Genomic DNA, 57,260 nt, shown 5'->3' on the forward strand with positions numbered 1-57,260 from the left:
TGCTCGCCCTCGGTATCGGCCTCGGTGGCTACATCGGCGGCGTGAGCAGCGGCGGAAGCGAGATTCCGTACGCGGCGTACATCGCGCCGGCGCTGCTGGCCGTCTCGGCGATGAACGGCGCGATCTACGACTCCACGTGGAACGTGTTCTTCAAGATGCACTTCGGCAAGCTCTACCAGGGCATGCTCGCGACGAGCCTCGGACCGCTGGATGTCGCGCTCGGCGAGATCTCGCTGGCCCTGCTGCGCGGCGCCGCCTACGGCACCACCTTCCTGCTCGTCATGCAGGTGCTCGGGCTCAACCTCGCGTGGAGCGCGGTGCTCGCGCTGCCGGCCATCCTGGTGATCGCCTTCGGCTTCGCGAGCCTCGGCATGGGCATCACGAGCTACCTGAAGTCGTTCCAGCAGATGGAATGGATCCAGTTCGTCATGCTGCCGATGTTCCTGTTCTCGGCGACGTTCTACCCCCTGAGCGTCTACCCCGAGCCGATCCAGTGGGTCGTGCAAGCCCTTCCGCTGTGGCACGGCGTTGAGCTCGTGCGCGGGTTGACCACGGGCGCGCTCGGCGCGGGGATGCTGCTGCACGTGCTCTACTTCGCGGTGATGATCGCGATCGGGCTGGTGTTCACCACCAGGCGGCTGCGCGCGCTCTTCCTCGACTAGTGCCGCTCGAACTGGGGTGGAGCCTGATTCGTGCGCTGGTCGCGGTTCTTGCCTCGTTTGTGCTGGTGGTGACCTTGTTGACGCCGTTCGGCGCGGCGGTCGCCGATGAGGGGCAGGCGCCTCCCGCTGTGGTACCTCCGTTGGTGTCGGAGCCGCTCGAAACTCCGATCTCGACGAAACTTCCCGGTAAGGAGCACTCATGACTGGACTGACCACCTACCACACGGTCGTCATCGCACTTATAGTCCTCGTGCTGGTGGCGGCGGTCCTGAGCGTCGTCTGGCTCTTCGTTCGCCGAACATCTCGGCGGAAATCGGCGCCGAACGACTAGCTCGATTGGTCGGCCCAATCGAGCGGTGGAACCGTGACCCGAACATCGGTTTCACCGTTCACACCTCCCGCGTAACGACTGTTTCGGTGACCTGGCGCCCAGCGTCCAGCGCTGCCCCGACGAGCTCACGTGAAGGCCTTCCGCGTCCGGGTTCAACCACGCGGCAAAGAACGCTTTGGGCAGTAGCAGCGGCATCCTGTCGTGGATGGATTTGGGCCTGATCGGAGTGATGAGCCCAAAGCTCAGTGCGGTCGAGTCACTGGCCGAGTCGGCGAGGACCATACTCAAGCTGGCTGACCAGCGTGACTAGCCCGCGGGGTTCTGCTCCAGGCGCCACTGCGTGAACAGGTCGGTGGCCTGGGCGTTGAACTCGTCGTAGGCGGGTTCGCCGCACGTGGCCAGGAACATCTCGGCCGTTCCGCCGTCGACGTAGGCGAGCTCCACCGTCGTCGACAGGCCGCCGTCGCAGCCGTCTTCGACCGCCGTCACGGTCTGGCCGGGAACCACGTCGTACTCGGTCAGGAGCGCTTGGAAGCGCGCCACCTGAGCCGGGTCGTCCTGCACGTACTCGGCGTCGTCGAAGTCCAGGATCGCCTGGTACTGGTGGAAGGTCAGCGACGAGATCTCGCGATCCGCGAGCCGGGCCGTGCCGAACGTGATGACGAAGAGCACCGCGAGTGCTGCCGCCCCGATCGCCGCGATCGCGAGCGCGATCCATCCAACATTGATGCGCATGGGATCAGGCTAGCGGCACGACCGTGTCCGCTACTTGACCTTCTTGATCGGCAGCACGGCGAGTCCGCCGAGCACGGCGAACACCGCGGCGGCGATGAACAGTCCAGGAAAGCCACCCAACTGCGCCACCACGAACGAGCCCAGCAGTGGGCCGACCGCCTGCGGCACGGCGGTGGCGATGTTCATAATGCCGAGATCCTTGCCGCGGGTGTGCGAGCTGGGGAGCACCTGGGTGGCGAGCGCCTGGTCGACGGACATGAAGCATCCGTAGCTCACACCGAGCATCGCAGCCCCGAGGAACATGAGCTCGTAGCTGGGCACGAACGCGATGAGCAGCGCCGCGATCGCCTGCAGGTAGGCGGCCGCATAGACGAACGGCTTGCGCTGTCCGAGCTTGTCGCTGAGCTTGCCGAGCAGCAGCGCGGCGGCGGTGAAGAACGCCAGGTAGATCAGGGTGAGGGTCAGCAGGTCGTCCTCGGCGGACTCGACGCGGCCCAGGCCGAACATGATGAAATACAGCAGCAGGGTCGTGCTCAGGGCGTTCGCGAGGTTCACCAGGATGCGGCCGAGCAGGGTCCAGCCGAAGTCCGGATACTTGCGAGGGCTGACCCAGAATCCCTTGATCGCGCCCGAGAGGGTGAACGCCGGGCGCAGCACCTTGGGCAGCACCTCGTCGGGCACGAGCAGCAGGAACGGGATGACGAACACGACGAGCAGCACGGCCATGAGCGCGTAGCCGATGAAGATGCTCAGGCCCAGCAGCGTGATGAGCATGATGCCCGCGACGGTGCCGAGCGCCTGCGGGCCGGCGACCCAGCCGGAGACGAAGCCGCGCTGGCCGACCGGCACCTGGTCGGAGATCGTCGCGGTGAGCGCCGCGGAGAGCATGCAGAAGCCGATCAGGGCGAGGCACCAGAAGATGCCGATGCCCACGATCGTGGTCTGCAGCCCCAGCAGGAACAGTGAGACCGCAAAGACGATCGTGCCCGCGAAGATCCACGGGCGGCGACGACCGAAACGCGAGGTCGTGCGATCGGAGAGCATGCCCGTCACCGGATAGGCGATGAGCGCGCACGCCCCGGCGATGCCGGAGATGATGCCGAAGGCCACGACCGACTCGGTCCAGTCCAGGGGTCGCAGGACCGCGTCGATCTGCAACGGCAGCAGCAACTGGATCGGCGCGAGCTGCGCCATCCAGATGCCGAACCAGGCGGTAGCGAAGAACGCGATCCAACGCGCGTGGACGTTGCGCTTCGGCTCGGCGAACGGGGTGAATGCGGCGGGGGTCGAGGGCGTCGTCACGCCCGCCAGACTACTGCCCGGCGGACCGGATTCCGCGCAACACGATCGCGGTCGCCAATGCGGCTTCCGCGGCCTCCGCGCCCTTGTCCTCCTTCGAGCCGGGTAGACCCGCCCGGTCGAGACCCTGCTGCTCGTCGTCCAGGGTGAGCACGCCGAATCCCACGGGCTTGCCGGTGTCGAGCGCGACGCGGGTCAGGCCGTCCGTCGCGGCGGCGCTGACGTACTCGAAGTGCGGGGTGCCGCCGCGCACGATCACGCCGAGGGCGACCACGGCATCCGCTCCGGCGTCGAGTGCGACCTTGCTCGCGACCGGCAGTTCGAAGCTCCCGGGCACCTGCACCTCGGTCACCTCGGCGCCGGATTCCTGGAGCACGCGTCGAGCGCCGGCGAGCAGTCCCTCGGCGATCCTGTGGTGCCACAGACCCGACACGATGGTGACCTTCAGGCCGGTGCCGTCGGTGTCGAGGGTGGGGTGGCCTTCGCCGCTCATGCGTTTCCTTCCGCGGCGCTCTGCAGCGCCTGTTCGAGTAGATCGTGGCTGGGCAGGTTGTGGCCCATCCGGTCGCGCTTGGCCTCGAGGTAGCCCTCGTTGTCGGTGCCGACGCCGACGACGAGCGGCACGAGCTCGGTGACCTCGATGCCGCGCTCCTGAAGCTGGCGGCGCTTCTCGGGATTGTTGCTCAGCAGCCGCACGCGGGTGAGCCCGACATCCTTGAGGATCGCGGTGGCTGCGCCGTAGTCGCGGGCGTCAGCGGGCAGGCCGAGGGCGAGGTTCGCGTCGAGGGTGTCGAGTCCGTCCTCCTGCAGGCGGTAGGCGCGCAGCTTGTTGATCAGGCCGATGCCGCGCCCCTCGTGCCCGCGCAGGTAGACGACCACTCCGCCCTCGCGCTGGATCGTCTCCAGCGCCGAGTCCAGTTGTGGCCCGCACTCGCACTTGAGCGAGCCGAAGGCCTCGCCGGTGAGGCACTCCGAGTGCACCCGCACGAGGGCGCCCTCGGCCAGGGGCCCCTTGATGAAGGCCACGTGATCGGCGCCGGTCGAGCGGTCGCGGTACGCGCGCACCGTGAACGGTCCGTGCTCGGTGGGGATCGTCGTCTCCACCTCGAAGGTCACCCGCGCGGTCTCGGGGATCGCATCGATCACCGCCGGCACGCTCTCGCACTTGTTCTCGACGATGTAGGCGATGAGCGACTCGATCGTGATCACCGGCAGGTCGACGGAGGCCCCGAGTTCGATCAGCCCCGGCAGTCGCATCATCTCGCCGTCGTCGGCGACGATCTCGGCGATCGCGGCGACGGGGTTGAGCCCGGCGAGCTTCATCAGGTCCACGGCCGCCTCGGTGTGACCGTCGCGCTGCTGCACCCCGCCGTCCACGGCACGAAGCGGCAGGATGTGGCCCGGGCGGATCACGCTCGCCGGCGTCGACTCCGGGTCGGCCAGCACCCGCAGCGTGTGGGCGCGGTCGGAGGCGCTGATGCCGGTGGAGAGCCGGTCCGCAGCATCCACCGAGATCGTGTAGGCGGTGCCGCGCGGGTCTTCGTTGGTCGAGACCATCGGCGGCAGGTTCAGCCGCTCGGCGATCTCGTTCGTCATGGGCGCGCAGACGAAGCCGGACGAGACGCGCACCATCCAGGCCAGCCACTCCTGGCTCGCGAGCTCCGCCGAGATGATCACGTCGCCCTCGTTCTCGCGGCCCTCGTCGTCGGCGACGATCACGGGCTTGCCGAGGCGCAACGCGGCGACGGCTTCGGGGATGGTTGAGAGGGTCATGATCGTCCTTCCATGGGCGCGAACTCGGCGAGACGGGCCACGTGGCGGGCCAGGATGTCCGTCTCGATGTTGACCGTCGCGCCGGGGGTGAGCAGGCCGAGCGTCGTCGCGGTGAGGGTCTCGGGGATCAGGGACACCTCGAACCAGTCCCGCCCGACCGCGCTGACGGTGAGCGAGGTGCCGTCGACTGCGATCGAGCCCTTGCGGGCCACGAGGGGGGCGACATCCGGGGCCAGGGTGAAGCGGATGACGCGCCAGGCGCTGCCGTCCTCGACGGAGAGCACCGTCGCGGTGCCGTCGATGTGGCCCTGCACGATGTGCCCGCCGAGCCGGTCGTTCACCTGCGCGGCGCGCTCGATGTTCACGCGGCGACCTGGGGCGAACCCTCCGAGCGTCGACATGGCGATCGATTCCGCCATGACGTCGGCGGCGAACCAGTCCGGCCCCTGCTCGATCACGGTCAGGCACACGCCGCTGACCGAGATGGAGTCGCCGTGCTTCGCGTCGGAGACCGCCAGCGGTGCGCGCACGGTGAGGCGACCGGCGTCGGCGCCGTGCTCCCACGCGATAACCTCGCCGAGTTCTTCGATGATGCCGGTGAACATGACTACTCCTTGGGCCGTGCGGTGATGAGGATGTCCTCGCCGAGCGACTCGACGGAGACGATGTGCAGTGTGCGGGCCTCGGCGATCGAGCCGATGCCGAGATCGCCGATGGCGACCCGTGGGCCGCCGATGAGCTTCGGGGCGAGATAGACGAGGTACTCGTCGGCGAGCCCGGCGGCGATGACGGCGCTCGCGAGCGTGGGCCCGCCCTCGACATAGACGCGACGGATGCCGCTGCCGAACAACCCCGAGAGCACCGCCTCCACGTCCCGCGTGCCGGTCTCCAGCAGCCCCGCGGGGTGCTGCCGGAGCCTGGCGTCGCCCGGAACGGCGCGCTCGCCCACCACCACCGGCAGCGGCTGGTGCGGCATGAGCTCGCCGGCATCCCCGCGCGCGGTCAGCGCCGGGTCGTCGGCGAGCACCGTGCCGGTGCCGACCAGGATCGCGTCGCTCGCGGCGCGCTGCTCGTGCACGCGCTGCCGCGAGGCGGTGCCGGTGATCCACTGGCTGGAGCCGTCGGCCGCAGCCGCGCGGCCGTCCAGGCTCGCGGCCCACTTCACGGTGACGTAGGGGCGTCGGTGGCGCACGGCGGTCAGCCAGCGGTGCAGGAACTCCTCGGCTTCATCGGCGAGTTCGCCGCCGATGACCTCGACGCCGGCCTCGCGCAGGCGCTCGGCGCCGCCCGCCGACTCGATGCCGGGGTCGTCGATCGCGTAGACGACGCGGGCGACGCCCGCGGCGATGAGTGCCTCGCTGCAGGGTCCGGTGCGGCCGGAGTGGTTGCAGGGTTCGAGGGTGACGACCGCGGTGAGGCCCGTCGCGTCCGCGACCTTCGAGAGCGCGTCGACCTCGGCGTGCGCGGTGCCCGAACCGCGGTGCCAGCCCTCGGCGACGACGCTGCCGTGCGCGTCCAGCAGCACGCAACCGACCTGGGGGTTCACCCCGACCGAGGGGCCGTTCGCGGCGAGCGCGAGGGCGCGGCGCATCGCGGCCTCGTAGGGCGCTGGCTGGGGCATCCGGTCCTCGTTCTCGAGGCTCCGGGAATGGTCGACGACCCGATCGTGCGGCGACGCCACCCGATCCGTGCTGCCTCTCTTCCGGACTAGACGATTCTCATCGCCATCACCGTCGGTACCGGAATTCCACCGGATCAACCGTGTCGTTGCCGACGCGGGTCGCGGACTATCACCGCCGGTTCGGATTCACACCGACCCCGGAGCACGTTCTTGCTACGGCAAGTGTAACGCGCACGACCTGGAGGTATTCCCGTGCCGACCGCGGCGTTCGGCGCCGACGCTTCAGGAGTCGGTGGATGCCGTGGTGCCCTCGTAGTCGATGTCGCGCGTCTCGCGGCTGATGAGCAGCGCCACGAGGGTGATCACGGCCATCGCCGACAGGTAGACGCCGACCAGCACCGGGCTGCCGCCGGCCGCACTCCACAGTGCGACCGCGATGAACGGCGCCACCGCCGCGCCGAGGATGCTGGAGACGTTGTAGCTGATCGCCGACCCGGTGTAGCGCACGTTGGTCGGGAACAGTTCGGGCAGCACCGCGGCCATCGGCCCGAAGGTCAGGCCCATGAGCGTGAACCCGATCACGAGCACGGCCATCACTCCGATGAAGCCACCGCCGAACAGCGGCGTGAACAGCAGACCGAAGACGATGATCGCGATCGTGACGACGATGAGGTGGGCGCGGCGTCCGAACCGCTCCGCGAGCGGCCCCGAGATCAGGGTGAAGACGCCGAAGAACACCACGCCGACGATGAGCATGATGAGGAAGTCGTTGCGGGTGTACCCGAGGCCGGGCACCGCGGCGTCCGTCGCTGCGGTGCCGTAGGTGAGCGTGAACGTCGTCATCAGGTAGAACAGCGTGTAGGTGGCGAGCATGATGAAGGTGCCGAGGATCAGCGGGCGCCAGCTGCCCTTGAGCACGCGCCCGAGCGGCACCTTCGCCACCTCGCCGCGCTCGATGACCTTCTGGAATGCCGGGGTCTCGATGAGCCGGAAGCGCACGTAGAGCCCGATGATCACGAGCACCGCGCTGGCCAGGAACGGCACGCGCCAGCCCCAGGCGAGGAACTGCTCCTGATCGATCGTCGTCGACAGCAGCAGGAAGATGCCGTTGGCGAGGACGAACCCGATCGGTGCGCCCAACTGCGGGAAGGTGCCGTAGATGGCGCGCTTGCCGGCGGGCGCGTTCTCCGTCGCGAGCAGCGCGGCGCCGCTCCACTCGCCGCCGAGGCCCAGGCCCTGCCCGAAGCGCATGATCACCAGCAGCGCCGGGGCGATGATCTCCCAGCCCGGCGTCAGCCCGCTCGGCAGCAGACCGATGATGAACGTCGCGATCCCCATCGTGAGCAGGGATGCCACGAGCGTCTGCTTGCGACCGACGCGATCGCCGAAGTGGCCGAACAGGATCGAGCCGATCGGGCGGGCGACGAACGCGACGCCGAACACGGCGAAGGACTGCAGCAACGAGATCGTCGGGTCGGCGTTGGCGAAGAACAGGGTCGGGAACACGAGCACCGCCGCCGTCGCGTATGCGTAGAAGTCGTAGAACTCGATCGAGGTGCCGATGAGGCTCGCGACGATGATGCGCGAGCGCGGGTTGGTCGGGGCGGGGGCGGTGACTGACACGGTGCTGAATCCTTCCGGCCGCGCGGGCGGCACCGCACAACCCTACGCCTGGGGCGGCGCGACGATGGCGGGCAGCTCGTCGAGCGTGCGGATGACGGGCACCCCGGCATCCCGGGCCTGCTGCAGTTGCTGCGCCGTGGCCGCCCCACCCCGGTCGAGCCACACGCCGAGCAGGCCTGCCGAGGCGGCGCCGATCGCGTCCGTGCCCAGCCGGTCGCCCACGTACACGGCGTCGGCGGGCTCGACGCCGAACAGGTCGCAGGCGTGGCGGAAGATGCGCGGGTCGGGCTTCGCATAGCCGAGCGCGCCGCTGGCGATCACGTGCTCCATGAACGGGCTGAGGCCGACCTGGTCGAGCTTGCGCTGCTGAAACGCGGGATCGCCGTTGGTGATGATGCCGATGCGGACGGGCGGGGCGATCGCGGCCAGGCAGTCGAGGGCGTCGTCGTGCAGCACCCAGGCGGCCCGGTAGTGCTCGAAGTACGCGTCGAACCAGGCACCGGCCTCGAGGTCGGCCAGCTCCACGCCGTGCGTCGCAGCGAAGTCGCGCGCCCGCGCGCGGCGCTGGCCCTCGAAGTCGAGCTCGCCTGCCAGGTAGCGGTGGTAGTGCCGTTCCTCGAGCTCGTGCCACAGCGACGCGGCCGCGACCGGGTCGTCCGGCACGATGCCCAGCCTCGCGAGGTGGGTGACGATCCCGCGGTCCACCGCGGTGCGGTGCGCGAAGAGCGTGTCGTCGAGGTCGAAGAGTACGACGGGGATCATCGCGACCGCGGCAGCAGCCCCACGCGGTCGTAGACCGTCGCGAGGGTCGCCTGCGCGATCTCGTTCGCGCGCTCGGCGTTCGCGGTGAGGATGCGGTCGAGCTCGGCCGGGTCGGCGAGCATCTCCTTGGCGCGGTCGCGGATCGGGCCGAAGGTGGCGACCACCGCGTCGGCGACCTCGGACTTCAGGTCGCCGTAGCCGTGCCCGGCGAAGCGCTCGACGAGTTCGTCGATCGGGTCGCCGCCGAACGCGGAGAGGATGGTCAGCAGGTTCGACACCCCGGGCTTGGCACCGCGGTCGAAGCGGATCTCGCGCTCGTCGTCGGTGACGGCCGACTTGAACTTCTTCGCCGTCTTCGAGTCGTCGTCCAGCAGCCAGACGACACCGGAGTCGGTCGCCGCGGACTTGCTCATCTTCGACGACGGGTTCTGCAGGTCGTAGATGCGCGCCGTCTCCTCGAGGATCATCGGCTTCGGCTCGCGGAAGGTCTGACCGAAGCGCGAGTTGAAGCGGTTCGCGAGGTCACGCGTGAGCTCGATGTGCTGCTTCTGGTCGTCGCCGACCGGCACGACCGCGGTGTCGTAGAGCAGGATGTCGGCGGCCATGAGCACGGGGTAGGCGAAGAGGCCGACGGACGCGGCATCCGTGCCCTGCTTGGCGGCCTTGTCTTTGAACTGGGTCATGCGGCTGGCCTCGCCGAAGCCCGTGATCGTGTTGAGCACCCAGGCGAGTTCGGCGTGCGCCGGCACGTGCGACTGCACGAAGAGGGTGGATGCCGTCGGGTCGATGCCCGCGGCGATGTACTGCGCCGCGGTGCGCCGGGTCTGCTCGCGCAGCGCCTTCGGGTCTTGCGGCACCGTGATCGCGTGCAGGTCGACGACGCAGAAAATCGCGTCGTGGGTGAGCTGCAACTGCTTCCACTGGAGCAGTGCCCCCACGTAGTTGCCGATGTGGAGCGAGTCGGCCGATGGCTGCATGCCGGAGAAGAGACGGGGCTTGGTCACCGCTCTAGGGTACGCGGAGCTCAGAGGTCGTAGTCGACGACGACGGGCGCGTGGTCGGACCAGCGCTGATCCCAGGCCGCGGCCTTGTCCACCGTGTAGTTGTGCACGGTCGCCGCGAGGGCGGGGGTCGCGGCGTGGTAGTCGATGCGCCAGCCCGTGTCGGTGTCGAACGCCTGGCCGCGCTGCGACCACCAGGTGTAGGGGCCGTCGACCTCGCCCGCCCAGGTGCGGCCGACATCCACCCAGCCCAGGCCCGGGCCGGTCGAGCCGTCGACGCCCGCCACGGGCTCGCCGCGCGGCCCGAAGAAGCGATCGAAGTACGCGCGCTCGCGGGGCAGGAAGCCCGCGCTCTTGCGGTTGCCCCGCCAGTTGCGGATGTCGAGCTCGCGATGGCCGACGTTGAGGTCACCGACGACGAGGGCGAGCTCGCTGTGGGCGGCGAGCTCGGGCATCCGCTGCTCCATGGCGTCGAGGAACTTGTACTTCTCCACCATCTTCGGCTCGTCGTCGGCGACGCCGGAGTGCACGTAGGTGCTCACCACGGTGATCACCCGGTCGCCCACCTCGTAGTCGGCCTCCAGCCAGCGGCCCGCGCTGTCGAAGTCCTCGGCGCCGAGCGCGACGCGGTGGATGGAGGCCTTGCCGCGTGAGGCGATCGCGACCCCGGCGCGACCCTTCGCGGTGGCGGGGTCGTGCAGCACGTCCCACTCCTCCCCGAGCAGGCCCACGAGGTCGTCGGTGGATGCCCGCACCTCCTGCAGCGCGAGGATGTCGACCCCGCGCCCCTGAAGCCAGTCGCCCATCCCTTTGCGGAAGGCGGCTCGGACCCCGTTCACGTTGACGGTCGCGATGCGCAGCATGGCACCGAGCCTAGAAGGCGCCGCCGTCATTCGGGGATCGACGGCTACAGCGGCAGCGCGGTGCCCGACGGGGTGCCGTGCTCGGTGCGGTGCTCGTTCAGGTCGATGCCGCGATCGCTCGCGCTCACGGCGATCCAGGCGGCGCCGATCAGCACGACCTGACACACGAAGTTGAACCAGATGAGCAGACCGATGATCGCCACGAAGCTCGCCAGCAGCGGATTGTGCGTGGCGCCGCCCAGCAGGCTCGTGCCCAGTGCCTTGAGCACACCGAGCGCGATCGCCGCGAGCACGGTGCCGGGCATCAGCAGCCGCAGCGGAATGTGGATGCCCGAGACCACGCGGTAGAACGAACCGAGCAGCACGGTGTCGACGATCAGCACGAGCAGCAGGCCGACAGCACGCGCCGCGAACTCCGCCGGCACCGAGTTCTCGTTGACGCCCGCCACCTCGAACAGCCAGCTCAGCACCTGGGCTCCGAACACCGAGAGTGCCGTGGACACGAGGATGATCGCGCCGAACCCGAGCGCGAGCAGCAGATCCTTGAGCTTGAGCAGTACGACGTTGGTGGCGGGGTGCGGCATCCCGAAGAGCGTTCGCACGGCATCCCGGCCCGAGGCGAGCCACCCCAGTGCGGTCAGCAGCAGGCCCCCGGCGGCGACGGCACCGGTCCAGCCCAGGATGCTCGCCGAGAGCAACTGGGTGGGATCGATCACGCCGCCGCCGCCGGTGTCGATGAGACCCGGCACGTTGAGGGAGATGAAATCGAAGAACGCCTGTTGGAGAGCGGGACGCGCCCGGATGATGAAGCCGGCGATCGCGAAGCCCACCCAGATCGCGGCGAACACCGCGAAGATCGCCTGATAGCTGAGGCCCGCGGCGAGCAGCGGACCGCGGTAGGAGCCGTAGCGCAGCATCACTCGCACGACCTTCAGGCGCATCACGAACGCGGTCGCGTCGCTGATCCAGCGCTTCAGGCCCATCGGTCCACCATATCCGCGCGGCTAGTCTGGGCCGAGGTGCGTGATCGGAGGCGCGGGGCATGGAGCTGCTGGGTACCGGCGTCGGTCGTGGCGTCGTCGTCGGCAGGGTGCTGCGGATGCCGCCCCCGCTCGCCGCGCCGACCCCGGCCGCCCACGACGGCGACGCCGACGCCGAACTGCGGTCGGTGCTGGCCGCGCTCGCCGCGGTCGCCGACGACCTGACCGAGCGTGCTCGGAATGCCGACCCTGTTGCGGGCGCCGTACTCCAGGCGACCGCCATGATGGTCGCGGACCCGATGATCGCGGACGACGTCGCGACGCGGGTGCGATCCGGCAGCGCGGGCGAGTGGGCGGTGTTCGAGGCGTTCGGCGTGTTCGAGCGCAGCATCGCCGCGCTCGGCGGAGACCTCGCCGAGCGCGCGGCGGACGTTCGCGATGTCGCGCAGCGCGTGATCGCGCGGCTGCGTGGTGTTGCCGCGCCGGGCGTGCCGACGAGCGATGCTCCTTTCGTGCTCGTCGCCCACGATCTCGCGCCGGCCGACACCGCCGTGCTCGACCTCGACCTGGTGCTCGGCTTCGTGACGCGCGACGGCGGTCCGACGAGCCACACGGCGATCCTCGCCCGCTCGCGCGCCATCCCGGCGGTGGTCGGGGTGGCGGACGCCCTCGATCTCGTCGATGGCATGGTCGTCATGGTGGATGCCGCATCCGGCCGCGTCACGGTCGACCCGGGTGCGGCGGCGATCGCCGCGGTGCCCCGGTCGCGGCCGCGGCGCGGCGGCGCGGCATCCGCTCGCACCGGACCCGGGGCCCTCGCCGACGGGACCAGGGTGGCGCTGCTGGCGAACGTCGGCTCGGTCGACGACGCGGTGGCCGCCGTGGCCTGCGGCGCGGAGGGCATCGGCCTGCTGCGGACGGAGTTCCTGTTCATGGGCGAGGCCGTCGCGCCGAGCGTCGAACGTCAGGTCGCTCGCTACGTCGAGGTGTTCGAGCACTTTCCGGCCAGACCGGTGGTGGTTCGCGTGTTCGACGCCGGGGTGGACAAGCCGCTGGCCTTCCTGCCGGGCGGCGGTGAGCAGAATCCCGCGCTCGGCGTGCGGGGATTGCGTGCCCTGCGCGCGAACGGGTCGGTGCTCGACGACCAGCTCGCGGCGCTCGCCCGCGCGCAGGAGCTCGTGGACGCGCAGGTGTGGGTGATGGCGCCGATGGTGGCGGATGCAGGCGAGGCGACCTGGTTCGTCGAACGCGCTCGCGCCGCCGGCCTGCGCACCCTCGGGGTGACGGCGGAGGTGCCCTCCCTCGCGATGATGGCGCGGGAGGTCGCGGCCCTCACCGATTTCGTCTCCGTCGGCACCAACGACCTGACCCAGTACCTGCTCGCGGCGGACCGGTCGCAGGGCGCGCTCGCCGCGTACCAAGACCCGTGGCATCCCGCCGTGCTGCGCACGATCGCGCTGTTCGCGGATGCCGCGGTTGCGGCGGGCAAGCCCGTGGGCGTATGCGGAGAGGCGGCATCCGATCCCGCCCTGGCGGTCGTGCTGGCCGGGCTGGGGATCACGTCGCTGTCGATGGCTCCGGCGGCGATCGGCGATGTGCGCGCGGAGCTGTCGTCGGTCACCCTGACGCAGGCGCGCGCACGGGCGGCCGCCGCGCTCGGTGCCTCGACCGCGGGAGAGGCGCGTGCCCTGGCTGGGTGAGTACCCCCCCCGTTTTGGGGGTAACGGTCCCCCTTATTGGGGACCGTCGAGACTGGCGTTCTCTGCTGAGAAGCTGTCACAATCGGAGCGCTCCAACCCGAATCGGAGCACCTGGAACCCGAAACCAGGATGTACAGATGAACCCGAAACAGACTTACCCCTTCCGCTCTTCTCTCTGACGCGCGACGGCATGCCGTTGCGCGCGCGAGTTCAGCGCTGCAGCAACGACGTGCCACCGTGCGGTCCGACGGATCGCGGTCGCTCGCGGGATTCCCGCGCGCCCGAACAGGTTGGCACCCCCCCATGCGCACACCCTCCATTGCCCGCACCCCGCTCTGGCGCGCCCTCGCGGCATTCATCGCGGCCCTGCTGGCAGCGGCCGCACTCGTTCCGCTGACCGCAGTCTCTGCGAGCGCGGCGGACCTCGGCACGACGTCGACGATCACCGTGAACGTCAAGGCGCTGCGCACCGGCGTCAACGCGGTGAACGGCATCGCAGGGGTCACGTTCGCGCTCTACGCGGGCACCACGGCATCCACGGACTCACCCGGTGCCAAGGTCAACGAGGCGTGGGCCGAGTGCGTCAGCAACGCCTCGGGCGTGTGCACCTTCACCGTGCCCAACACGGGCAACGGGCAGGTCAACCACAATGCGGTCTACTGGGTCAAGCAACTGGATGCACCGGACGGCTACTACCTGAACCCCTCGCTGGTCACGGGCAACGGCACCAACGATCCGTCCAATTCCGAGCGGTTCGCCTCCACGGTGAACGCGTTCCGCACCCCGGCGCTGTCAGGCAGCACGGTGACGCTGCCGGGCACGGGCGCCATGCCCGCGAACACGTCGATGACCTTCCCGCAGGGCACGGCGAACGGGCAGACGAGCGGTCGCTACACCACCTCGGGTTCGTTCGCGGTGTCCCTCGACAACCCGCGCTATCAGCCGACCTGCGAGGCCGACCTCGAGGTCGCGATCGTCATCGACCTCTCCACCTCCATGGTCTCGCCCACCGATGCGGGACTGGTCGGGGCCAAAACCGCGGCCAAGGCCTTCCTCGATGCGCTCGTCGACACCGGAACGAAGGTCTCGATCTTCACCTTCGGCAGCAACGCGAACACGCCGCCTCAGGCGACGCCTGTGGAGGTCACCAGCGCGAACCTCGCCTCGCTGAAGACCACGGTCAACAACCTCTCGGTCTCCGGTATCCAGTACACCAACTGGGAACGCGGTCTGTGGCAGGTCGCCGCGCAGTCCGGCGCCTACGACCTCGCGGTCGTGCTGACCGACGGCAATCCAACGCGGCAAGGCGACGGCGCGGGCCAGAGCGACACCTGGACGAACATGCAACGCATGGAAGGCTCCATCTTCTCCGCGAACGCGATCAAGGCCGAGAACACGCAGATCTTCACGTTCGGGGTGGGGGACGGCGTGACCGGTGCCCCCGACAACCTCCGGGCCGTCTCCGGCGAGATCCCGTGGAACGGCGCGGGCGGCACCGTCGCGACCTCGGACTTCTTCCAGACCACGCAGTGGGGCCTCGTGGCGGACGGGCTCGGCTCACTCGCGAACTCGTTGACCTGCGTCGTGCCGATCACCGTCACCAAGACCGAGATCCTCGCCGACGGCTCGACCGCGGTCGGCAGCGGTTGGAAGTTCACCGCGACCGCATCCGGCGACGGCACGATCGCCCCGGTCGGGCAGCAGACGACGAACGCCAGCGGCGAAGCCGCATGGCAGCTCGCGATCGGCAGCGCCGACGGTGAGGCGTCCGTCTCCCTCTCGGAGAACCTCGCCAGCAAGCCCGGTTCCTGGTCGCTGGCGAGCGTGCAGTGCACCAACACCCGCACCGGCACCGATCTCGTCGTGCCGCAGTCCCTGCCCATCCAGTTGACGGGTCTGACCGTCGGCGACAACATCGAGTGCGCGGTCTCGAACCAGCTGCCGCGTGCGGCGAGCGTCGTGGTCACCAAGCAGTGGGTCATCAACGGCGCAGCGCCGGTGCCGAACGGCCAGCAGCCCGACGGCCTCGCAGCGCAGCTGACGCTCGACGGCCAGAATCGCGGCTGGGGCAGCGCGGTCACCGGCTTCGTCTCCGGTTCGGACATCGTGATCAACGAGACGACGACCGACACGAACGAGTTCTGTTCGATCACCGCGAAGCAGCTCACCTCGCCGACGACCTCGTCGCTCGGATACACGGCCTCCCTCGTTCCCGGGGTGAACGCGTTCACGATCACGAACACCGTGACCTGCGAGTCGACCCTCACCCTGATCAAGCGGGTCACCGGAAACGACACGGCGGGTGGTGCCGCCGATGCCGAGGACTTCACGCTGACGGCCGCGGCCGCGGGTCAGACGACGATCACCGGCGACGGGACCGTCACCGGTTCCGTCGCACCGGGCGTCGCCTACACCCTCAGTGAGACCGGCCCGGCCGGGTACCGCCAGACCGCGCTCGAGTGCGGTCCGAGCGCCACCGGACCGTGGACGCCGCTCGCGGAGTCCACGGTCACCGTCGCCGCGCAGACCCACACCTGGTGCCGCTTCACGAACGAGGCGGTGGCCCCACAGCTGCGACTCGTGAAGACGGTGACGGATGGCGTCGTCGACGCGGACAACTGGACACTCACCGCGAGCATCGACGGGTCCGCCGTCGTCTCCGGCGACGGTGTCGCGGAGCACACCGTGAAGGCCGGCGTCGCCTACCAGCTCGCGGAGACCCCCGTGGACGGTTTCGACGGCTCGGAGTTCACGGCCAGCGCATGGGTGTGTGAGGTCACCAGCGGGCCCGGGCAGGGATCGACCCTGCCCACCGCCGACAGCACGGTGACCCTGGCGCTCGGCCAGAACGTCGAGTGCGAGATCGTGAACACCGTGCATCCGCTCGCGCCGACGTTCACGAAGACGCCCGGCAGCGCGAGCGCCAATGCCGACGGCACCTGGAATGTCAGCTACACCCTGACCGCGTCGAACCCCTCATCCGTCGCAGACGTCGTCTACGACCTGACCGACACCCCGAACCTGCCGTCCGGAGTCACCGGCGTCAGCGCGACGGTGGAGATCGATGGCGTCACGACGCCCGTGACCTGGACGACGGGCACCTTCACGGTGGCCACCGGTGCGACCATCGGTGCCGGAGCGGACCCGCACGTCTACACCGTGACGCTGCGCCTGGCGGTCGCGCCCACGACGGATCCCGCGGATCTCGACTGCGCCGTGAGCGGCGGCGGCATCGACAACGATGCGCTGCTGACGCCGGTGGGCGGCGCACCGATCCCGGACGACGCGTGTGTGACCATCGTGCCGCCGACGGTCGCCCACACCAAGACCGTCACCGCACTGCAGCAGAACGCCGATGGAACGTGGACGATCGTCTACGACGTCGTGGTGACGGCGACCGGCTCGGGCGTCGCGACCTACTCGCTGAGCGACGTTCCCGCGTTCGGCTCCGGGTTCACGGTGCTGAGCGCATCGGCCACCGGCCCGGCGCTCGCCGGCAGCTGGAACGGCACGAGCAGCACGGCGCTGGCGCTGAACCGCCCGCTCGCCGCGGGTTCCAGCGAGACCTATTCGGTCACGATCGCGGCTCAGGTCGGTGCGAAGGTCATCGGTACGCCCGCAGCGGATTGCATCCTGGTCTCCCCGGAGGACGGCACCGGCTTCCTCAACCGCGCGACGCTGACCGCAGGCGGTGAGCAGACCGTGCGTGAGGCGTGCGACGTTCCGGTCTCACCCGAGCTCGACAAGGAGTGGATCTCGACCGTGCAGAACGACGACGCGAGTTGGGCGGTCACCTTCGACGTGACGGTGACCAACCCGAGCGCCGCCACGGGTCTCGTCTACTCGCTCTCGGACCTGCCGGCATTCGCGACCGGGACGACGGTGACCGCGCGCACGGTCGCGCTGAACTCCGCAGCGCCGGTCGGTTGGGATGGCGTGGCGCCGCTCGCGAGCGAGCGCGCGCTCGCCGCGGGCAGCACCGATCGCTACACGCTCGTCTTCACGGTCACCGTGCCCGCCGGGCTCGCCCCCGCCGTGCTCGAGTGCGACGCCGAGCCGGGCCACGGCTTCTACAACCAGGCGGAGGCCACCTCGGGTGATGACACGTTCGGCGCTGAGGACTGCGGTCCGGTCGAGGCTGGCGTGCTGCCGCTCATCGACAAGGTGGTCGCCGACGGCTACCCGCGGCAGCTTGCCGGCGGTGACTGGGAGATCGCCTACGACATCACGGTCTCGACGCCGCAGGGCAGCCCTCGCGCGGTCTACGACCTGGAGGACTCGCTCGACTTCGGCGGCGACATCGACGTGCAGACGGCCTCGGTCTCCGGACCGGGCACCGTGAACCCGCTGTGGGACGGCGAGGGCGTGACCTCGGTCGCCACCGGCGTCGTGCTGCCGGGCGGAGCATCCCACGTCTACACGGTGCTCGTGACCGCTCGCCTTGCGGCGGGCGTCGTGGACAGCGAACAGGCCGACTGCTCCCTCGACGAGGGTGAGCAGGGCACCGGCTTCCTGAACATCGCCACGGTGCTCAGCGGTTCGCTCGAGCGCAGTGACGACGCGTGCGAGAGCCCCGCCGCGCCGGAGCTCACGAAGGAACTGCTCGGCACCCCGGTGAAGGGCGGCGACGGCAAGGTGACGATCAAGTACACCGTGACCGCGAGCAACCCCTCCAAGGTCACGCTCAACTACGACCTGGATGATGCCGTCGCGTTCGCGCAGTACGTGATCATCAACTCCGCAGCGGTGCAGTCGGACGATGCCTCGGTGAACCCTGGCTGGAACGGCTCGACCACCACACGCGTGGTGACGGGGCAGGAGCTGCCGGCGGGCGCATCCGACGTCTTCGTGGTGACGGTCGTCGCCTCGCCGACGCTGCTCGTCGAGGACGAGAAGCTCGCGTGCGTGCCCGCCACTCCGGGCCACGGCTTCTTCAACGGTGCCGTGCTCACCAGCGGTGCGGACCAGTACCGGGATGACGCGTGCGCGCCGATCCTGCGCACCGATCTGCCCACGCTGCCGCTGCCCGACCTGCCGACGCTCGCCTACACGGGCGTCGCGGTCGCGGTCATCGCGGGCCCGGGGCTGGCCCTGATCGCCATGGGTCTGCTCTTCTTCGCGCTGCGTCGTCGCCGGCAGCCGAAGCACTGAGGACTTCCCGGCGCGGGGTGTTCGGTCCCGCGCTGGGAGGCTATGTCCCCCGAAAGGGGGTGATATCCATCGTCGCAATCCGCGTCATAGTGGGCCGACGCGGGTGTCTCTTTCGATGAAGGTACTAGTGCACCTTCATCCCAGAGGGGACAATGAAAGAGGACCCGGGAATGGATCAGGGGGATGAACCGAACTGAGGGTCCGGCATCGACGATGTCGGATCAGGCGTTGGTGGAACGAGCGCGTGCGGGGGATCGGCACGCCTTCGGTGAATTGTGGCGCCGTCATTTCCGTTCGGGAGCACGGGTCGCCCGCCAGTTCACGTCGTCGCTGGATGCGGACGACCTCGTTGCCGAGGCCTACACCCGCATCTATCAGCGCGTGCTGGCGGGCGGCGGCCCGAAGGGCGCGTTCCGTCCATACCTCTACACGACCATCCGCAATCTCGCAGCCACCTGGGGTGCCGCATCTCGCGACATCCAGGTGGATGACATGACCGCTTTCGAGGATCCCGCGACGAGCGAGGATCCGGCGGCCGTCGCACTCGATCGCACCCTGACCGCGCGCGCCTTCCGCAGCCTGCCCGAGCGCTGGCAGTCCGTGCTCTGGTATACCGAGGTCGAGGGTATGGACCCGCACGAGGTCGCGCCGATCCTGGGGATCACCGCCAACGGGGTCGCGGCGCTGTCGTACCGTGCACGTGAAGGCCTGCGCAAGGCCTGGCTGCAGGCCCACATCAACGACGCCACGGCATCGGGCGAGTGCCAGTGGGCGATCTCCCGGATCGGCGACAACGCTCGCAACGGTCTCGGCGCCCGCGACACGGAACGCATGTCGTTCCACCTCGCCACATGCGCGCGATGCGCGATCATCAGCGAAGAGGTCGACGAGGTCGGCTCGCGCCTCGCGCTCGTGATGCTTCCCATCCTCCTCGGCGGTATCGCCGGGGGCACCCTGCTCGCTTCCGTTGGCAGCGCCTCGAGTTCCATGGCGGCGTCGGGGGACGCCATACCTGCCATGCCCGAGGCCATCGGAGCGGGAGGGGCGGTCGCGGCCGGAGCATTCGGGTTGCTCGGCGCCGCGACCGTCCCCGTAGCGCTCATCGGGGGACTGGCCATCGTGGTCGCGGCGACCGGCTCGGTCATCGCGCTGTCGCCGACGAGCACGACCGACGGGCAGGGCGACTCCACCGTCGCCGTCGGCGAGGCGAGCAGCGACGGCGCCGAGCCCGGGGGCGACCTTCCGATCGTGCCGGTCGACGTCGACAAGATCGGACTCGACGACCCGGCGAACGTGCCGGAGGGCCTCGTCGACGGTGTTGTGGGGGATGTCGGCGGTCTGGTCGACGGCGTGCTCGGCACCATCACCGGTGGTGAGGCGCCCGACGGTCACACGGCGCCCGGCGGGGTCGTCGGCGCCGATATCTCGCTGAACCTCACGGGCACCGGCACACCGGGCGCGCACGTCTCGCTGCAGGCGGCCGGTCAGGTCTACGCCACGACCACGGTGGATGCGAACGGCACGTTCGTGCTAAACGTCACCGCGATCCCCGGCGGGCTGTCGTCGCTGGATCTCGTGCAGACGGTGGACCGCAGCTACCTCGCGAACCTGCTCGGGCTGGGCGGTCTGCTCGACGGACTGCTCGGCAACCTGGATTCGCTCATCAACGGTCTCATCCAGCCGATCCGGCTGACCAGTGGCGGATCCAGTATCGGCATCAACCTTCTGGGCTGAGTCGCGTCATACTCGGGGCCGATCACAGTCTCTTGAATGGGATGTCACCATCCTGTCCCTGACGTCACCAAGGGACGCTGGTCCCGCTCGCCGCCCAGGGCGAAGCGGGACCGGCATGGCATCACGCGCAGGGGCCGACGCGGTGGCGCGGCCCCTGCGTGCAATGCCGAGTTACGGGCGACCGCGCAGCACGGCCTGCTTGACCTCGGCGATCGCCTGGGTCACCTGGATGCCGCGAGGGCAGGCATCCGTGCAGTTGAAGGTGGTGCGGCAGCGCCACACCCCCTCCTTGTCGTTGAGGATGTCGAGGCGCACCTGCGCGTTGTCGTCGCGCGAGTCGAAGATGAAGCGGTGCGCGTTGACGATCGCGGCCGGGCCGAAGTACTGACCGTCGGTCCAGAACACGGGGCAGCTCGACGTGCACGCGGCGCACAGGATGCACTTGGTGGTGTCATCGAAGCGCGCGCGCTCGACGGGGCTCTGCGTGCGCTCCTTGCCCTTCTCGGGCGTCGTCGACGCCATGAGGAACGGGTTGACCGCCTTGAAGGAGTCGAAGAACGGCTCCATGTTCACGACCAGGTCTTTCTCCAGCGGCAGGCCCTTGATCGCCTCGACGTAGATCGGCTGCGAGATGTCCAGATCCTTGATCAGCGTCTTGCAGGCGAGTCGGTTCTTGCCGTTGATGCGCATCGCATCCGACCCGCACACGCCGTGCGCGCACGAACGGCGGAAGGTCAGCGAGCCGTCCTGCTCCCACTTGATCTTGTGCAAGGCATCGAGGATGCGGTCGGTGGGGTAGAGCTCGACGTCGAAGTCCTGCCAGCGGGGTTCGTCATCCACGTCCGGGTCGAATCGGCGGATGATGAGCGTCGCGGTGAACGTCGGAATGACCTCAGGCACGCTCGGCTTGTCCATGACGGCGTTCGACACCCTCAGTACTTCCTCTCCATGGGCGGGTAGTTCGTGATGACGACCGGTTTCCAGTCCAGCCGGATGTGGTCGCCGGCCTCGGACTCGGGGTCGCCGACCCGGTAGGCCATCGTATGCACGAGGAAGTTCTCGTCGTCGCGATTCGGGTAGTCCTCGCGCATGTGGCCGCCGCGCGACTCGTGCCGCGACCGAGCGGAGTAAACGAGCACCTCGGCGAGGTCGAGCAGGAACCCGAGCTCGATGGCCTCGAGCAGGTCGGTGTTGAACCGCTTGCCCTTGTCCTGCACCTGGATGTTCTTGTAGCGCTGGCGCAGCTGCTGGATGAGGTCGGTGACCTCCTTGAGGCTCTCCTCCGTGCGGAAGATCTGCGCGTTGCGGTCCATCGAGTCCTGCAGCTCCTTGCGGATCGCCGCGATCCGCTCGGTGCCGTCGCCGGAGCGCACCGTCTCGATGAGGGCGAGCACGCCCGCTGCGGGGTTCTCCGGCAGGGGCAGGAAGTCGTCCGTGGCCTGCACGTACTTCACGGCGTTCTTGCCAGCGCGCTTGCCGAACACGTTGATGTCCAGCAGCGAGTTGGTGCCGAGACGGTTGGAGCCGTGCACCGAGACGCACGCGCACTCGCCGGCGGCGAACAGCCCCGGCACGACGGTCGTGTTGTCGCGGAGTACCTGGGCGTCGTTGTTCGTCGGGATGCCGCCCATCGCGTAGTGCGCGGTCGGCAGCACCGGCACGGGCTCCGTGTACGGCTCGACACCGAGGTAGGTGCGTGCGAACTCGGTGATGTCCGGGAGCTTCTCGTCGATCACCGCGGGCTCGAGGTGCGAGATGTCGAGGTAGAGGTAGTCCTTGTTGGGGCCGGCGCCGCGACCTTCGCGAATCTCCAGGGCCATCGACCGGGCGACGATGTCGCGCGGCGCGAGGTCCTTGAGCGTCGGCGTGTAGCGCTCCATGAAGCGCTCGCCGCTGGCGTTGCGCAGGATCGCTCCCTCACCACGAGCCGCCTCGGAGAGCAGGATGCCCAGCCCGGCCAGTCCGGTCGGGTGGAACTGGAAGAACTCCATGTCCTCCAGCGGCAGTCCCTTGCGCCAGATGATGCCGACGCCGTCGCCCGTGAGGGTGTGCGCGTTGGAGGTGGTCTTGAAGATCTTGCCGAAACCGCCGGTCGCATAGACGATCGCCTTGGCCTGGAACACGTGGATGTCACCGGTGGCCAGCTCATAGGCGACGACACCGCTCGGCTGCTCGACCCCATCCACCTCGGTCATCACCATGTCGAGCACATAGAACTCGTTGAAGAAGTTGATGCCGAGCTTGACGCAGTTCTGGTACAGCGTCTGCAGGATCATGTGACCGGTGCGGTCGGCCGCGTAGCAGGCCCGGCGCACGGGCGCCTTGCCGTGCTCACGCGTGTGACCGCCGAAACGGCGCTGGTCGATCTTGCCGTCCGGGGTGCGGTTGAAGGGCAGGCCCATGTTCTCGAGGTCGATGACCGCGTCGATGGCCTCCTTCGCCAGGATCTCGGCGGCATCCTGGTCGACCAGGTAGTCGCCGCCCTTGACGGTGTCGTAGGTGTGCCACTCCCAGTTGTCGTCCTCGACGTTGGCGAGCGCCGCGGCCATGCCGCCCTGTGCAGCACCGGTGTGGGAGCGCGTGGGGTAGAGCTTGGAGATCACCGCGGTGCGAGCGTGCGGTCCGGCCTCGATCGCCGCGCGCATACCGGCGCCGCCGGCGCCCACGATGACGATGTCGAACTGGTGGTAGTGCACACCGTTCTTCACGGTGCCGGTCTCGGGGGCGGCCACTTACTGCACCGGGCAGAAGCTCGGGAGCAGGTCCGCAGGGGAGCCGGCAGGGCACGGGTCGAAGGTGTAGATCACGAGAGTTCCCAAGATGAGGAGGACGGCCGTGGACGCGGCGAGCGCGCCCAGGAGGGTGAGCCGCACGAGGCGGTTGCTGGCGTAGTCGTTGACGAGGGTGCGCATGCCGTTGGCGCCGTGGATGAGCGCGAGCCAGAGCAGCAGGGTGTCCCAGACGACCCAGAACGGGTCGGCGAGCTTGCCGGCGACGAAGGCGAAGTCGATCGCCTTGACGCCCTCACCCGCGACGAGGTTGACGAAGAGGTGGCCGAAGATCAGCACCACGAGCACGACGCCCGAGGCGCGCATGTAGATCCAGCCCCACTTCTCCCAGTTGATGCCACGGCGCTTGCGAGCGATCTCCGGGGACCGGGGCGCTTCGATGGTCTCGGTCGTCATCACTCGCCTCCGAAGATGTGCATGAGCTGGCGCGGGATGAAGCCGGCGAGCAGCACGAGCCACAGCGCGATGACGATCCAGAACATCACGCGCTGGTACTTGGTGCCCAGCCGCCAGAAGTCGATGAGGATGATGCGCAGGCCGTTGAGCGCGTGCAGCCCGATCGCGGCGACGAGCGCGATCTCACCGAGCCCCATGATGGGCGTCTTGTAGGTGCCGATCACCGCGTTGTAGGCCTCGGGGCTCACTCGCACGAGCGCCGTGTCGAGGATGTGCACGAGCAGGAAGAAGTAGATCGCGGTGCCGGTGATGCGGTGCAGCACCCATGACCACATGCCCTCCCGTCCGCGATAGAGCGTTCCCGCCGGCCGTTTCGGGGCGGCGATCTTGGGCAAGGCGAGCGTGTCGCCCGCCAGGGTACCCGTCGACCTCTGAGGCACGAGCAACCCTCCTTGGAGTCGATTGGCCGCTTCGGGGGCGGCTGAGGAGAGTCCGGATGTCGGACGTTCCCAGTGTATTCCGCCTGGAAGGCGCAGGGTGCGCAGCAGCGGTTAAGAGCGGGGCCTCACGCGAGGTTCTGGAAAGAATCGGCGATCTTTAGCGGCTGGCGAGCCTCGATGACCGTCCCGTAGTGCCCTAGCAGTTGGTCGCACACCGATTCCCACGAGCGCGATAGCACCGCGCGACGCCCCGCTTCGCCCATACGCGAGCGCAGTGCGGGGTCGGTGGCGAGGCTCTCGACCCTGGCGCGCAGGTCCAGGTCGTCGTCGGGAGCGAAGAGGTACCCGTTCTCGCCGTGCGCGACCAGATCGATCGGGCCGCCCGCGCGGGGTGCGACGACGGGCACGCCGCTCGCGTGCGCCTCCTGCACCGTCTGCCCGAACGTCTCCTCCGTGCCGGTGTGCAGGAAGACGTCGAAGCTCGCGTAGGCGGCGGAGAGCTCGCGCCCGGTGAGCTTGCCGAGCCAGGTGACGGGCATCCCGGCGAGTGCGCGCTGCGCGGACGGCAGCGACGGGCCGTCGCCGACGATCGCGAGCCGGATGCCGGACATGCCCCGGAGGGAGGCCATCCGCTCGACCTGCTTCTCGGGCGCGATGCGACCGACGTAGCCGACGATCGTCTCACCGCGCGGGGCGAGACGCTGGCGCAGGTGCTGCACGGTCGGCTCGAGGCGATTCCTCGGGTGGTAGGCGGTGAGATCGACGCCGCGGCCCCACCGTGCGAGGCGCTCGACGCCGGCGGCCTCCAGGTCGGCGAGGGAGGAGCTCGAGGGCACGAGGGTGAGATCGGCCCGTGCGTGGATCCACCGCACCGCACGCCAGGCGATGCGGGTCGCGGCACCCAGGTGATTCCTGCGGGCGTAGCCTGCGACATCCGTCTGGAAGATCGCGACCGAGGGGATGTCGAGCCGGGCCGCGGCGGCGATCGCCTGCGCGCCGAGCAGGAAGGGGGATGCGGCGTGCAACACGTCGGGCTGGAACTCGGCGAGCAGTGACTGCACCTGTGGGCTGGGCAGACCCACCGGGAACTGGCGGTAGGCGAGAGCGGGAACCTCATGCACGGGGAAGCCCGCGTATTCGCGCGGCGCCCCGGCCGCGGGGACGATGATCATCGCCTCGTGCCCGCGCTCGCGGAGATGATCGAGCACCTTGCGCACGCTCGTCGTGACACCGTTGACGGTGGGCAGGAAGCTCTCGCTGACGATCGCGATGCGCACGCGGTCTCCGTTCGTTCCGTGCTGGAAACGCTACGGAACCGCCGTGTCCACGAGGTGAATGCCCGCCTAATCTATGGTTGACGGATGACCGAGACACCCGGAGCCTTCGACGGCTTCACGAGCGTCATACCTGCGGGCGGAATCGGGTCGCGACTGTGGCCGCTCTCCCGGGCGGACTCGCCGAAGTTCCTCCACGATCTCACCGGCTCCGGGCAATCCCTGCTCCGCGACACCTGGGAGCGGCTCGAGCCGCTCTGCGGCCCGGAACAGATCATGGTCGTGACCGGACGAGCGCATCGCAGCGCAGTGACCGGTGAACTGCCCGAACTGCTGGACCACAATCTGGTGCTCGAGAGCGACCCGCGCGACTCCTCCGCAGCCATCGGTCTCGCCGCGGCGATCCTGCGTCGACGGGACCCGGACGCTGTGATCGGCTCCTTCGCCGCCGATCACGTCATCAAGAACCTCCGCGGCTTCCGTCGTGCGGTCACCGAGGCGATCGCCGTCGCACGGGCCGGCTACATCTCGACGATCGGCATCTCGCCGACGGAGGCCGCCATCGGGTTCGGGTACATCCGGTGCGGCGGTGCGCTGGCCGTCGACGGTGCGCCGAGCGCGCTCATGGTCGACTCGTTCGTCGAGAAGCCGGATCAGGCGACGGCGCAGGAGTACCTCGACGCCGGGGACTACCTCTGGAACGGCGGCATGTTCATCTCCCGCGCGGATGTGCTGCTCGAGCAGCTCGGCGCGTCGCGGCCCGAGCTCCTCGCAGGGCTCGAGGAGCTGGCTGCCGCCTGGGACACCCCGGAGCGCGGTGCGGTCGTCGACCGGGTCTGGCCCGGCCTGGAGAAGATCGCCATCGACTACACGGTCGCCGAGCCCGCCGCCGCGGCGGGCAAGCTCGTCGTGATCCCCGGCCACTTCGATTGGGACGACGTCGGCGACTTCGCCTCCGTCGGCAAGCTCCATTCGGCGGGCAAGGCCGATCTCGCGATCATCGGCGAGAACCCGAGGGTGCTCTCCGATTCGTCGAGCGGCGTGGTGATCAGCCACAGCGGTCGCGTGATCTCGCTCATCGGGGTCAAGGACATCGTGGTCGTCGACACCCCGGATGCCCTGCTGGTGACGACGACGGCGAACGCTCAACGGGTGAAGTCGGTCGTGGATGCCCTCAAACTCGCCGGACGCACGGAGGTACTGTGAACGCCACGATCCCGCTGGTGATCGATACCGACACCGCGCAGGACGATTGCGTCGCCCTGCTGGTGGGCCTGCTCGATCCGCTCGCCGATCTGCGGGCGATCACGATGGTCGCCGGCAACGTGAGCTTCGAGCGCCAGGTGCACAACGCGCACCTGACGCTGAGCGCCGCCGGGCGCCTCGGCGAGGTTCCGATCCACCTCGGCTGCCGCCGACCGCTCGTGCGGGAGTGGGTTTCGGCGGAGAACGTGCACGGCGACGGCTCCGGCGGGCTCGACATGGACTTCGACGGCATCGAGCCGCCTGCCGCGGAACACGGCGTCGACGCGCTGATCCGGCTCGCCGCGGACGCGCCGGGCGAGCTGACCATCGTCTGCATCGGGCCGCTGACGAACATCGCCATGGCGGCCATCAAGGATCCGCGCTTCGTCGCGAACGTCAAGGCCCTCTACATCATGGGCGGATCGAACAACGCACGCGGAAACATCACTGCTGCTGCGGAGTACAACTTCTACGTCGACCCGGAGGCCGCGCGCACGGTCTTCGAAGCGGGCTTCGCGCGCATCGTGGTCGTGCCCTGGGCGCCGCTGACGCTGCGGGATGCCGTGTTCTCCCGAGAGCAGTTGGCCGCGATCGCGGCGGTCGGCACGCCGCTGGCCGGATTCTTCACCCGCGTGGTCGGCACGACGCTCGAGTTCGACGAGAGCGTGGGCATCCCTGGCTCCACCCACCCGGACTCGCTCACCGCGGCGGTGCTGCTGCATCCTGAACTGGTCACGTCATCCGCTGAGTACGCCGTCGACATCGAGACCTCGTCCGAGCTCACGCGCGGGTACGCCGCGATGTCGTGGGGAGTGCACGGACTGACGCCGAACGCCACCGTGATCGAAGCGGTGGATGCCGCGGGGTTCTTCGACTATCTGACCGGCCTGCTCTCCGATCCCACCGAACCCACCCGACCGTTCCGGGGCTGAGGTTTCTGCGACGTTACGGGCGTGTCCCGAGTTGGTAACACCTGGGCCACGATGCCGCGCAGGGTGTGCCGCGGGCCGAACGCAGCGAGTAACGTAGCCGCATCCGCCCCGGTATGGCCGGGGCTTGTACTTGGAGGAAGAGTGAACGTAATCACGCGTAAGCGGGGCCTTGCCGGCCTCGCCCTGGTCGGCGCCGCCGGCCTGCTGCTCGGCGGTTGTGCCGCGGCGCCCGAAGAGGGCGGCGGCGAGGCGACCACCGACTTCCTGGCTTGCGCCGTCTCCGACGAGGGCAGCTGGAACGACAAGTCGTTCAACGAGGCGGCGTACGACGGTCTCCTGAAGGCCAAGGACGAGCTGGGCGTCGAGATCAAGGACGCGGAGTCGCAGGACACCGAGGACTTCGAGCCGAACCTGGCCTCGATGGTCGACGCGGGCTGCGACGTGACGTTCGCGGTCGGCTTCAACTTCTCGCTCAACGACACGATCTTCACCGTCGCGGACAGCAACCCCGAGTCGCACTTCGTGTGGATCGACGGCTGGAACCAGGGCCAGACCAACCTCAAGCCCATCACCTACGCGATGGACCAGTCGAGCTACCTCGCCGGGTACCTCGCCGCGGCGTACAGCACCTCGAAGGTCGTCGGCACGTACGGCGGTCTCGACATCCCCGCCGTCGTGACCTTCATGGACGGCTTCTACTACGGTGCGAAGGCCTACGAGGAGGAGACCGGCACGCCGGTCACCGTTCTCGGCCGCGACCCGATCGCCGGCACCGGCACCTTCACCGACCCGGAGCTCTCCTTCGGTGACACCGAGGGCGCCAAGTCGATCTCGGCCGGTCAGCTCGCTGCGGGCGCCGACGTGATCTTCCCGGTCGCCGGTGGCCTCTTCGCCTCGACCGCCGAGGCGATCAAGGAGTCCGGCAGCACCACCGCCGTCTTCCTCGGTGTCGACAAGAACGTCGCCGTCACCTCGCCCGAGTACGCCGACCTCGTCCTCACCTCGGTCGAGAAGCGCATGACGCAGGCCGTGTTCGACGTCATCGCATCGCTGTCCTCCGGTGACGCCTTCAACGTCGACCCGTACGTCGGCACGCTCGAGAACGACGGCACCGCGCTGAGCGACTTCGGTGTCTTCGACAGCAAGGTCTCGGACGAGATCAAGGCCAAGCTCGAGGAGCTCAAGGCCGGCATCATCGACGGAAGCATCGTTCCGGTTCCCGCGAGCTGATTCCTTCGTAACACCGAACGCGCCGGGAGAGACTTTGGTCCCTCCCGGCGCGTTCTGTTAACCCCGTCGATAGTGCAGGATGGACCCACCATGAAACTCGAGCTCCGCGACATAACGAAGCGTTTCGGGAGTCTTGTCGCCAACGATCGCATCAGCCTCGTGGTGGAGCCCGGACAGATCCACGCCCTCCTCGGAGAGAACGGCGCAGGCAAGTCCACCCTCATGAACGTGCTGTTCGGCCTCTACCAGGCGGACGAAGGCGAGATCCTCCTGGACGACAAGCCGGTGCGATTCTCCGGTCCCGGTGACGCCATGGCGGCCGGAATCGGCATGGTGCACCAGCACTTCATGCTCATCCCCGTCTTCACGGTCGCGGAGAACGTGATGCTCGGTCACGAGCCCGCGAAGTTCGGCATCCTCGACATGGATTCGGCTCGCCGTCGCGTGCGAGAGATCTCGGACCGCTTCGGCTTCGACATCGACCCGGATGCGCTCGTCGAAGACCTCCCGGTCGGGGCGCAGCAGCGGGTCGAGATCGTCAAGGCGCTCTCGCGCGAAGCGAAGGTGCTCGTGCTGGATGAACCGACCGCGGTGCTGACCCCGCAGGAGACCGACGAGCTCATGGTGACCATGCGCCAGCTCGCCGATGCCGGCACCTCGATCGTGTTCATCACCCACAAGCTCCGCGAGGTGAAGGCGGTCGCCGATGTGATCACCGTCATCCGCCTCGGCAAGGTCGTCGGCGATGCACCGCCGACCGACTCGACCGAGCACCTCGCCTCGCTGATGGTGGGTCGCACCGTCGACCTCACGGTCGCCAAGGGCCCGGCCAAGCCGGGGGAGCTCGCCCTCGTGGTCAAGAATCTGACCCTCTTCGACCAGAGCGGTCGTACCCTGCTCGACGACGTGTCGTTCGAGATCGCCGAGGGTGAGATCCTCGCCGTCGCCGGGGTGCAGGGCAACGGTCAGACCGAGCTGACCGAGGCGATCATCGGACTGCACCACCGGGTGCATGGTTCGATCGCGCTGTACGGCGAGGAACTCTCGCACGCGAGCGTTCGGGATGTGCTCGACGCCGGCGTCGGGTACGTGCCCGAGGACCGACAGGAAGACGGGCTCGTCGCGGAGTTCACGATCGCCGAGAACCTCATGCTCGATCGCTCGGTGAGCGGGCCGTTCACCAGCGGACTCAACGTGAACGTGCGCTACCGGGACGAGTTCGCGGATGCCGCGATCCGCGAGTTCGACGTCCGCACCCAGGGTCCGGCCACGCTGGTCGGACAGCTCTCCGGAGGCAACCAGCAGAAGGTGGTGCTCGCTCGCGAACTGTCGCGCGACCTCAAGCTGCTCGTCGCCGCCCAACCCACCCGAGGCGTGGATGTCGGCTCCATCGAGTTCATCCACGAGCGCATCGTCGCGGTGCGCGACAGTGGCGTGCCGGTGCTCATCATCTCCACCGAACTCGACGAGGTGCTCGCCCTCGCCGACCGCATCGCCGTGATGTACCACGGTCGGATCGTGGCGATCGTCTCGCCGGACACGCCGCGCGAGCGGCTCGGACAGCTGATGGCTGGGGTGGCGGCATGAGTACGACGACGACCGAGCGCCCTCGACCGAAGGCGAGCCAGGTGCTGCGCGACATCGCGAGCGGAAGTCCACTGCGGATCTTCTTCTCGTTCGTGCTGGCCTTCGCGGCCGGGTCGTTGCTCATCATCTTCACCAACGAACGTGTGCTCGACTCCCTCGGCTACTTCTTCGCGCGACCGACCGACTTCTTCGGGGCCGCCGGCCAGGCGACCGCCGACGCGTATGCCGCGATGTTCCGCGGCTCGATCTACAACTACCGTGCGGACTCGTTCGAGTCGGCCATCCGTCCGCTCACCGAATCTCTGCGGTTCGCGGGGCCGCTCATCGCGGCCGGGCTCGGCATCGCGTTGACCTTCCGCGTGGGCATGTTCAACATCGGTGGCACCGGTCAGTTGCTCATGGGCGCGATCTTCGCCGCGTGGGCGAGCTTCCAGCTGCACCTGCCCTACGGACTGCACCTCATCGTGGCGATCCTCTTCGGCTTCGTCGGGGCGGCCTTCTGGGCTGGCATCGTCGGCTTCCTCAAGGCCCGAACCGGGGCGCATGAGGTGATCGTCACGATCATGCTCAACTACATCGCGGTGAGCCTCGTCACGTATCTGATGCGCACTCCCGTGCTGCACGACATGGACTCCGGCAACAACCCCACCACGATCCCGCCGGATGTCACGGCGCAGCTGCCGAAGATCCTCGGCGGCAGCTTCAACCTGCACCTCGGTTTCATCCTCGCGCTCATCGCGGTGGTCGTCTACTGGTGGCTGATGGAGCGTTCCACACTCGGCTTCCGGCTGCGCATGGTCGGTCTCAACCCGGATGCGGCGCGCACCGCGGGCATCAACGTCAATGTCGTCTTCGTGCTCGCGATGGTGCTCTCGGGGCTGTTCGTCGGCCTGGCCGGCGTGAACCAGGCGCTCGGCCGCTCCGGCAGCTTCAGTCCGAGCATCGACTCCGGCATCGGCTTCGACGCCATCACCGTCGCGCTGCTGGGCGGGTCACGTGCCGGCGGCGTGCTGCTGGCCGGCCTGTTGTTCGGCGCGATGAAGGCGGCGGGGCCCGCGATGCAGCTCGAGGATGTCGCGCCCGAAGTGCTCTCGGTCGTGCAGGCCCTCATCGTGCTCTTCATCGCCGCGCCCCCGCTGGTGCGGGCGATCTTCCGCTTCCTTCCGGAACCGCGTGAGCCGGAGCAGCTGACCACGCAACAGAAGCCGGAGCTCGAGAAGAAGGAGCTCGAGGCATGACCACCCTCGCTACCCCCGTCGCACTGCCGACCATCGCGCCGCCGCGCAACTGGAAGACGCCGATCGTCGTGACGGTGCTCGCGGCCGTGACCTTCCTCGCCTTCGGCGTGTTCGGTGCCAACGAGACCGTGCGCTTCGCCTGGTCCGAGTCCAACAGCGCCGTGCAGTTGTCCCCGACCCCGGTGAACTCGATGGTGCTCGGCGTCGTGCTCGGTGTGATCGCCCTCGCCATCTCGGGACTCGCCTTCTGGTTCGCCTATCGCCGCCACGACATCCCGTTCTGGATCCCGCTCATCTCCGGCTTCACCTTCCTGACCGGACTGGTCGCGTGGGTCGGCGCCGGCGGCACCGTGCCGGTGGTGTTCCTGCTGACCGGCGCGATCGGGCTGTCGACCGCGGTGGTGTTCGGCTCGCTCGCCGGCGTGATCGGCGAGCGTGCGGGTGTGACGAACATCGCGATCGAAGGCCAGCTGCTGGGCGGGGCCTTCATCTCCGCGGTCGTCGCGAGCGTCACCGACAGCCTGATCCTGGGGCTGCTCGCGGCGATGATCGTCGGTGCGCTGATCTCGATGGTGCTCGCGGGGTTCTCCATCAAGTACTTGGTCGACCAGGTCGTGGTCGGTGTCGTGCTCATCGCGCTCATGTCGGGGCTCACGAACTTCTTCTACTCCGCGGTGCTCTCCGACAACAGCCAGGAGCTCAACTTCCCCGGCACACTGCCGTTCCTGCCGATCCCGTTGCTGTCGGACATCCCGGTGCTCGGGCCCGTGCTCTTCGATCAGCGCGCGACCACCTACATCATGTTCCTCCTGGTGCCCATCGTGTGGTTCGTGCTCTTCCGCACCAAGGTGGGCCTGCGCATCCGCGCCCTGGGCGAGCACCCGCTCGCGGCCGACACCGTCGGCATCAAGGTCAACCGCTGGCGGTTCTGGACCGTCACGGTCGCGGGCCTGATCGCAGGCCTCGGCGGCGCGGCGCTCACGCTCGGCTCGATCGGGCCGTTCGTTCGCGACATGAGCGCCGGGCAGGGCTTCATCGCGCTCGCCGCGGTGATCCTCGGGCGCTGGAACCCGTTCATGGCGGCCGCGGCGGCGCTGTTGTTCGGCTTCTCGCGCAACTTCCGCATCTGGGCCGGCCAAGCAGGCTCGACCATTCCGCCGGACCTGATCGCAATGACGCCGTACCTGGTGACGCTCATCGCGGTGGCGGTGCTGGTCGGCAGGTCGGTCGCGCCGAAGGCGGTCGGCAAGCCGTACGTCAAGGGGTGATCGTGACCGAGATCGACTGGCAAGCGCTGAGGGCCCGGGCCACCGAGGCGATGCACAAGGCCTACGCGCCATACTCGAACTTCCCCGTCGGGGCGGCCGCCCTGGTCGACGACGGACGCATCATCACGGGATGCAACGTCGAGAACGCCTCGTACGGTGTCGGCCTCTGCGCCGAGTGCGCGCTCGTGTCGATGCTCTGGCTCACCGGCGGAGGCAAGCTCGTCGCATTCAGCTGCGTCGACGGCCACGGCAACACGCTCATGCCGTGCGGCCGCTGCCGCCAGTTGCTCTACGAACACTCCGCCGAGGGGATGCTGCTCGACACCGTGTCGGGACTCAAGACCATCGACGAGGTGCTCCCCGACGCCTTCGGGCCGCGCCAGCTCGAGGACTACGCGCATGGTTGAGGCCTTCGACGCCGTCGACCTCATCCGCACCAAGCGCGATGGCGGCACGCTCTCGACCGCGCAACTGAACTGGCTCATCGACGCGTACACCCGCGGGTTCGTCGCGGACGAGCAGATGTCCGCCATGACGATGGCCATCTTCCTCAACGGCATGAGCCGCGAGGAGATCCGCGACCTCACGCTCGCGATGATCGCCAGCGGCGAGACCCTCTCGTTCGACGACCTCGGCAAGCCGACCACCGACAAGCACTCCACCGGCGGCGTCGGTGACAAGATCACCCTGCCGCTCGCGCCGCTCGTGGCATCCTTCGGCGTCGCGGTGCCACAGCTCTCGGGCCGCGGCCTCGGGCACACCGGCGGCACGCTCGACAAGCTCGAGTCCATCCCAGGTTGGCGGGCGAAGCTCTCGAACGACGAGTTCTACGCCCAGCTGCGCTCGGTGGGTGCCGTGGTCTGCGCGGCGGGCGCCGGACTCGCTCCGGCCGATGGCAAGCTCTATGCGCTGCGCGACATCACCGGCACGGTCGAGGCGATCCCGCTCATCGCCTCCTCGATCATGAGCAAGAAGATCGCCGAAGGCACCGCCTCGCTCGTGCTCGACGTGAAGTTCGGCTCCGGCGCCTTCATGCAGGATCCCGCGCGCAGCCGCGAGCTCGCCGAGACGATGGTGCAACTGGGCAACGACGCCGGTACCAAGACCGTCGCGTTGCTGACGAACATGAACGTGCCCCTGGGCCTGGCGATCGGCAACGCCAACGAGGTTCGGGAGTCGGTCGAGGTGCTCGCCGGTGGCGGCCCGGCCGACGTCGTGGAACTGACCGTCGCCCTCGCCCGCGAGATGCTGGCGCTGGCCGGTCAACCGGACGCCGATGTGGAGTCCGCGCTGCGCAACGGGCGCGCCATGGACACCTGGCGCGCCATGATCAGCGCTCAGGGGGGCGATCCGGATGCCGCCCTGCCCACCGCTCCGGAGCACCACACGGTCACCGCCGAGCGCGACGGCGTGCTGGTGGCCCAGCACGCCCTGCCCTTCGGGATCGCCGCCTGGCGGCTCGGTGCCGGCCGGGCCCGCAAGGAGGATCCGGTCGATCACGCGGCCGGGATCGACCTACATGTGAAACCAGGTGAGGCGGTTACCGCCGGTCAACCGCTGTTCACCATGCACAGCAGCGATTCCGCGCGGTTCGAGCGTGCCGCAGAGGCACTCGCCGGGGCGTACCGGATCGGCGATTCGGGCGAGCCGATCGAGGATGGCGGGGCGCTCATCCAGGGTCGGGTCGGATAGCCTTAGGGCATGAGCGCCGACTATCTCATGCCAGGCGGCGGAGCCAGCATCACCGCCCTTCCGAAGGTCTCGCTTCACGACCATCTCGACGGCGGTCTACGACCCCAGACGATCATCGAACTCGCCGATGCCGTGGGCCTCGCCCTGCCCGCGAACGACCCGGCGCAGCTCGCGGACTGGTTCAACGAGGAAAAGGACTCGCTCGTCGAGTACCTGAAGACCTTCGCGGTCACGACCGGTGTGATGCAGACCGCCGAGGGCCTCACCCGCGTCGCACGTGAGTTCGTGCAAGACCTCGCCGATGACGGCGTCGTCTACGGCGAGATCCGCTGGGCCCCCGAGCAGCACCTGGAACGCGGGCTCACGCTCGACCAGACCGTCGAGGCGGTGCAGGAGGGCATCGAGGCCGGCATCGACGACGTGCGTGCGTCGGGGCGCAGCATCCGGATCGGTCAGCTCGTGAGCGCCATGCGTCACCTGGACCGCGGCCCGGAGATCGCGGAACTCGCCGTGCGCCACCGTCGCGCAGGCGTGGTCGGTTTCGACATCGCGGGGCCCGAGGCCGGGTTCCCGCCGAGTCGCATGCGCGAGACGTTCGACTACCTCGCGGCCCAGTTCCTGCCCCGCACCGTGCATGCCGGTGAGGCCGACGGACTGGAGAGCATCCGCAGTGCGCTCAACGACGGGCGAGCACTGCGCCTCGGCCACGGCGTGCGCATCGCCGAGGACATCACGATCGAACGCGAGGACGACGAGAACAGCTACGTGACCCTCGGCGCGGTGGCGCAGTGGGTGAAGGACCGCGAGATCGCCCTCGAGCTGAGCCCGACCTCGAACGTCGACACCAAGGCGTTCGCGCAGTGGGGCGACGACCTCGAGGACTACCCCTTCGATCTGCTGTACCAGCTCGGGTTCCGGGTGACGGTCAACACCGACAACCGTCTGATGAGTCGCACGAGCCTCAGCCGCGAGCTGTCGCTGCTCGCCGAGACCTTCGGCTACGACCTCACCGACCTCGCGGTGTTCCAGCTCAATGCGGCGGCCTCCGCCTTCCTGCCGCTCGAGGATCGCGAGGAGCTCGCCGACATCATCACGGCCGGTTTCGAAGCGGCCTAGGGATGCACCTACCGCCGCTGCCGCCGAGCGCGATCCTGCTCTCGGCGCACGCCGCAGACTGGCGAGGTGCCGTCGCGCTCGCGGGCGATGCGCTCGTGGCATCGGGTGCCGCCGCGCCGGCCTACGCCGGCGAGATGATCCGGATGATCGAGGAGCACGGCCCGTACGTTGTCGTCGCGCCCGGCCTCGCCCTCGCCCACGCGCGCCCGGGCCCGGAGGTTCTGGCGGACGGGCTGGCGGTGGTCACGCTCGCGGAACCCGTGGACTTCGGGCATCCGCACAACGACCCGGTGCGCGTGGTGGTCGCCTTGGCGATCGCACCCGGTGGCGACCACCTGCGCGCGGTGGCGGCAGTGGCCAACGTCTTCAACGACTCCACCGCGATCCAGGAGCTGGTAGACGCGACGAACCCGGCCGAAGTGCAGCGCATCATGGGCGCGGTCGACTAGACCTCGAGCAGCGCCCGCATCCCGGAGTCCAGGGCCGCGACGGCCGCGGCGGCCGCGGACTGACGCTGGGCAGCCGACCCCTCGTCGCTGAAGGCATCGAGGTAGACCTTGAGCTTGGGCTCGGTGCCGCTGGGGCGCACGATCACCCGCGAGCCTCCGGCCAGCCAGTAGCGCAGGATGTCGCCGGCCGGGTAGTGCTCGAACCCCGCGATGAAGTCGTCGATCCGCTCGACGGCGATGCCGCCCACGGACGCGGGGGGATTCTCGCGCAGCCGCGTCATCGCGGCGGCGATCCGCGACAGGTCGTCGAAGCGCAGCGAAATCTGGCCGGAGGCGAACGCGCCGAATCGTTCGGCGCACTCGGCGAGGCGGTCGTCGATCGTGCGGCCCTCGGCCTTGAGCTCGGAGGCCATCGAAAGGAAGTCGACGGCGGCGGAGATGCCGTCTTTGTCGCGCACCTTCTGGGGATCGACGAGGTAGCCGAGCGCCTCCTCGTAGCCATAGGCGAGCCCCTCCACCCGGGAGATCCACTTGAAGCCGGTGAGGGTGTCGCGGTACGGCATCCCGTAGGCATCCGCGATCGTGCGCAGCGCCGGCGAGGAGACGATGGATGCCGCGAGCGCCCCGCCCCCGCCCCGTTCGGCCGCGCGCCAGCCGAGCAACGTGCCCACCTCGTTGCCGCTGAGCCGCCGCCACCCCTGCGGTCCGGGGACCGCGACCGCAAGGCGGTCGGCGTCCGGGTCGTTGACGATGGCGAGGTCCGCATTCACCTCCGCCGCCCGCGCGAAGGTGAGGTCCATGGCGCCGGGTTCCTCGGGGTTGGGGAAGGCGACCGTGGGGAACGTGGCATCCGGCTCGGCCTGCTGCGTGACCAACTCGGGCGTGCCGAAGCCCGCCGCCTCGAAGACGGCGTGCGCCGTCTCCCACCCCACGCCGTGCATCGCCGAGTACACGAAGGTCAGGGGCGTCGGTGCGTGGCCGAGTTCGGCGGTGCGGCGCACGTACTCGTGCACGACCCCGTCGTCCGCCACGAGGAAGTCGGTCGAGCGGGGCAGCTCGCCGATCGATCCGGTGGCCACACGTTGGATGTGCGAGGCGATGAGCCCGTCCTCGGGCGGCACGATCTGGGAGCCGCCGTCGAGCCCGCCGAGGTAGACCTTGTAGCCGTTGTCACGGCCCGGATTGTGGCTCGCGGTCACCATGACCCCCGCGCTGGCGGCGAAGTGCCGCACGCCGAAGGCGAGCACCGGCGTCGGCAACGCTCGCGGAAACAGGGTGGCGCGCACGCCCGCCCCGGCCATGATGACGGCCGTGTCCCGCGCGAAGACCTCGGAGTTCGTGCGACCGTCGTAGCCGATCACGATGCTCGGCTCATCGAAGCGCTCGCGCAGGTAGGCCGCGAGACCGGCCGCAGCCTGGGTCACCAGCACCCGGTTCATGCGGGTGGGGCCGGCGCCGAGCTCGCCGCGCAGCCCGGCGGTGCCGAACTCGAGCCGGGACGCGAAGCGCTCGACCAGCGGCGCCGCATCACCGGCCTCGGCGGCGGCGATCAGGGCTGAAAGCTCGTCGCGCGTGACGGGGTCGGGATCCTGGTCGCGCCATGCGTTGGCCGCCGCGAGAGCGGAGTCGAGATTCACAGCACCTCCACGATCCGCGCGAGCAGTGCGCTGATGCGCACCTCGGCGTCCTTGCCGGCCTGAATGACCTCCTCGTGGCTCAGCGGGGTCTTCTGGATGCCCGCCGCGAGGTTCGTGATCAGACTCATGCCGAGCACCTCCATGCCCGCCTGCCTCGCCGCGATGGCCTCGAGGGCGGTGGACATGCCGACGATGTGGCCGCCGATCGTCTTGGCCATCTGCACTTCGGCGGGGGTCTCGTAGTTCGGCCCGCGGAACTGGCAGTACACGCCCTCGTCGAGCGAGGCATCGATGCCTCGGGCCAGTTCCCGAAGCCGCGAGCTGTAGAGATCGGTGAGGTCGACGAACGTCGCGCCCTCCAGGGGCGAATCGGCCGTGAGATTGATGTGGTCGCTGATCAGCACGGGGGTGCCGGGCTTCCAGGTCTCGCGGATGCCGCCGGCCCCGTTCGTGAGGATCATGGTGGTGGCGCCCGCGGCGGCCGCGGTGCGCACCGAGTGCACGACGCGACGCACGCCGTGGCCCTCGTAGTAGTGCGTGCGCGCCCCGATGACCAGCGCGCGCTTGCCGTTCGGCAGCAGCACGGAGCGCAGGGTGCCGACGTGGCCCTCGAGGGCGGGTTTGGAGAATCCCGTGATCTCGGATGCCGGGATGGTCGCGGTCGTCTCGCCGATGAGGTCCGCCGCCTTCGCCCATCCCGAGCCGAGCGTGAGCGCCAGGTCGTGTCGATCGACCCCGGTGCGCTCGGCGATCTCGGCTGCGGCCTGCGCCGCGATGGCGAAGGGGTCGGCGGTGGGGGCGTCGAGGGGATTCTGCAGCATCCGACCACTCTATTCGGCACCCCTCGGTACCGCCTCGCGACCGGCGATCTGAAAGAATCGGCGTATGGCCTACGAGTTCGAACGCACGCAGCGGATCGCAGTACTCGGCGGAGGGCCAGGAGGGTACGAAGCCGCGCTCGCGGGGGCGCAGCTCGGTGCCGACGTGACGCTCGTCGAGCGGGAAGGCGTCGGCGGGTCCGCCGTGCTGACCGACGTCGTGCCCTCGAAGACGCTCATCGCGACCGCGGAGGCGACCAACAGCATCCGCGAGGCCGCCGATCTGGGCGTGCAGTTCTTCGTGCGCAACGAGGCGGGGCGCTCGGCGCGGCCCGAGGTGGCGGTGAATCTCGCCGCGGTCAACGCGCGACTGCTGCGTCTGGCGCGCCAGCAGTCCGAGGACATGAAGTCGCAGCTCATCAAGGCCGGGGTGCGCGTGATCACCGGTGAGGGACGCCTCGACGGGCCGCAGCGGCTCGTCGTCGCCACGGGCAAGGGCAAGAACCGCACCGACTTCGACGAGGTCGATGCCGACACGATCGTCGTCTCGGTGGGGGCTCGGCCGCGCATCCTGCCGTCGGCGGCACCGGACGGCGAGCGCATCCTCACGTGGACGCAGCTCTACACGCTCGAGGAGACCCCCGAGCACCTCATCGTGGTTGGCTCGGGCGTCACCGGTGCCGAGTTCGCCTCGGCCTACCGTGCGCTCGGCTCCAAGGTGACCCTGATCTCCAGCCGCGATCAGGTGCTGCCGGGCGAGGACCAGGATGCGGCCCGCGTCATCGAGGACGTCTTCACCCGCAACGGCATGACGGTGCTCTCCAAGTCCCGCGCCGAGTCGGTGACCCGCACCAAGGAGGGTGTCATCGCGACGCTCGCCGACGGTCGGACGGTTGAGGGCAGCCACTGCCTGATGGCGGTCGGTTCGCTGCCCAACACCGAGGGCATCGGACTCACCGAGGCGGGCGTGCAGCTGACCCAGTCCGGGCACGTGCGGGTGAACCGGGTGGCGCGCACCTCGATGCCCTCGATCTACGCGGCTGGTGACTGCTCGGACTTCCTGCCGCTGGCATCCGTCGCCTCGATGCAGGGCCGCACGGCCGTGTACCACGCGATGGGCGATGCCGTCAGCCCGACCGAACTGCGCAACGTGACGTCGAACATCTTCACGCAGCCCGAGATCGCCACGGTCGGCTGGTCGCAGAAGCAGATCGAGGAGGGGCTCGCGCAGGGCGACATCTACAAGCTGCCGCTGTCGTCGAACCCCCGCGCGAAGATGATGGGGATCAAGGACGGGTTCGTGAAGCTCTTCGCCCGCACCGGCTCGGGCACGGTGATCGGCGGCGTCATCGTGGCGCCGCACGCCTCGGAACTGATCCTGCCGGTCTCGCTCGCGGTCGAGCACCGCATGACGGTGGATCAGCTCGCGCGCGCATTCTCGGTCTACCCCTCGCTGACGGGCAGCATCACGGATGCCGCCCGCGCGATGCACATCGTCAACTGACGGGTCGTCGCCTCAGTCGGCGATGTTGAGCAGCAGGTGCCCCGACGAGACCGTGGTCCCGACCGTGGCATTCACGTTCGCGATCGTGCCGTCTTTGTGCGCCGCGATCGGCTGCTCCATCTTCATGGCCTCGAGCACCAGGATCAGATCGCCCTTGACCACCTTGTCGCCCTCCGCGACCGCGAGCTTGACGATCGTCGCCTGCATCGGCGCCTTCACCGCATCCCCGGTGATGGTCGACACGGATGACGCGGACCGCCGCTTCGGCGCCGCCGCGACCGCAGCTCCCGCCCCGCCCGCCGCGGGAATGAGCTTCGACGGCAGGCTCACCTCGACGCGCTTGCCGTCGACCTCGAGCACGACGTTGTGGCGGGGGACCGCCGGTGCGCCGTCGGCCAGCGAACCGCTCCACGGCTCGATGTCGTTGTCGAACGCGGTCTCGATCCACCGGGTGTACACGGAGAACGGCGCGGAGGTGAACGCCGGGTCCCGCACGATCTTGCGGTGGAACGGCAGCACGGTCGGCAGCCCCGCGATCTCGAACTCGTCGAGCGCGCGCCGGGAGCGCTCCAGCGCGTCCTCGCGGCTCGAACCGGTCACGATGAGCTTGGCCAAGAGGGAGTCGAACGCGCCGCTGATGACGTCGCCGGTGGTCACGCCGCTGTCGACGCGCACGCCCGGGCCGCCGGGGAAGCGCAGCGCGTGCACGGGGCCGGGCGCCGGCATGAAGTTGAGGCCGGGGTCCTCGCCGTTGATGCGGAACTCGAACGAGTGGCCCGAGGGGATCGGGTCGTCGTAGCCGATCTCGGCGCCCTCGGCGATGCGGAACTGCTCGCGCACCAGATCGATGCCCGTGACCTCCTCGGAGACCGGGTGCTCGACCTGCAGGCGGGTGTTCACCTCGAGGAACGAGATGGTGCCGTCCTTGGCCACGAGGAACTCGCAGGTGCCGGCGCCGACGTAGCCGACCTCACGCAGGATGGCCTTGGAGGAGGTGTAGAGCGCCTCGTTCTGGGCGTCGGTCAGGAACGGCGCCGGCGCCTCCTCCACGAGCTTCTGGTGGCGACGCTGCAGGGAGCAGTCGCGGGTGGAGATCACGACGACGTTGCCGTGGCTGTCGGCCAGGCACTGGGTCTCGACGTGACGCGGCTCGTCGAGGTACTTCTCGACGAAGCACTCGCCGCGTCCGAAGGCGGCGACCGCCTCGCGGGTGGCCGACTCGAAGAGCTCCGGCACCTCCTCGCGCGTGCGCGCGACCTTCAAGCCGCGACCGCCGCCGCCGAAGGCCGCCTTGATCGCGACCGGCAGGCCATGGAGATCGACGAACTCGAGCACCTCTGCGGCGCCCGAGACGGGGTTGAGGGTGCCGGGCGCGAGCGGTGCACCGACCCGCTCGGCGATGTGCCGAGCGCTGACCTTGTCGCCCAGTTGCTCGATGGCCTCCGGCGAGGGGCCGATCCAGATGAGCCCGGCGTCGATGACGGCGCGGGCGAAGTCCGCATTCTCGGCGAGGAATCCGTAGCCGGGGTGCACGGCATCCGCTCCCGATCGCCGTGCGACGGAGAGCAGCTTGTCGATGACGAGGTACGTCTCGGCGCTCGTGGTGCCGTCGAGGGCGTACGCCTCGTCGGCGAGCTTGACGTGTCGGGCGTCCCGATCCTGGTCCGCGTAGACCGCAACGGACGCTATGCCGCTGTCTTTCGCCGCCCGGATGACACGGACCGCGATCTCGCCTCGGTTGGCGATCAGGACCTTCGTGATTCGAGCCATAGGAACTCAGCCTATTGCCGCACCAGGCCCAACCTTTGGCCGTGCCGTACAAAAAGAATGATCTGCGCCTGTAGATCGCTACAGGGGGCGATTCCAGAGGTCGGTCCAGCGGATGCCGAAACCGGCGAGCAGGGACCGCACGGTCGACACGGAGAGGCCCACCACGGCGTGCGGATCGCCCTCGACGCGCGTGATGAAGGCGGAGCCGAGGCTGTCGATTGTGAACGCGCCTGCGACCCACAGCGGTTCGCCGGTGGCGACGTAGTCGTCGATGTCCTGGTCGCTGATGTCCTCGGCGAAGGTGACGGCGGCGGTGGACACCGCCCCGGCGCCGCCGGCGACGGTGCCGCCCCGCGCGTCGATGAGCCAGTGACCCGAGTGCAGCAATCCCGTGCGTCCACGCTGGGCGCGCCATCTCGTACGTGCGACCTCGGCGGTCAGCGGCTTGCCGAAGAGCCCGCCGTCGAGTTCGAAGGCGGAGTCGCCACCGAGGATCATGCCGTCGAGCGGTTCGCCGTCGACGAGGGTGTCGAGCACGGCCTCCGCCTTGGCGCGCGCGAGCAGGGCGACGAGGCCCGGTCCATCGAGCGGGCCGGCGGCCGCGGCCACCGCCTCCTCGTCCACGCCCGAGGAGAGCAGCACCGGCTCGACTCCGGCCGCACGCAGCGTTGCGAGCCTGGCCGGCGAGGTTGAGGCGAGATACAGCCGCACGGGGCTCCTATGCTCGGATGATGGGCGAATGGGTCGGGCGTGAGGTCGAGATCGACGTTACCAACATCGCGCACGGCGGGATCGCCGTCGCGCGGCACGAGGGGCGCGTGGTGTTCGTCACCGATGCGATTCCGGGCGAGCGTGTCGTCGCCCGGATCGCCGACGACCGCAAGAAGGCGTTCTGGCGGGCGGACACGGTGCGGGTCATCGAGCCGAGCGAGCACCGCATCCCGCACATCTGGTCGGCGGCGTCGCTCGAGCGCGACCCGGCGGACCGCGCCGGCGGAGCGGAGTTCGGGCACATCGAGCTCGCGCATCAGCGCGAACTGAAGCGTCGAGTGCTGACCGAGGCGCTGCAGCGCATGGCGGGCCTCGAACGGGAGGTCGTGGTCGAGGCGCTGCCCGGTGATCAGGCGCGGTCGGGCACCGGATGGCGCACCCGCGTGCGCCTGCACGTCGACGAGTCGGGGCGGCTGGGGCCGTTCGCCGCGCGGTCGCACCGGGTGATCCCCGTGGCCGATCTGCCACTGGCCACCGAGGCGCTCGCCGCCGGGGCCCCGCTCGGCGAGCGGTTCGCCGGGGAGGAGCATGTGGACGTGCTGGCGCCGTCGACCGGCGGCGTGCGCCTGATCGTCGGCAAGCAGAAGCCGACCACGATCACCGAGCTGGTCGGCGATCGGGAGTTCCGTCTGGCGGATGCGGGATTCTGGCAGGTGCACCGGGAGGCGGCCGCGACGCTCACGCGCGCCGTGCAGGAGGCGATCGACCCGGCCCGATTCGATCCGCTCGCCTACAACCTCGATCTCTACGGCGGCGTCGGCCTGTTGGCCGCTGCGGTTGCGGACCGATTCGGCCCGACCACGCGCATCACGACCGTCGAGTCGGACGCGGTCGCGACGGACTACGCCGCCGACAACCTCGCCGAATGGCTCGGCGCTCGCGCGGAGACCGGCCGGGTCGAGCGCTGGGTGCGCGACCTCGCCGCCACCGCGACACCGGGAGATCGCACCCGGTTGGGGGCGGCCACGGTGGTGTTGGACCCGCCTCGGTCGGGTGCCGGGCGCGAGGTCGTCGACGCACTCGCCGCGCTCGCGCCGGCCCAGATCGTCTATGTGGCATGCGATCCGGTGGCGCTGGCCCGCGACATCGCGCTCTTCGCCGGGCATGGCTTCGTGCTGTCGGATCTTCGCGCCTTCGACCTGTTCCCGAACACCCACCACGTGGAAGCCGTCGCGACGCTCTCCCGCTGATTCGGCGGGCAAGACGCCGCAACCCGACGGCTCGACAGTACGATGGGGTACACAACCCCGGAGGATGCAGGCATGGCGCACGCAGCGGTGACCGAGTCGGACGGATCGTCAGCGCCCGCGCAGGTCCGAGTCGCAGTCGTCGACGACCACGAATCGGTGCGACTGGGGCTCAAGGCCGCGTTCCTGGATGCCGGCTACGACTTCGTGCTCGCCGCCGCGACCGTGCAGGAGTTCGTCGACACACTCGGCGGCCGTGAGGTCGACGTCGTCGTGCTCGACCTGTCGCTCGGAGACGGTTCCTCGGTGACCGACAACGTCAAGCGGGTGCAGGCCACCGGCTCCGCGGTGCTCGTGCACTCCATCGCGGACCGGGTGGCGAGCGTGCGTGAAGCGCTCGCGGCCGGGGCGGCGGGGGTCATCCCCAAGTCCTCCGCGACCAAGACCGTGCTGGCCGCCGCGGCGACGGTCGCGCGTGGTGAGGTGCTGAACAACCTGGAGTGGGCGACCGCGATCGATGCTGACCGCGATTTCGCGAAGGCGCAGCTCGGTCGGCGTGAGCGCGAGATCCTGCACCTCTACGCCTCGGGTCTGCCGCTCAAGCTTGCGGCCCAGCAGCTCGGGATCGGGTATTCGACCGCCCGGGAGTATCTGGACCGGATCCGCGTGAAGTACGTCGAGGTCGGACGCCCGGCCCCGACGAAGGTGGATCTGCTGCGCAGGGCCGTCGAGGACGGCATTCTTCCCGGGCTCGACCCGGATGGCGCAGATGGTCGTTAGCGGCACCCCGGCGCCGTCACTTCCTCGGGGCCGTCAGCCCCGGAATCCGATCAGTCGGAGCCAGGTCGAGCGGGTGCTCTCGCGTTCGGTCGCCGCCTTCGGCATCGTCTACGGGTTGCAGACCGTGCCGTCCGTGCTCGGCCAGCTCGACGAGGCCTACCCGCTGTGGCTGTTGATCGTGATTCCCGCCCTGTTCGGCTGGCTGGTCGTCACCCTCGTGCTCTCCATCGCCCAGGTCTGGGTGCGGGGCGCGCACGGCACCTTCGCCGTGCTCTACCTGGGCGCCCTGGTCAGCTGGCCGCTCGGCGTGCTGCCCGGCGCAGAGGTGTTCGGCGGCATCCATTGGCTGAACTACCTCATCACCGTGGCGACGGCCATGGCGGCGATCGCCTTCTCGACCCCGGTCGCCACGCTCTACCTGCTCGTGACCCCGCTCATCTACGTGCTGGGCCGCACCACGCCGCAGGGCGGCGGCGCCTCGTGGCTCCTGGCCATGCTCGAGGGCGTCTACGCGGTGCTGCTCGGCGGGGTCGTGCTCATCCTCATCGCCATGCTTCGGCAGGCGGCATCCGCGGTCGACACCGCTCAGGCGACCGCCATCGACCGATACGAGCATGCGGTTCGCCTGCATGCCACCGAGGTCGAACGCGTGCAGGTGGACTCGATCGTGCACGACAGCGTTCTGACCACGCTCATCTCGGCGGCTCGCGCGTACACCCCCGAGGCGAAGGCGCTCGCCGCCACCATGGCAGGCAAGGCGATCGGCCATCTCAGGGATGCGGCGATCGCCTCGCCCGCAGACGACACCGTCGTGCGGATGAGCATCGTGGCGCAGACCATCGCGGAGTCGGCGAGCGAACTGCTCGGCTCATCGACGCCGCGCATCGTCGGCGTGGGCACGCGGTCGATGCCCACGGCGGCCGCCGAAGCGATCTCGTCGGCCGCGGTTCAGGCGATGGTCAACAGCCTGCAGCACGCCGGGGAGGCCTCGCGATGGGTCTCGGTGCGCGGCATCCCGCGCGGAGGCCTCGAAGTCGTCGTCGGCGACACCGGTCGCGGATTCCAGCTGGGCGAGGTGCCTGATGAGCGCCTCGGCGTGCGCATCTCGATCATCGAGCGCATCGCCAATGCCGGCGGGCGCGCGACGATCAGGTCGGCGCCCGGCGAGGGCACCGTGATCACCCTGCGCTGGCCCGATTCGGGGGCCGTGGGCGAGACGGAGGGCACGGCATGAACATCGGCGTGCCGAGATTCGTCGTCGTCGCGGTGGCCGGCGCATTCTCCGCCTACCTGCTCGTGCTCGCGCTCTATTCCATCGACGTGCCGCGCAATCCCGCGCCCACCTACCTCGCGATGGGGCTTTTCGCGATCGCCACGGTGGTCAGCCTGTGGCCGGGCGGGCGCATGCCCATCTGGATGGCGGCGCTCAACGTCGCGGTCGTGGTGGCCATGACGCTGCTCGTGAGCAACGAGATCGACCTCGCCCGTGCGGGCGGCACGGGCTACGCGACCTGGTACGTGGCCGGCGCGGGCACCCTGCTGACCATCACCTCCACCCGGCGCCGGCACATCTTCGCCTGGAGCGGCATCGCGTTCCTCGTGGTGCACACGATCATCTGGGCCGGACCGGCGGGCGTGCTCGGCCTGGGCGTGATCGGCAGCATCACTTGGGTCGCGGTCTCGCACATCCTCAGCGCCGCGCTCGCGAAGGCCTCCCGGGACGCCCAGCGCTTCGCGCTGGCCGAGCGTGAGGCCACCGAATGGCAGGCCGCCCAGGACGCGCATCTCTATGAGCGCCAGTTCCGGCTCGGGCAGACCAGCACGATGGCCCTCGCGATGCTCGCGCGCATCCAGGAGACGCAGGGAGATCTCTCCGACGAGGAGCGCCGGGAATGCCTCCACCTCGAGGGCGCGATCCGGGACGAGATCCGCGGACGCAAGTTGCTCAACGACGCCGTGCGCGACGAGGTCATGGTCGCCAGGCGCCGCGGCGTCACGGTGACGTTGCTCGACGAGGGCGGCATCGACGACCTCGATGAGGCGAACCTCGAACGGGTGCTCAATCGTCTCGCCCTGGCCATCCACGAGACCGATGCGGACAGGGTCATCGCGAGGACCGTTCCCGAAGGGTCACCGATCGCCGTCACGGTCGTGGGTCTCCGCACGGTCGGCGACGGCGAGTCGCGCGCGCTCGGTCAGGAGTCGGACGATGACGACGACGAGCAGGTCGATCTGTGGCTCGAGATCCCGCGGACGCCGACGGGATCGTAGTCAGGCAGAAGGGCCGGGGGCTTTCGCCTCACCCGGCCCTTCGCCAGAACCCGGGTCAGGGCGATAACCCGAATATCGCCCTGACCCGCCCCCAATGCATTGGCCCGCTTACCCTAGTCGGCCAATGAATGGTGGTGTGACTCTGAGAGTGACACCTAGCACGATCAAGTCTGCTGGGGTAGACAGGTCGTGGATAGTCATCTCTTTGGGGGACTGGCGGGGTACAGATTCGGGTCCGAAGGCCCGGAAACACTGGTATATCGGTGACCATGACCCCCAAGTTGGGGTACATCTCGAGTCCGAGAGCCCCGCCTCGGCGGCCAAAGGTGCACTAGAACGGTCTGTGCAGTCGGGTCATCCCGAGAATCCGCGCCACGCGCCCGGCCCGGCGTGCAGCGGCGTGCGAAGCGTGCGCTGGCTGCGCTGCCACGCCGACTGGGTGGGGCCGTTCGTCGCATCCGCCTCCGCGGCCAGCTCGTCGAGCGCGGCGTGCAGCACCGCGGTGACGGCGGCGACATCCCCCGCGGTCGCCCCGGACGAGACGATGCGCAGGTCGAGCGGCTCCGCGCTCACAGCGGGATGTTCCCGTGCTTCTTCGGCGGCAGGCTCGCGCGCTTCGTGCGCAGCGCCCGAAGCGCCTTCGTGACGGCGACGCGGGTGGCCGCCGGCTCGATCACACCGTCGAGTTCGCCGCGCTCCGCGGCCAGGAACGGGGATGCCACGTTGTAGGTGTATTCGTTCGCGAGGCGGGTGCGCACCGCCGCGACATCCTCGCCGGCCGCCTCGGCGGCCTTGATCTCGCCGCGGTAGAGGATATTGACGGCGCCCTGCCCACCCATGACGGCGATCTCGGCGGTGGGCCAGGCGTAGTTGAGGTCGGCGCCCATCTGCTTCGAGCCCATCACGATGTAGGCGCCGCCGTAGGCCTTGCGCGTGATGACGGTCACCAGCGGCACGGTCGCCTCGGCGTAGGCGTAGAGCAGTTTGGCGCCTCGACGGATGACACCGGTCCACTCCTGGTCGGTGCCCGGCAGGTAGCCCGGCACGTCGACGAGGGTGAGGATCGGGATGTTGAACGCGTCGCAGAAGCGCAGGAAGCGCGCGGCCTTCTCGCCCGCCTCGATGTTGAGCGTGCCGGCCATGGACTTCGGCTGATTGGCGATCACGCCGACGGTGCGGCCCTCCACCCGGCCGAAGCCGACCACGATGTTCGGGGCGAACAGCGGCTGGATCTCCAAGAAGTCACCGCCGTCGACGATGTGCTCGATGATCTGGATGACGTCGTAGGGCTGGTTCGGACTGTCCGGCACGATCGCGTTGAGCTTGCGATCCTCGTCGGTGATCTCCAGCTCCACCTCGCTGGCGTACACCAGCGGCTCGGCGAGGTTGTTGTCGGGCAGGAAACCGATCAACGTGCGCACGTAGTCGAGGGCGTCATCCTCGTCGCTGGCCAGGTAGTGCGAGACGCCCGAGACGGTGTTGTGCGTGAGTGCGCCGCCGAGCTCCTCCATGCCGACGTCTTCGCCGGTCACGGTCTTGATCACGTCGGGACCGGTCACGAACATCTGCGAGGTCTTGTCGACCATGATCACGAAGTCGGTGAGGGCGGGCGAATAGACTGCGCCGCCGGCGGCCGGGCCCATGATGATCGAGATCTGGGGGATCACACCCGAGGCCTGGGTGTTCCGGCGGAAGATCTCGCCGTACTTGCCGAGGGCGACGACGCCCTCCTGGATGCGGGCGCCGCCCGAGTCGAGCATGCCGATGATCGGCACGCCGGTCTTCATCGCGTGCTCCATGACCTTGATGATCTTCTCGCCGGCCACTTCGCCGAGCGACCCACCGAAGATCGTGAAGTCCTGCGAGTACACCGCGACCTGTCGGCCGTGGATCGTGCCGAGACCGGTGACGACGGCATCGCCGTACGGACGGTTCTTCTCCATGCCGAAGGCGTGGGTGCGGTGCCGCACGAACTCGTCGAGCTCAACGAAGGAGCCGTGGTCGAGCAGTTCGTTGATGCGCTCGCGCGCCGTCTTCTTGCCCTTGGCGTGCTGCTTCTGGATCGCGGCCTCGCCGCTGGCGGTCACGGCCTCGTGGTACCGCACCTTGAGGTCGGCGATGCGGCCGGCGGTGGTCGACAGGTCGGGAACGTGTTCTTCGGCACTCACGCTGACACTGTACCGTCACGCCCCGCGCGTACCGGTGACGCCGGGCTCGCTCAGGGGCGCGCGAAGGCGTCCGCGGTCGCGAAGAGATAGTTGCGACGTTCGAGCGTCACGCGTTCCGCGGGACTCCATCCGCCATCCGTCCAGGTGTACATGCCGTACTCGGGCCAACGGGCGCGCAGCTCATCGGCGAACTGGTTGGCATCGCGACCGTAGCGGGCCAGGTGACGGTCCTCGATCTCGAGCAGGAGGCTCGGCCGGTCGCGGTCGATCGTCTCGGCGGCACCCTCGATGACGGACGGCTCGAATCCCTCCACGTCGATCTTGATGAACGACACCCGGGGCGTACCCTCGATCCGGTTCACCTCGTCGACCGTGGTGACGGGCGTGAGCCAGGTGCGGAAGCGGCGCTTGGGATCGGCCGCAGCACCCGCGGCGACGTGGGCGTGCCCGTAGATCGGGAACAGCAGGTGATACGGCAGCCGCATGCTCTGCTCGCCCACCTCCGATCCCACGGCGGCCGCGTGCACGTCGACCTGCCGCAGCCCGAGCATGCGCCGCAGAAACCGCAGCTGCGACTGCTGCCGAGGATGCGGCTCGAAGGCGTGCACGCGCCCGCCGGGGCCCACCAGGCGGGCGACCGGCAGCGTGTACATGCCGTGTGCAGCACCCACGTCGAAGACATGATCACCGGGCCGGATCACGGCCTCGAGTCCGCGAATCTCCGGCTCCGCCCAGTCGATGCGGGTGGCCATGCGCATGATGGCGTGGGCGATGCGCGGCCTCAGGGGCGACGGCTCCAGAAGGAGTGGAACCTGGTCGGCGTCTGTCGTCACTGGTTCATCCTCGTTCGGACCGGGGGAGGTGCCTGCCGCCCTTATCGTAGTGGCAACCATGACGGTCCTAGCCTTGTAGGCATGGACCTTCCGCGCAGCCGAGCCGTCGCCCCAGCCCTCGAAGTGCTCGACGAGATCGGCTCCACCAATGCGGAGCTCGCCACCCGTGCCGACCCCGACGAGTTCACGGTGCTCGTCACCACGAATCAGACGACCGGTCGGGGGCGCCTGGACCGACGCTGGGTCGCACCGGCGGGCACGTCGCTCGCCGTCTCGGTGCTGCTGCCGCGCCCGGCGGCGGCGGGGCTCGGGTGGGTGCCGCTGCTGACGGGGCTCGCGATGCGGCGGGCGGTGGCATCCCTGGTCCCCGGTCCTGTGGCGCTCAAATGGCCGAACGACGTGCACGTGGGCGGGCGTAAGATCTCGGGGATCCTCGCCGAGCTCGTGCCGGGCGGTGTGGTGGTCGGCGCGGGACTGAACCTCACCATGACGCTCGACCAGTTGCCGACCCCGACGGCCACATCGCTGACGCTCGAAGGCGCCGACCCGTCGGAACTCGCCGATCGAGCGCTCGCTGCGTACCTCCTCGAGCTGCGATCGCTCGCGACGCAATTGTCGACGGATGCCCCGGCCCTGCGCGCCGCGGTCGCCGACGGCTGCGACACCCTCGGTCGTCAGGTGCGCGTCGAGCTGCCGGGCGGTGACGAGTTGCGCGGCACCGCCATCCGGATGGACGAGCTCGGTCGGCTCGTCGTGCTCACCACCGGCGGCGAAGCGGTGGTCGCCGCGGGAGACATCACGCATCTTCGCCTCGACGACACCGGCGTCCGCTAGGGTGCAGCGCGTGAGAATCTCGGTGATCGGTTGCGGCTACCTCGGCGCGGTCCACGCGGCGTGCATGGCCGACCTCGGCCATGACGTGATCGGCATCGACGTGGATGCGGCGAAGGTGCAATCCCTCTCCGCCGGTCGGGCCCCGTTCTTCGAGCCCGGCCTGCCTGAGCTGCTCGAGCGCTCCCTTGAGAGCGGCCGGCTTCGGTTCAGCACCGAGATGGCGGCCGCTGCCGGCGCTGCGGTGCACTTCGTCGCCGTGGGAACGCCGCAGCAGGCGGACAGCTACGCCGCGGACCTGCGCTACGTCGATGCGGCCTTCGAGGCGCTGGTTGCGGTGCTGTCGCCCGGCGACCTGGTGGTCGGCAAGTCGACGGTGCCGGTCGGCACGGCTGCGCGACTTGCGGAACTCGTCGAGGGCGCGGGGGCGCGCCTGGCATGGAATCCGGAGTTCCTCCGCGAGGGCTTCGCGGTGAAGGACACGCTGTCGCCGGATCGGCTCGTCTACGGCGTGCGCGGCGGCGACGAGGCATCGGTCGCCGATCTGGACTCCGTGTACGCCGCGGCGCTCGCCGCCGATACCCCGCGCGTGGTCACCGACTTCGCGACCGCGGAGCTGGTCAAGGTCGCGGCGAACGCGTTCCTCGCCACCAAGATCTCCTTCATCAACGCGATGGCCGAGGTCGCGGAGGCGACCGGGGCCGACGTGACCCAACTCGCCGACGCGATCGGCTACGACGCCCGCATCGGTCGCCGCTTCCTCAACGCCGGGCTCGGATTCGGCGGCGGCTGCCTGCCGAAGGACATCCGCGGCTTCATGGCTCGTGCGGAGGAGCTCGGTGTCGACCAGGCCCTCGAGTTCCTGCGCGAGGTGGACGCGATCAACCTCCGGCGACGCGAGCGCATGGTGGACCTCGCCAAGGAGGTGTGCGGCGGAGCGGTCGACGGCAAGCGCATCGCGGTGCTCGGCCTGGCGTTCAAGCCCGATTCCGACGACGTGCGCGACTCGCCCGCCCTCGATGTCGCAGCGCGGCTCGCAGAACTCGGAGCCGAGGTCATCGCCACCGACCCCGAGGCGATCGAGACCTCTCGGCGACTGCGGCCGGGACTGCACTATGTGGAGTCCGCGGAGGCGGCCGTGACCGGGGCGGATGCCGTGCTGCTGCTCACCGAATGGAAGCAGTACCGCGACCTCGACCCCGAGCGCCTCGGGTCACTCGTCGCGGTGCGCGCGATCCTCGACGGCCGCAACTGCCTCGATCCTGCGCAGTGGCGCGCGGCCGGATGGACGTATCGGGCGCTCGGCCGACCGTAGCGGCATCGAACGGCTCGGGTGGAAGACCCACGACCGGTAGAACAGGAAGCGGAAGGCCGTTCCGAGGGCGAGCCCGACCACGTTGCCGGCGATGTTGTCGGCGAGCACCGAGGTGAACCCGAGCACGTAGTGCGAGATCCACAGGCAGGCGAGGGTGATCAGCATCCCTCCGACGCTGACCAGCGCGAACTCGACGCCCTCGCGCACGACCTGCTCGCGGCGGGTCGCGCCGAAGGTCCAGTACCGGTTGCCGACCCAGTTCGCGAGGATCGCCAGGCTGGTCGAGATGACCTTGGCGATCACCGGGCCGCCGTGCACGAGGTCCGGGGCGAAGACCGTGGCCCTCAGCAGGTTGAACACCGCCACGTCGATCACGAGCCCGATCAGGCCGACCGCTCCGAACCTGCCCAGCTGTGCGAGCAGCTGGCGCATGGCGACTCCTGGGTGAACGAGAATGGGGGTGAGCGGCCCAAGTGTAGCCGCCCCGCCATGGCGCGATGCTGAGCGGGTCCAGAGCACCAGGAGTCCGGATGTCACGAACCGTCGCAGTCCTCGGTGGCGGCCAGCTCGCCCGCATGATGATCCCGCCCGCCGTCGAGCTCGGCATCGATCTGCGGGTGCTCTCCGCGCAGGGCGGGGACTCGGCGGCACTGGCGACGACCGCGGTCGGCGACCACCGCGATCCGCAGACCGTGCTCGAGTTCGCCGCGGGGGCCGACGCGGTGACCTTCGACCATGAGCACGTTCCGCAGGAGGTGCTGCACGCCATGCTCGCCGCCGGCCTCGCCGTGCGCCCCGGGCCGGATGCGCTGCTCTACGCCCAGGACAAGCTCGCGATGCGAGCGCGCCTGAGCGAGCTGGGGCTGCCCGTGCCCGAGTGGGCGGCGATCGCGAGCCCCGCCGATCTCGACGGGTTCCTGGCCGAGCACGGGGGAGCAGCCGTCGTGAAGACGCCCCGCGGAGGATACGACGGCAAGGGCGTACGGCTCGTGCACTCCGCGGACGAGGTCGCCGACTGGTTCGCCGCGGGGCAGACGCTGCTCGCGGAGGAGGTCGTGGAGTACCGCCGCGAGCTCGCGCAGCTCGTCGCTCGACGACCCAGCGGCGACATCGTCGCCTGGCAGGTCGTCGAGACCGTGCAGCGGGACGGGGTCTGCGTCGAGGTGATCGCTCCCGCCCCGGACTCGTCGGGACGCCTCGGCGAGGTCGCGCGCGAGGTCGCCGCGACGATCGCCAGGGAGCTCGGCGTCACCGGTGTGCTCGCCGTCGAGCTGTTCGAGACGACCGACGAGCGCATCCTCGTCAACGAGCTCGCGATGCGTCCGCACAACAGTGGCCACTGGACGATCGAGGGCGCGGTCACCAGCCAGTTCGAGCAGCACCTGCGCGCGGTGCTCGACCTGCCCCTCGGGTCCACGGATGCCCGCCAGCCCTACGCCGTCATGGTCAACGTGCTCGGCGGGCCGGATGACCCGGCCAGTCGCTACGCGGCGGCGCTCGCCGACCAGCCGGACGCCAAGCTGCACTTCTACGGCAAGAGCGCGCGCCCCGGACGCAAGGTCGGCCACGTCACCGCCGTCGGCGACGACCTCGACGACGTGGTGTTCCGGGCGCGCGCCGCAGCGGCGTTCTTTGAGGTTTGAGCCATACCCTTGGTGAGTGCCTGAACCCCTCGTCGCCGTCGTCATGGGCTCCGACTCCGACTGGAGCGTGATGTCCGATGCTGCCGCTGCGCTGACGGAGTTCGGCATCGAGCACGAGGTCTCCGTGGTGTCGGCCCACCGCAGCCCCGAGCGGATGATCGGCTTCGGCAAGGAAGCGGCTGGCCGCGGCATCCGCGTCATCATCGCCGGTGCCGGGGGTGCCGCGCACCTGCCGGGCATGCTCGCCTCGGTCACGACACTGCCGGTCATCGGCGTGCCCGTGCCGCTGAAGACGCTCGACGGCCTCGATTCGCTGCTGTCGATCGTGCAGATGCCCGCAGGCATCCCGGTCGCGACCGTCTCGATCGGGGGTGCGCGCAACGCGGGCATCCTCGCCGCTCGCATCATCGGCTCGGGGGATGCCGCGATCACCGCCAGACTCGCGGACTTCGCCCGGGGCCTCGAGGCCCTCGTGGACGAAAAGGATGCGGCGCTGAAGCGGTCGTTGTGAGCGCCACGAACCCCGTCCGGTATCCGGACACGAACGCACCGGCACTCATGACCAAGCGGGCCTGGTGGCTCGTCGTGCTCAACGTGCTGATCCCCGGCAGCGCGCAGCTGCTCGCAGGCAACCGGCGCCTCGGGCGTTTCGGCGTCGCATCGACCTTCGTGCTCTGGGGTCTCGCGATCATCGCGGTGCTGCTCTACTTCCTCAACCGCACCATCCTCCTGACGGTGCTGAGCACGACGATCGGTCTCTGGGCGGTGACGGCGCTGCTGCTCTTCTACGCCGTGCTGTGGGTCGTGCTCACGCTCGACACGCTGCGGCTCGTGCGGTTCGTGCGAGTGCCCCCACGGGGCAGAGCTGCGGTCGCCGGGGTCGCCATCCTCGCTCTGGTGGTGGCCGGCGGCGGTGCGTCCTATGGCGCCTATCTCGCCACCACGGCCAACACCTTCATCACCGACGTGTTCGTCACCGCTCCGCCCGAGCCCCCCGTGGACGGGCGATACAACATCCTGCTGCTCGGCGGCGACGCCGGCCCGGATCGCGACGGCCTTCGGCCGGACAGCATCACCGTGGTGAGCGTCGACGCCGAAACGGGCGCGGCGACGATGATCGGGCTTCCGCGCAACCTGGAGTACTTCCCCTTCGTGGAGGGCTCGCCGCTCGCCGCCGAGTATCCGAACGGTTACGGCTGGGACGGCTGCGAGGTCGATGTCTGTCTCTTGAACTCCGTCTACACCGAGGTCGAACTCATCAGCCCCGAGATGTACCCTGACGCCGCCGCGCAGGGCAGCCAGCCGGGCATCGAGGGCATGCGCGATGCCGTCGAGGGGATCACCGGCCTGACCATCCAGTACTACGCCCTCATCGACATGCAGGGATTCTCAGACCTCATCAACGCGCTCGGCGGGGTCACGATCAACGTCGAGACGGCGGTGCCCGTGCACACCGACGAGACCTTCAGCGAGGTCGCGTACTACATCGGCCCGGGTGTGGTGCAGATGGACGGCTACACGGCGCTCTGGTACGCGCGATCCCGCCACGACACCACGGACTACGACCGCATGGCCCGTCAGCGTCAGCTGCAGCAGGCGATCCTCGAGCAGTTCAACCCGGCCAACGTGCTCGCGAAGTTCCAGTCGATCGCGCAGGCGAGTTCGCAGGTGGTGCGCACGGACATCCCGCAGGCGACCCTCGGGTACTTCGTGGAACTCGCGTCGAAGACGCGTGAACTGCCGATCACCGATGTCGAGCTCGTTCCGGCCAACGGTGTCGAACCCGAGGACCCCGACTACGCGTACATCCGGGAGCTCGTGGCCGCGGCGGTGGCACCCGCCGCGGAGGACGAGCCGACCGGCTAAAGGTCGGCGTGCAGCTGCCAGATCTTCTCGGCGGCGCTGCGCCAGCTGAAGGCCCTCGCACGGTCTTCACCTGCGTAGCGAAGGTGCCGGGCCGAGGTCTCGTCCTCGAGGATCGCGCGCGCGGCATCCGCGAGTCGTTCGGGATAGCCCGGTGCACCCCGCTCGACGACGCTGGCCGCGCCCGCGGTGAGTTCGACGAGGGCCGGGGCGTCGGAGTGCACGACGGGGGTGCCGAGCGCGAGAGCGTCGAGCACGGGCATGCCGAAACCGACCTCGACGGCGGGGTGGATGAGCGCCGACGCCTGAGAGATGACCGCAGCGAGATCATGCGGGTCGTGGGTGACGAACTGATGCTCGGCGCCGGCGAACGGGTGGGCGGCGACCACCACGAGGGGGGCGGGCAGGGCGCTCGCGTGCGCGAGCAGTTCGCGGATCCCAGCACTCGTGCCCGGGCCATCGACCGCGACGAGGTATCGCTCGGGCAGCGATGCCCGCGCGAGCCGGTCTGCACTGTCTTCGGGGAGTTCGGCGGCCAGCGATTCGCCCCCGGGGATCACGCGAATGCGGTCCCCGAAGCCGAGGAACTCGTCCGCACGGGCGGCGACGGCGTGCGACGGCACGACGACCGCGTCCGCGTAGCGCTCGGCGCGCTTGGCGAGTGCGAGCTGTCTGCTCACCTCTCGGGGCGAGAGCGCCTCAGGGTCGGTCCAGGCCAGGGTGTCGTACAGCGTGACGACGACCTGCTCCTGGTCATTGAGTCGATCGTGGCGGGCGAGCGGGGCCATCAGGCTCGGTGCATGCAGCATCCCACCACCGGGCACGCGGGTGAAGCCGTGCTGCCAGGCCGCCGCGAGCTCGCGACGTGCCAAGGAACTCTTGTGAAGCATCCCAAGCCCGGGCAGCAGCGCACGAACGGCGTCGTAGTCGGACTCGGGGGAGGAGGGCACGAAGCCGTCGACGGTGCAGCCCGGCGGCGCGAAGCGGATCAGCGCACCGGCCACCTGGCCGGCGTACTGCGAGAGCTCGCCCCCTGCCGGGTCGAGCATCTCGTCGAGGATCACGCGCAGCGTCGTCATGTCCGCAGTGCTCCCGTCTCGAATGCCTCGCCGAGTGCAGCATGCCACGGTCGCATCGGTGCGAGTCCGATCTGGGCCCAGCGCGCATGCCCGAGCACGGAGAATGCCGGTCGCGGCGCCGGCCGGACGAACTCGGCGCTCGTCGTCGGTCGCACCCGATCGGGGTCGTGGCCGCCGAGCTCGAAGATCGCCCGCGCGAAGCCGTACCAGGTGGTCTCCCCGGCGTTGGTGCCGTGGTAGATCCCGGCTGGTGCTCCGGCATCGAGCATGGCGACGGTCTGCTGTGCGAGGTCGTGGGTCCACGTGGGTTGGCCGAGCTGGTCGTCGACGACCGAGACCGTCGGCCTCTCCTCTGCGAGGCGCAGCATGGTGCGCGCGAAGTTCGGCCCATCCTGGCCATAGAGCCACGCCGTGCGAACGATGAACGAGTCGGGATTCGCGGCCATCGTCAGCTCTTCGCCCTCGGCCTTCGTGCGGCCGTAGGCGGAGACGGGATGCCGCGGAGCGTCCTCCGCGTACGGCGCCGTCGCGCTTCCGTCGAAGACGTAGTCCGTCGAGAACTGCACGAACCGCGCCCCGGTCGCTGCGGTCGCTGCGGCGAGGTTCGCCGGCCCGAGCGCGTTGATGGCGCGAGCCTCGGCTTCGTGAGTCTCCGCGTCGTCGACCTTCGTATAGGCGGCAGCGTTGATCACGACGTCGACGCCGTCGACGGCCGCTCGCACGGCCTGCTCGTCTGTGACGTCGAGCGCGCGACGATCGAGGGCGATGACCTCGCGCCCCGCGAGCGCGCGCTGCAGATCATGGCCGAGCATGCCGCCCGCGCCGGTGATGAGGTATCGAGTCATGGGGGGCGTCAGCTCAGCGCCGCGCGCGCCTTCAGCGGTTCCCACCACGCACGG

At 69.3% G+C, this 57,260-nt stretch carries 52 protein-coding genes and 1 riboswitch (2 of these 53 cut by a window edge); of the genes, 25 read left to right on the forward strand and 27 right to left on the reverse strand.

What is annotated here, in order from left to right; translation table 11 throughout:
• Both PYV02_RS08360 and PYV02_RS08365 read left to right on the forward strand, forming a co-directional pair.
• On the forward strand, positions 1-662 hold the 3' portion of the coding sequence (locus tag PYV02_RS08360; RefSeq protein ID WP_275758070.1) for an ABC transporter permease. The gene continues 154 nt to the left of window position 1, outside the view; the window shows 662 of its 816 coding nt (coding positions 155-816); its start codon lies off the left edge, out of view; it ends in the stop codon at positions 660-662.
• Positions 662-865, forward strand: coding sequence for a hypothetical protein (locus PYV02_RS08365; protein ID WP_275758073.1), 204 nt, complete (start codon positions 662-664; stop codon positions 863-865). The genes PYV02_RS08360 and PYV02_RS08365 overlap by 1 nt, the downstream gene beginning before the upstream one ends.
• A gap of 434 nt (positions 866-1,299) precedes the next feature.
• Here PYV02_RS08365 and PYV02_RS08370 read toward each other — a convergent pair whose 3' ends face one another.
• From PYV02_RS08370 to PYV02_RS08420, 11 genes are all read right to left on the reverse strand, one after another.
• Positions 1,300-1,728 (reverse strand): hypothetical protein, encoded by a 429-nt coding sequence (locus tag PYV02_RS08370; RefSeq protein ID WP_275758075.1) that lies wholly within the window; start codon positions 1,726-1,728, stop codon positions 1,300-1,302.
• Positions 1,729-1,758: 30 nt separating this feature from the next.
• Positions 1,759-3,030 (reverse strand): MFS transporter, encoded by a 1,272-nt coding sequence (locus tag PYV02_RS08375; protein ID WP_275758077.1) that lies wholly within the window; start codon positions 3,028-3,030, stop codon positions 1,759-1,761.
• A 10-nt stretch (positions 3,031-3,040) separates the two neighbouring features.
• Entirely contained in the window at positions 3,041-3,520 is a 480-nt protein-coding gene (ribH, locus tag PYV02_RS08380; RefSeq protein ID WP_275758079.1) for a 6,7-dimethyl-8-ribityllumazine synthase, read from the reverse strand.
• Complete coding sequence (gene ribA / locus PYV02_RS08385; RefSeq protein ID WP_275758081.1) at positions 3,517-4,800, reverse strand: GTP cyclohydrolase II; 1,284 nt, start codon at positions 4,798-4,800, stop codon at positions 3,517-3,519. Before ribA ends, ribH begins: the two co-directional genes overlap by 4 nt.
• Positions 4,797-5,405: a riboflavin synthase gene (locus PYV02_RS08390; protein WP_275758083.1), complete on the reverse strand. Its 609-nt coding sequence runs from the start codon at positions 5,403-5,405 to the stop codon at positions 4,797-4,799. Before PYV02_RS08390 ends, ribA begins: the two co-directional genes overlap by 4 nt.
• A 2-nt stretch (positions 5,406-5,407) precedes the next feature.
• Positions 5,408-6,421, reverse strand: coding sequence for a bifunctional diaminohydroxyphosphoribosylaminopyrimidine deaminase/5-amino-6-(5-phosphoribosylamino)uracil reductase RibD (gene ribD, locus PYV02_RS08395; protein WP_275758084.1), 1,014 nt, complete (start codon positions 6,419-6,421; stop codon positions 5,408-5,410).
• A gap of 64 nt (positions 6,422-6,485) precedes the next feature.
• Positions 6,486-6,630, reverse strand: a riboswitch (FMN riboswitch).
• Between the two features lie 73 nt (positions 6,631-6,703).
• Complete coding sequence (locus PYV02_RS08400) at positions 6,704-8,044, reverse strand: MFS transporter (protein ID WP_275758086.1); 1,341 nt, start codon at positions 8,042-8,044, stop codon at positions 6,704-6,706.
• Between the two features lie 42 nt (positions 8,045-8,086).
• On the reverse strand, positions 8,087-8,806 hold the full coding sequence (locus PYV02_RS08405; protein ID WP_275758088.1) for an HAD family hydrolase: 720 nt from the start codon (positions 8,804-8,806) through the stop codon (positions 8,087-8,089).
• Positions 8,803-9,810, reverse strand: coding sequence for a tryptophan--tRNA ligase (gene trpS, locus PYV02_RS08410; protein ID WP_275758089.1), 1,008 nt, complete (start codon positions 9,808-9,810; stop codon positions 8,803-8,805). Before trpS ends, PYV02_RS08405 begins: the two co-directional genes overlap by 4 nt.
• Before the next feature lie 20 nt (positions 9,811-9,830).
• Positions 9,831-10,670, reverse strand: a complete 840-nt coding sequence (locus tag PYV02_RS08415) for an exodeoxyribonuclease III (protein ID WP_420833604.1) — start codon at positions 10,668-10,670, stop codon at positions 9,831-9,833.
• A 44-nt stretch (positions 10,671-10,714) separates the two neighbouring features.
• Positions 10,715-11,653: a YihY/virulence factor BrkB family protein gene (locus PYV02_RS08420; RefSeq protein ID WP_275758093.1), complete on the reverse strand. Its 939-nt coding sequence runs from the start codon at positions 11,651-11,653 to the stop codon at positions 10,715-10,717.
• Positions 11,654-11,712: 59 nt separating this feature from the next.
• On the opposite strand from PYV02_RS08420, the gene ptsP reads away from it, so the two are divergent.
• The 3 genes from ptsP to PYV02_RS08435 all read left to right on the forward strand — a co-directional run bounded on the left by ptsP (position 11,713) and on the right by PYV02_RS08435 (position 20,235).
• Entirely contained in the window at positions 11,713-13,350 is a 1,638-nt protein-coding gene (gene ptsP, locus PYV02_RS08425; RefSeq protein WP_275758095.1) for a phosphoenolpyruvate--protein phosphotransferase, read from the forward strand.
• A gap of 303 nt (positions 13,351-13,653) precedes the next feature.
• Positions 13,654-18,501: a VWA domain-containing protein gene (locus tag PYV02_RS08430; RefSeq protein ID WP_275758097.1), complete on the forward strand. Its 4,848-nt coding sequence runs from the start codon at positions 13,654-13,656 to the stop codon at positions 18,499-18,501.
• A gap of 183 nt (positions 18,502-18,684) precedes the next feature.
• Positions 18,685-20,235 carry a sigma-70 family RNA polymerase sigma factor gene (locus tag PYV02_RS08435; RefSeq protein ID WP_275758100.1) on the forward strand — a complete coding sequence of 517 codons (1,551 nt, stop codon included), beginning with the start codon at positions 18,685-18,687 and terminating at the stop codon, positions 20,233-20,235.
• 171 nt (positions 20,236-20,406) lie between these two features.
• Here PYV02_RS08435 and PYV02_RS08440 read toward each other — a convergent pair whose 3' ends face one another.
• The 5 genes from PYV02_RS08440 to PYV02_RS08460 form a co-directional block, all read right to left on the reverse strand.
• Positions 20,407-21,165 carry a succinate dehydrogenase iron-sulfur subunit gene (locus PYV02_RS08440; protein ID WP_420833605.1) on the reverse strand — a complete coding sequence of 253 codons (759 nt, stop codon included), beginning with the start codon at positions 21,163-21,165 and terminating at the stop codon, positions 20,407-20,409.
• 2 nt (positions 21,166-21,167) lie between these two features.
• A complete protein-coding gene (gene sdhA, locus PYV02_RS08445) occupies positions 21,168-22,967 on the reverse strand; it encodes a succinate dehydrogenase flavoprotein subunit (RefSeq protein ID WP_275758102.1) in 1,800 nt (599 codons plus the stop codon).
• Entirely contained in the window at positions 22,968-23,420 is a 453-nt protein-coding gene (locus tag PYV02_RS08450; protein WP_275758104.1) for a succinate dehydrogenase hydrophobic membrane anchor subunit, read from the reverse strand.
• Entirely contained in the window at positions 23,420-23,836 is a 417-nt protein-coding gene (gene sdhC / locus PYV02_RS08455; protein ID WP_420833611.1) for a succinate dehydrogenase, cytochrome b556 subunit, read from the reverse strand. The genes PYV02_RS08450 and sdhC overlap by 1 nt, the downstream gene beginning before the upstream one ends.
• A gap of 149 nt (positions 23,837-23,985) precedes the next feature.
• Entirely contained in the window at positions 23,986-25,137 is a 1,152-nt protein-coding gene (locus tag PYV02_RS08460) for a glycosyltransferase family 4 protein (RefSeq protein WP_275758106.1), read from the reverse strand.
• A gap of 84 nt (positions 25,138-25,221) precedes the next feature.
• Between PYV02_RS08460 and PYV02_RS08465 the strand changes: the two genes are divergently transcribed.
• The 10 genes from PYV02_RS08465 (at position 25,222) to PYV02_RS08510 (ending at position 35,891) form a co-directional block, all read left to right on the forward strand.
• Positions 25,222-26,340 carry a mannose-1-phosphate guanylyltransferase gene (locus PYV02_RS08465; protein WP_275758108.1) on the forward strand — a complete coding sequence of 373 codons (1,119 nt, stop codon included), beginning with the start codon at positions 25,222-25,224 and terminating at the stop codon, positions 26,338-26,340.
• Positions 26,337-27,311, forward strand: a complete 975-nt coding sequence (locus tag PYV02_RS08470; RefSeq protein WP_275758111.1) for a nucleoside hydrolase — start codon at positions 26,337-26,339, stop codon at positions 27,309-27,311. The genes PYV02_RS08465 and PYV02_RS08470 overlap by 4 nt, the downstream gene beginning before the upstream one ends.
• Positions 27,312-27,452: 141 nt before the next feature.
• Positions 27,453-28,541: a BMP family lipoprotein gene (locus PYV02_RS08475; RefSeq protein ID WP_275758113.1), complete on the forward strand. Its 1,089-nt coding sequence runs from the start codon at positions 27,453-27,455 to the stop codon at positions 28,539-28,541.
• A gap of 90 nt (positions 28,542-28,631) precedes the next feature.
• Positions 28,632-30,128, forward strand: coding sequence for an ABC transporter ATP-binding protein (locus PYV02_RS08480; RefSeq protein WP_275758115.1), 1,497 nt, complete (start codon positions 28,632-28,634; stop codon positions 30,126-30,128).
• The gene (locus PYV02_RS08485) at positions 30,125-31,366 is read left to right on the forward strand and encodes an ABC transporter permease (RefSeq protein ID WP_275758118.1); all 1,242 of its coding nucleotides are present in this window, start codon (positions 30,125-30,127) and stop codon (positions 31,364-31,366) included. The genes PYV02_RS08480 and PYV02_RS08485 overlap by 4 nt, the downstream gene beginning before the upstream one ends.
• Positions 31,363-32,634: an ABC transporter permease gene (locus tag PYV02_RS08490; protein ID WP_275758120.1), complete on the forward strand. Its 1,272-nt coding sequence runs from the start codon at positions 31,363-31,365 to the stop codon at positions 32,632-32,634. Before PYV02_RS08485 ends, PYV02_RS08490 begins: the two co-directional genes overlap by 4 nt.
• Before the next feature lie 2 nt (positions 32,635-32,636).
• The gene (locus tag PYV02_RS08495; RefSeq protein ID WP_275758123.1) at positions 32,637-33,041 is read left to right on the forward strand and encodes a cytidine deaminase; all 405 of its coding nucleotides are present in this window, start codon (positions 32,637-32,639) and stop codon (positions 33,039-33,041) included.
• The gene (locus PYV02_RS08500; RefSeq protein WP_275758124.1) at positions 33,034-34,326 is read left to right on the forward strand and encodes a thymidine phosphorylase; all 1,293 of its coding nucleotides are present in this window, start codon (positions 33,034-33,036) and stop codon (positions 34,324-34,326) included. The genes PYV02_RS08495 and PYV02_RS08500 overlap by 8 nt, the downstream gene beginning before the upstream one ends.
• A gap of 9 nt (positions 34,327-34,335) precedes the next feature.
• On the forward strand, positions 34,336-35,442 hold the full coding sequence (locus PYV02_RS08505; RefSeq protein ID WP_275758126.1) for an adenosine deaminase: 1,107 nt from the start codon (positions 34,336-34,338) through the stop codon (positions 35,440-35,442).
• A gap of 2 nt (positions 35,443-35,444) precedes the next feature.
• Positions 35,445-35,891 (forward strand): PTS sugar transporter subunit IIA, encoded by a 447-nt coding sequence (locus PYV02_RS08510; RefSeq protein ID WP_275758128.1) that lies wholly within the window; start codon positions 35,445-35,447, stop codon positions 35,889-35,891.
• Here PYV02_RS08510 and PYV02_RS08515 read toward each other — a convergent pair.
• Positions 35,888-37,528: a phospho-sugar mutase gene (locus PYV02_RS08515; RefSeq protein WP_275758130.1), complete on the reverse strand. Its 1,641-nt coding sequence runs from the start codon at positions 37,526-37,528 to the stop codon at positions 35,888-35,890. The two genes, PYV02_RS08510 and PYV02_RS08515, sit on opposite strands and share 4 nt — an antisense overlap.
• The gene (locus PYV02_RS08520) at positions 37,525-38,349 is read right to left on the reverse strand and encodes a purine-nucleoside phosphorylase (RefSeq protein WP_275758132.1); all 825 of its coding nucleotides are present in this window, start codon (positions 38,347-38,349) and stop codon (positions 37,525-37,527) included. Before PYV02_RS08520 ends, PYV02_RS08515 begins: the two co-directional genes overlap by 4 nt.
• A gap of 64 nt (positions 38,350-38,413) precedes the next feature.
• On the opposite strand from PYV02_RS08520, the gene PYV02_RS08525 reads away from it, so the two are divergent.
• Positions 38,414-39,850: an NAD(P)H-quinone dehydrogenase gene (locus PYV02_RS08525; protein WP_275758134.1), complete on the forward strand. Its 1,437-nt coding sequence runs from the start codon at positions 38,414-38,416 to the stop codon at positions 39,848-39,850.
• A 12-nt stretch (positions 39,851-39,862) separates the two neighbouring features.
• On the opposite strand, the gene PYV02_RS08530 is transcribed toward PYV02_RS08525, so the two are convergent.
• Together PYV02_RS08530 and PYV02_RS08535 are read right to left on the reverse strand one after the other, a co-directional pair.
• Positions 39,863-41,620: an acetyl/propionyl/methylcrotonyl-CoA carboxylase subunit alpha gene (locus tag PYV02_RS08530; protein WP_275758136.1), complete on the reverse strand. Its 1,758-nt coding sequence runs from the start codon at positions 41,618-41,620 to the stop codon at positions 39,863-39,865.
• A gap of 78 nt (positions 41,621-41,698) precedes the next feature.
• Positions 41,699-42,331 (reverse strand): Maf family protein, encoded by a 633-nt coding sequence (locus tag PYV02_RS08535; RefSeq protein ID WP_275758139.1) that lies wholly within the window; start codon positions 42,329-42,331, stop codon positions 41,699-41,701.
• Positions 42,332-42,351: 20 nt separating this feature from the next.
• Between PYV02_RS08535 and PYV02_RS08540 the strand changes: the two genes are divergently transcribed.
• From PYV02_RS08540 to PYV02_RS08555, 4 genes are all read left to right on the forward strand, one after another.
• Complete coding sequence (locus PYV02_RS08540) at positions 42,352-43,581, forward strand: class I SAM-dependent RNA methyltransferase (protein ID WP_275758140.1); 1,230 nt, start codon at positions 42,352-42,354, stop codon at positions 43,579-43,581.
• 72 nt (positions 43,582-43,653) lie between these two features.
• Positions 43,654-44,358, forward strand: a complete 705-nt coding sequence (locus PYV02_RS08545) for a response regulator transcription factor (protein WP_275758142.1) — start codon at positions 43,654-43,656, stop codon at positions 44,356-44,358.
• 73 nt (positions 44,359-44,431) lie between these two features.
• Positions 44,432-45,592 (forward strand): sensor histidine kinase, encoded by a 1,161-nt coding sequence (locus PYV02_RS08550; protein WP_275758144.1) that lies wholly within the window; start codon positions 44,432-44,434, stop codon positions 45,590-45,592.
• Positions 45,589-46,629: a hypothetical protein gene (locus tag PYV02_RS08555; RefSeq protein ID WP_275758146.1), complete on the forward strand. Its 1,041-nt coding sequence runs from the start codon at positions 45,589-45,591 to the stop codon at positions 46,627-46,629. Before PYV02_RS08550 ends, PYV02_RS08555 begins: the two co-directional genes overlap by 4 nt.
• Positions 46,630-46,983: 354 nt before the next feature.
• Here PYV02_RS08555 and PYV02_RS08560 read toward each other — a convergent pair whose 3' ends face one another.
• The 3 genes from PYV02_RS08560 to PYV02_RS08570 are packed head-to-tail and all read right to left on the reverse strand — an operon-like array spanning position 46,984 to position 49,630.
• Positions 46,984-47,202 carry an acyl-CoA carboxylase subunit epsilon gene (locus tag PYV02_RS08560; protein ID WP_275758148.1) on the reverse strand — a complete coding sequence of 73 codons (219 nt, stop codon included), beginning with the start codon at positions 47,200-47,202 and terminating at the stop codon, positions 46,984-46,986.
• Positions 47,199-48,797: an acyl-CoA carboxylase subunit beta gene (locus PYV02_RS08565; RefSeq protein WP_275758150.1), complete on the reverse strand. Its 1,599-nt coding sequence runs from the start codon at positions 48,795-48,797 to the stop codon at positions 47,199-47,201. Before PYV02_RS08565 ends, PYV02_RS08560 begins: the two co-directional genes overlap by 4 nt.
• 50 nt (positions 48,798-48,847) lie before the next feature.
• Entirely contained in the window at positions 48,848-49,630 is a 783-nt protein-coding gene (locus PYV02_RS08570) for an FkbM family methyltransferase (RefSeq protein ID WP_275758151.1), read from the reverse strand.
• An 81-nt stretch (positions 49,631-49,711) separates the two neighbouring features.
• On the opposite strand from PYV02_RS08570, the gene PYV02_RS08575 reads away from it, so the two are divergent.
• The gene (locus tag PYV02_RS08575) at positions 49,712-50,464 is read left to right on the forward strand and encodes a biotin--[acetyl-CoA-carboxylase] ligase (protein WP_275758153.1); all 753 of its coding nucleotides are present in this window, start codon (positions 49,712-49,714) and stop codon (positions 50,462-50,464) included.
• Between the two features lie 10 nt (positions 50,465-50,474).
• The gene (locus PYV02_RS08580) at positions 50,475-51,776 is read left to right on the forward strand and encodes a UDP-glucose dehydrogenase family protein (RefSeq protein WP_275758155.1); all 1,302 of its coding nucleotides are present in this window, start codon (positions 50,475-50,477) and stop codon (positions 51,774-51,776) included.
• Here PYV02_RS08580 and PYV02_RS08585 read toward each other — a convergent pair.
• Positions 51,675-52,208 (reverse strand): GtrA family protein, encoded by a 534-nt coding sequence (locus tag PYV02_RS08585; protein ID WP_275758157.1) that lies wholly within the window; start codon positions 52,206-52,208, stop codon positions 51,675-51,677. The two genes, PYV02_RS08580 and PYV02_RS08585, sit on opposite strands and share 102 nt — an antisense overlap.
• Positions 52,209-52,306: 98 nt before the next feature.
• Here PYV02_RS08585 and PYV02_RS08590 point away from each other — a divergent pair, with 98 nt between their 5' ends.
• Genes PYV02_RS08590 through PYV02_RS08600 form a run of 3 tightly spaced genes read left to right on the forward strand, consistent with a single transcriptional unit; the run spans position 52,307 to position 55,285 of the window.
• Positions 52,307-53,419, forward strand: a complete 1,113-nt coding sequence (locus PYV02_RS08590; protein WP_275758159.1) for a 5-(carboxyamino)imidazole ribonucleotide synthase — start codon at positions 52,307-52,309, stop codon at positions 53,417-53,419.
• Between the two features lie 43 nt (positions 53,420-53,462).
• Positions 53,463-53,930: a 5-(carboxyamino)imidazole ribonucleotide mutase gene (purE, locus tag PYV02_RS08595; protein ID WP_275758704.1), complete on the forward strand. Its 468-nt coding sequence runs from the start codon at positions 53,463-53,465 to the stop codon at positions 53,928-53,930.
• Complete coding sequence (locus PYV02_RS08600) at positions 53,927-55,285, forward strand: LCP family protein (protein WP_275758161.1); 1,359 nt, start codon at positions 53,927-53,929, stop codon at positions 55,283-55,285. The genes purE and PYV02_RS08600 overlap by 4 nt, the downstream gene beginning before the upstream one ends.
• Here the strand turns inward: PYV02_RS08600 and PYV02_RS08605 are convergent.
• The 3 genes in view from PYV02_RS08605 to rfbB are tightly spaced (at most 8 nt apart) and all read right to left on the reverse strand, a layout consistent with a single transcriptional unit that may run on beyond the window.
• Positions 55,282-56,361 (reverse strand): glycosyltransferase, encoded by a 1,080-nt coding sequence (locus PYV02_RS08605; RefSeq protein ID WP_275758164.1) that lies wholly within the window; start codon positions 56,359-56,361, stop codon positions 55,282-55,284. The two genes, PYV02_RS08600 and PYV02_RS08605, sit on opposite strands and share 4 nt — an antisense overlap.
• Complete coding sequence (gene rfbD / locus PYV02_RS08610; RefSeq protein WP_275758165.1) at positions 56,358-57,206, reverse strand: dTDP-4-dehydrorhamnose reductase; 849 nt, start codon at positions 57,204-57,206, stop codon at positions 56,358-56,360. Before rfbD ends, PYV02_RS08605 begins: the two co-directional genes overlap by 4 nt.
• 8 nt (positions 57,207-57,214) lie before the next feature.
• Positions 57,215-57,260 carry the 3' portion of a dTDP-glucose 4,6-dehydratase gene (gene rfbB / locus PYV02_RS08615; RefSeq protein WP_275758167.1) on the reverse strand. It continues 941 nt past the right edge of the window, so 46 of the gene's 987 nt are visible here — the last part of the coding sequence; its start codon lies off the right edge, out of view; its stop codon occupies positions 57,215-57,217.

Origin of the sequence: Antiquaquibacter metalliresistens, assembly GCF_029211225.1 — a bacterium.
In the GTDB taxonomy this organism is placed as follows: domain Bacteria; phylum Actinomycetota; class Actinomycetes; order Actinomycetales; family Microbacteriaceae; genus Rhodoglobus; species Rhodoglobus metalliresistens.

Excerpts from the sequence above, each read along its gene's own strand:
- PYV02_RS08390 (WP_275758083.1), bottom strand. The coding sequence starts at position 5,405 with ATGTTCACCGGCATCATCGAAGAACTCGGCGAGGTTATCGCGTGGGAG.
- PYV02_RS08500 (WP_275758124.1), top strand. The coding sequence starts at position 33,034 with ATGGTTGAGGCCTTCGACGCCGTCGACCTCATCCGCACCAAGCGCGAT.
- ptsP (WP_275758095.1), top strand. The coding sequence starts at position 11,713 with ATGGAGCTGCTGGGTACCGGCGTCGGTCGTGGCGTCGTCGTCGGCAGG.
- PYV02_RS08510 (WP_275758128.1), top strand. The coding sequence starts at position 35,445 with ATGCACCTACCGCCGCTGCCGCCGAGCGCGATCCTGCTCTCGGCGCAC.
- PYV02_RS08370 (WP_275758075.1), bottom strand. The coding sequence starts at position 1,728 with ATGCGCATCAATGTTGGATGGATCGCGCTCGCGATCGCGGCGATCGGG.
- PYV02_RS08435 (WP_275758100.1), top strand. The coding sequence starts at position 18,685 with ATGAACCGAACTGAGGGTCCGGCATCGACGATGTCGGATCAGGCGTTG.
- PYV02_RS08490 (WP_275758120.1), top strand. The coding sequence starts at position 31,363 with ATGACCACCCTCGCTACCCCCGTCGCACTGCCGACCATCGCGCCGCCG.
- ribD (WP_275758084.1), bottom strand. The coding sequence starts at position 6,421 with ATGCCCCAGCCAGCGCCCTACGAGGCCGCGATGCGCCGCGCCCTCGCG.
- PYV02_RS08420 (WP_275758093.1), bottom strand. The coding sequence starts at position 11,653 with ATGGGCCTGAAGCGCTGGATCAGCGACGCGACCGCGTTCGTGATGCGC.
- PYV02_RS08590 (WP_275758159.1), top strand. The coding sequence starts at position 52,307 with ATGTCACGAACCGTCGCAGTCCTCGGTGGCGGCCAGCTCGCCCGCATG.
- PYV02_RS08525 (WP_275758134.1), top strand. The coding sequence starts at position 38,414 with ATGGCCTACGAGTTCGAACGCACGCAGCGGATCGCAGTACTCGGCGGA.
- PYV02_RS08465 (WP_275758108.1), top strand. The coding sequence starts at position 25,222 with ATGACCGAGACACCCGGAGCCTTCGACGGCTTCACGAGCGTCATACCT.
- PYV02_RS08415 (WP_420833604.1), bottom strand. The coding sequence starts at position 10,670 with ATGCTGCGCATCGCGACCGTCAACGTGAACGGGGTCCGAGCCGCCTTC.
- PYV02_RS08605 (WP_275758164.1), bottom strand. The coding sequence starts at position 56,361 with ATGACGACGCTGCGCGTGATCCTCGACGAGATGCTCGACCCGGCAGGG.
- rfbD (WP_275758165.1), bottom strand. The coding sequence starts at position 57,206 with ATGACTCGATACCTCATCACCGGCGCGGGCGGCATGCTCGGCCATGAT.
- ribH (WP_275758079.1), bottom strand. The coding sequence starts at position 3,520 with ATGAGCGGCGAAGGCCACCCCACCCTCGACACCGACGGCACCGGCCTG.
- purE (WP_275758704.1), top strand. The coding sequence starts at position 53,463 with ATGGGCTCCGACTCCGACTGGAGCGTGATGTCCGATGCTGCCGCTGCG.
- PYV02_RS08530 (WP_275758136.1), bottom strand. The coding sequence starts at position 41,620 with ATGGCTCGAATCACGAAGGTCCTGATCGCCAACCGAGGCGAGATCGCG.
- PYV02_RS08450 (WP_275758104.1), bottom strand. The coding sequence starts at position 23,420 with ATGACGACCGAGACCATCGAAGCGCCCCGGTCCCCGGAGATCGCTCGC.
- PYV02_RS08520 (WP_275758132.1), bottom strand. The coding sequence starts at position 38,349 with ATGCTGCAGAATCCCCTCGACGCCCCCACCGCCGACCCCTTCGCCATC.
- PYV02_RS08540 (WP_275758140.1), top strand. The coding sequence starts at position 42,352 with ATGGGCGAATGGGTCGGGCGTGAGGTCGAGATCGACGTTACCAACATC.
- PYV02_RS08545 (WP_275758142.1), top strand. The coding sequence starts at position 43,654 with ATGGCGCACGCAGCGGTGACCGAGTCGGACGGATCGTCAGCGCCCGCG.
- PYV02_RS08505 (WP_275758126.1), top strand. The coding sequence starts at position 34,336 with ATGAGCGCCGACTATCTCATGCCAGGCGGCGGAGCCAGCATCACCGCC.
- PYV02_RS08405 (WP_275758088.1), bottom strand. The coding sequence starts at position 8,806 with ATGATCCCCGTCGTACTCTTCGACCTCGACGACACGCTCTTCGCGCAC.
- PYV02_RS08585 (WP_275758157.1), bottom strand. The coding sequence starts at position 52,208 with ATGCGCCAGCTGCTCGCACAGCTGGGCAGGTTCGGAGCGGTCGGCCTG.
- PYV02_RS08575 (WP_275758153.1), top strand. The coding sequence starts at position 49,712 with ATGGACCTTCCGCGCAGCCGAGCCGTCGCCCCAGCCCTCGAAGTGCTC.
- ribA (WP_275758081.1), bottom strand. The coding sequence starts at position 4,800 with ATGACCCTCTCAACCATCCCCGAAGCCGTCGCCGCGTTGCGCCTCGGC.
- PYV02_RS08480 (WP_275758115.1), top strand. The coding sequence starts at position 28,632 with ATGAAACTCGAGCTCCGCGACATAACGAAGCGTTTCGGGAGTCTTGTC.
- PYV02_RS08430 (WP_275758097.1), top strand. The coding sequence starts at position 13,654 with ATGCGCACACCCTCCATTGCCCGCACCCCGCTCTGGCGCGCCCTCGCG.
- PYV02_RS08485 (WP_275758118.1), top strand. The coding sequence starts at position 30,125 with ATGAGTACGACGACGACCGAGCGCCCTCGACCGAAGGCGAGCCAGGTG.
- PYV02_RS08555 (WP_275758146.1), top strand. The coding sequence starts at position 45,589 with ATGAACATCGGCGTGCCGAGATTCGTCGTCGTCGCGGTGGCCGGCGCA.